This window comes from Burkholderia reimsis (assembly GCF_003294055.1).
GTDB lineage: Bacteria > Pseudomonadota > Gammaproteobacteria > Burkholderiales > Burkholderiaceae > Burkholderia > Burkholderia cepacia.
The window spans coordinates 110,733-166,486 of sequence record NZ_QMFZ01000008.1; the positions used below are offsets into that span (position 1 = coordinate 110,733).

54 protein-coding genes and 2 pseudogenes (2 of these 56 cut by a window edge) are annotated in these 55,754 nt (G+C 68.6%); 27 read left to right on the forward strand and 29 right to left on the reverse strand.

Features of this window, described 5'->3' with window-relative positions; all coding sequences use genetic code 11:
• Both DPV79_RS12280 and murJ read right to left on the reverse strand, forming a co-directional pair.
• Positions 1-39, reverse strand: partial view of a SirB1 family protein gene (locus tag DPV79_RS12280; protein ID WP_039368457.1) — the 5' end (the start) only. Its footprint begins 804 nt before the window's first position; 39 of the gene's 843 nt are visible here — the first part of the coding sequence; its start codon is at positions 37-39; the stop codon falls past the left edge of the window.
• Between the two features lie 8 nt (positions 40-47).
• Positions 48-1,598, reverse strand: coding sequence for a murein biosynthesis integral membrane protein MurJ (gene murJ, locus DPV79_RS12285; RefSeq protein ID WP_060086433.1), 1,551 nt, complete (start codon positions 1,596-1,598; stop codon positions 48-50).
• Positions 1,599-1,902: 304 nt separating this feature from the next.
• On the opposite strand from murJ, the gene rpsT reads away from it, so the two are divergent.
• A complete protein-coding gene (gene rpsT, locus DPV79_RS12290) occupies positions 1,903-2,175 on the forward strand; it encodes a 30S ribosomal protein S20 (protein ID WP_006482211.1) in 273 nt (90 codons plus the stop codon).
• A 168-nt stretch (positions 2,176-2,343) separates the two neighbouring features.
• On the opposite strand, the gene DPV79_RS12295 is transcribed toward rpsT, so the two are convergent.
• Positions 2,344-2,664, reverse strand: coding sequence for a DUF3579 domain-containing protein (locus DPV79_RS12295; protein WP_021162567.1), 321 nt, complete (start codon positions 2,662-2,664; stop codon positions 2,344-2,346).
• A 413-nt stretch (positions 2,665-3,077) separates the two neighbouring features.
• Between DPV79_RS12295 and argF the strand changes: the two genes are divergently transcribed.
• Positions 3,078-4,007 (forward strand): ornithine carbamoyltransferase, encoded by a 930-nt coding sequence (gene argF / locus DPV79_RS12305; RefSeq protein ID WP_027789281.1) that lies wholly within the window; start codon positions 3,078-3,080, stop codon positions 4,005-4,007.
• 91 nt (positions 4,008-4,098) lie between these two features.
• Here argF and murB read toward each other — a convergent pair whose 3' ends face one another.
• Positions 4,099-5,148, reverse strand: a complete 1,050-nt coding sequence (gene murB, locus DPV79_RS12310; RefSeq protein WP_113045535.1) for a UDP-N-acetylmuramate dehydrogenase — start codon at positions 5,146-5,148, stop codon at positions 4,099-4,101.
• Positions 5,149-5,285: 137 nt separating this feature from the next.
• Here murB and DPV79_RS12315 point away from each other — a divergent pair, with 137 nt between their 5' ends.
• Positions 5,286-5,771 (forward strand): YajQ family cyclic di-GMP-binding protein, encoded by a 486-nt coding sequence (locus DPV79_RS12315; protein ID WP_021162564.1) that lies wholly within the window; start codon positions 5,286-5,288, stop codon positions 5,769-5,771.
• Between the two features lie 79 nt (positions 5,772-5,850).
• Here the strand turns inward: DPV79_RS12315 and plsY are convergent, their stop codons facing one another.
• Positions 5,851-6,489, reverse strand: a complete 639-nt coding sequence (gene plsY / locus DPV79_RS12320; protein ID WP_059484351.1) for a glycerol-3-phosphate 1-O-acyltransferase PlsY — start codon at positions 6,487-6,489, stop codon at positions 5,851-5,853.
• 114 nt (positions 6,490-6,603) lie between these two features.
• Complete coding sequence (ybaK, locus tag DPV79_RS12325) at positions 6,604-7,095, reverse strand: Cys-tRNA(Pro) deacylase (RefSeq protein WP_042977134.1); 492 nt, start codon at positions 7,093-7,095, stop codon at positions 6,604-6,606.
• A gap of 261 nt (positions 7,096-7,356) precedes the next feature.
• On the opposite strand from ybaK, the gene DPV79_RS12330 reads away from it, so the two are divergent.
• Positions 7,357-8,919, forward strand: coding sequence for a class I adenylate-forming enzyme family protein (locus tag DPV79_RS12330; RefSeq protein WP_113045536.1), 1,563 nt, complete (start codon positions 7,357-7,359; stop codon positions 8,917-8,919).
• A gap of 48 nt (positions 8,920-8,967) precedes the next feature.
• On the opposite strand, the gene xerD is transcribed toward DPV79_RS12330, so the two are convergent.
• From xerD to queG, 3 genes are all read right to left on the reverse strand, one after another.
• On the reverse strand, positions 8,968-9,918 hold the full coding sequence (xerD, locus tag DPV79_RS12335; protein WP_021162559.1) for a site-specific tyrosine recombinase XerD: 951 nt from the start codon (positions 9,916-9,918) through the stop codon (positions 8,968-8,970).
• On the reverse strand, positions 9,918-10,385 hold the full coding sequence (locus tag DPV79_RS12340; RefSeq protein ID WP_021162558.1) for a methylated-DNA--[protein]-cysteine S-methyltransferase: 468 nt from the start codon (positions 10,383-10,385) through the stop codon (positions 9,918-9,920). The genes xerD and DPV79_RS12340 overlap by 1 nt, the downstream gene beginning before the upstream one ends.
• A gap of 64 nt (positions 10,386-10,449) precedes the next feature.
• Positions 10,450-11,673 carry a tRNA epoxyqueuosine(34) reductase QueG gene (queG, locus tag DPV79_RS12345; RefSeq protein WP_113045537.1) on the reverse strand — a complete coding sequence of 408 codons (1,224 nt, stop codon included), beginning with the start codon at positions 11,671-11,673 and terminating at the stop codon, positions 10,450-10,452.
• A 17-nt stretch (positions 11,674-11,690) separates the two neighbouring features.
• On the opposite strand from queG, the gene tsaE reads away from it, so the two are divergent.
• Positions 11,691-12,245 carry a tRNA (adenosine(37)-N6)-threonylcarbamoyltransferase complex ATPase subunit type 1 TsaE gene (tsaE, locus tag DPV79_RS12350; RefSeq protein ID WP_113045538.1) on the forward strand — a complete coding sequence of 185 codons (555 nt, stop codon included), beginning with the start codon at positions 11,691-11,693 and terminating at the stop codon, positions 12,243-12,245.
• Complete coding sequence (locus DPV79_RS12355; RefSeq protein ID WP_042977130.1) at positions 12,227-13,753, forward strand: N-acetylmuramoyl-L-alanine amidase; 1,527 nt, start codon at positions 12,227-12,229, stop codon at positions 13,751-13,753. Before tsaE ends, DPV79_RS12355 begins: the two co-directional genes overlap by 19 nt.
• Before the next feature lie 72 nt (positions 13,754-13,825).
• Here the strand turns inward: DPV79_RS12355 and DPV79_RS12360 are convergent, their stop codons facing one another.
• Entirely contained in the window at positions 13,826-14,704 is an 879-nt protein-coding gene (locus DPV79_RS12360; RefSeq protein WP_027789271.1) for an EamA family transporter, read from the reverse strand.
• A 263-nt stretch (positions 14,705-14,967) separates the two neighbouring features.
• Between DPV79_RS12360 and DPV79_RS12365 the strand changes: the two genes are divergently transcribed.
• Positions 14,968-15,849, forward strand: coding sequence for a pirin family protein (locus DPV79_RS12365; protein ID WP_021162553.1), 882 nt, complete (start codon positions 14,968-14,970; stop codon positions 15,847-15,849).
• 52 nt (positions 15,850-15,901) lie between these two features.
• A complete protein-coding gene (gene trxA / locus DPV79_RS12370) occupies positions 15,902-16,750 on the forward strand; it encodes a thioredoxin (protein WP_059484357.1) in 849 nt (282 codons plus the stop codon).
• 138 nt (positions 16,751-16,888) lie between these two features.
• Here trxA and DPV79_RS12375 read toward each other — a convergent pair whose 3' ends face one another.
• Positions 16,889-17,746, reverse strand: a complete 858-nt coding sequence (locus DPV79_RS12375) for a tRNA threonylcarbamoyladenosine dehydratase (protein ID WP_048024931.1) — start codon at positions 17,744-17,746, stop codon at positions 16,889-16,891.
• Positions 17,747-17,874: 128 nt separating this feature from the next.
• On the opposite strand from DPV79_RS12375, the gene pdxH reads away from it, so the two are divergent.
• The 3 genes from pdxH (at position 17,875) to DPV79_RS12390 (ending at position 21,174) form a co-directional block, all read left to right on the forward strand.
• Complete coding sequence (pdxH, locus tag DPV79_RS12380) at positions 17,875-18,519, forward strand: pyridoxamine 5'-phosphate oxidase (RefSeq protein ID WP_059648862.1); 645 nt, start codon at positions 17,875-17,877, stop codon at positions 18,517-18,519.
• A gap of 121 nt (positions 18,520-18,640) precedes the next feature.
• Positions 18,641-19,861, forward strand: coding sequence for an SAM-dependent methyltransferase (locus tag DPV79_RS12385; RefSeq protein WP_021162549.1), 1,221 nt, complete (start codon positions 18,641-18,643; stop codon positions 19,859-19,861).
• Positions 19,862-19,884: 23 nt separating this feature from the next.
• Entirely contained in the window at positions 19,885-21,174 is a 1,290-nt protein-coding gene (locus DPV79_RS12390) for a DUF72 domain-containing protein (RefSeq protein ID WP_113045539.1), read from the forward strand.
• 34 nt (positions 21,175-21,208) lie between these two features.
• Here DPV79_RS12390 and msrA read toward each other — a convergent pair whose 3' ends face one another.
• A complete protein-coding gene (msrA, locus tag DPV79_RS12395; RefSeq protein ID WP_041492935.1) occupies positions 21,209-21,769 on the reverse strand; it encodes a peptide-methionine (S)-S-oxide reductase MsrA in 561 nt (186 codons plus the stop codon).
• 583 nt (positions 21,770-22,352) lie between these two features.
• Here msrA and DPV79_RS12400 point away from each other — a divergent pair.
• From DPV79_RS12400 to DPV79_RS12410, 3 genes are all read left to right on the forward strand, one after another.
• Positions 22,353-23,759, forward strand: a complete 1,407-nt coding sequence (locus DPV79_RS12400) for a selenium-binding protein SBP56-related protein (RefSeq protein ID WP_048024939.1) — start codon at positions 22,353-22,355, stop codon at positions 23,757-23,759.
• Positions 23,756-24,421 carry a hypothetical protein gene (locus tag DPV79_RS12405; RefSeq protein WP_059855264.1) on the forward strand — a complete coding sequence of 222 codons (666 nt, stop codon included), beginning with the start codon at positions 23,756-23,758 and terminating at the stop codon, positions 24,419-24,421. Before DPV79_RS12400 ends, DPV79_RS12405 begins: the two co-directional genes overlap by 4 nt.
• 305 nt (positions 24,422-24,726) lie before the next feature.
• Complete coding sequence (locus DPV79_RS12410) at positions 24,727-25,236, forward strand: flavin reductase family protein (protein WP_048024941.1); 510 nt, start codon at positions 24,727-24,729, stop codon at positions 25,234-25,236.
• Here DPV79_RS12410 and DPV79_RS12415 read toward each other — a convergent pair.
• Positions 25,223-25,723, reverse strand: coding sequence for an Lrp/AsnC family transcriptional regulator (locus DPV79_RS12415; protein ID WP_006477992.1), 501 nt, complete (start codon positions 25,721-25,723; stop codon positions 25,223-25,225). The genes DPV79_RS12410 and DPV79_RS12415 overlap by 14 nt on opposite strands.
• A gap of 130 nt (positions 25,724-25,853) precedes the next feature.
• Here DPV79_RS12415 and kynB point away from each other — a divergent pair, with 130 nt between their 5' ends.
• The 3 genes from kynB (at position 25,854) to kynA (ending at position 28,807) form a co-directional block, all read left to right on the forward strand.
• A complete protein-coding gene (gene kynB / locus DPV79_RS12420; protein WP_021162542.1) occupies positions 25,854-26,495 on the forward strand; it encodes an arylformamidase in 642 nt (213 codons plus the stop codon).
• Between the two features lie 24 nt (positions 26,496-26,519).
• On the forward strand, positions 26,520-27,773 hold the full coding sequence (gene kynU / locus DPV79_RS12425) for a kynureninase (protein ID WP_021162541.1): 1,254 nt from the start codon (positions 26,520-26,522) through the stop codon (positions 27,771-27,773).
• Positions 27,774-27,862: 89 nt separating this feature from the next.
• Complete coding sequence (kynA, locus tag DPV79_RS12430; RefSeq protein WP_060067547.1) at positions 27,863-28,807, forward strand: tryptophan 2,3-dioxygenase; 945 nt, start codon at positions 27,863-27,865, stop codon at positions 28,805-28,807.
• A gap of 93 nt (positions 28,808-28,900) precedes the next feature.
• On the opposite strand, the pseudogene DPV79_RS12435 reads toward kynA, so the two are convergent.
• Positions 28,901-29,074 (reverse strand): annotated as a pseudogene (locus tag DPV79_RS12435) (MFS transporter); the annotation flags it as partial.
• Here DPV79_RS12435 and DPV79_RS12440 point away from each other — a divergent pair.
• The 4 genes and pseudogenes from DPV79_RS12440 to DPV79_RS12455 all read left to right on the forward strand — a co-directional run.
• Positions 29,063-29,221, forward strand: a pseudogene (locus DPV79_RS12440) (LysR family transcriptional regulator); the annotation flags it as partial. The pseudogenes DPV79_RS12435 and DPV79_RS12440 overlap by 12 nt on opposite strands.
• 191 nt (positions 29,222-29,412) lie before the next feature.
• Positions 29,413-30,852, forward strand: coding sequence for a D-arabinitol 4-dehydrogenase (dalD, locus tag DPV79_RS12445; protein WP_113045540.1), 1,440 nt, complete (start codon positions 29,413-29,415; stop codon positions 30,850-30,852).
• Positions 30,853-30,935: 83 nt separating this feature from the next.
• On the forward strand, positions 30,936-32,417 hold the full coding sequence (xylB, locus tag DPV79_RS12450) for a xylulokinase (protein WP_113045541.1): 1,482 nt from the start codon (positions 30,936-30,938) through the stop codon (positions 32,415-32,417).
• A gap of 122 nt (positions 32,418-32,539) precedes the next feature.
• A complete protein-coding gene (locus tag DPV79_RS12455; RefSeq protein ID WP_059688549.1) occupies positions 32,540-33,487 on the forward strand; it encodes a sugar-binding transcriptional regulator in 948 nt (315 codons plus the stop codon).
• A gap of 75 nt (positions 33,488-33,562) precedes the next feature.
• On the opposite strand, the gene DPV79_RS12460 is transcribed toward DPV79_RS12455, so the two are convergent.
• Genes DPV79_RS12460 through DPV79_RS12470 form a run of 3 tightly spaced genes read right to left on the reverse strand, consistent with a single transcriptional unit; the run spans position 33,563 to position 36,186 of the window.
• Complete coding sequence (locus tag DPV79_RS12460) at positions 33,563-33,772, reverse strand: helix-turn-helix domain-containing protein (RefSeq protein ID WP_113045542.1); 210 nt, start codon at positions 33,770-33,772, stop codon at positions 33,563-33,565.
• Between the two features lie 9 nt (positions 33,773-33,781).
• On the reverse strand, positions 33,782-34,993 hold the full coding sequence (locus tag DPV79_RS12465) for an MFS transporter (protein WP_113045543.1): 1,212 nt from the start codon (positions 34,991-34,993) through the stop codon (positions 33,782-33,784).
• Positions 34,990-36,186, reverse strand: coding sequence for a serine hydrolase domain-containing protein (locus DPV79_RS12470; RefSeq protein WP_113045544.1), 1,197 nt, complete (start codon positions 36,184-36,186; stop codon positions 34,990-34,992). Before DPV79_RS12470 ends, DPV79_RS12465 begins: the two co-directional genes overlap by 4 nt.
• 114 nt (positions 36,187-36,300) lie before the next feature.
• On the opposite strand from DPV79_RS12470, the gene DPV79_RS12475 reads away from it, so the two are divergent.
• Complete coding sequence (locus DPV79_RS12475; RefSeq protein ID WP_059484367.1) at positions 36,301-37,185, forward strand: LysR family transcriptional regulator; 885 nt, start codon at positions 36,301-36,303, stop codon at positions 37,183-37,185.
• 13 nt (positions 37,186-37,198) lie between these two features.
• Here DPV79_RS12475 and DPV79_RS12480 read toward each other — a convergent pair whose 3' ends face one another.
• From DPV79_RS12480 to DPV79_RS12515, 8 genes are all read right to left on the reverse strand, one after another.
• On the reverse strand, positions 37,199-38,308 hold the full coding sequence (locus DPV79_RS12480; protein ID WP_059554412.1) for an ABC transporter ATP-binding protein: 1,110 nt from the start codon (positions 38,306-38,308) through the stop codon (positions 37,199-37,201).
• A 76-nt stretch (positions 38,309-38,384) separates the two neighbouring features.
• Entirely contained in the window at positions 38,385-39,068 is a 684-nt protein-coding gene (locus DPV79_RS12485) for an HAD family hydrolase (protein ID WP_048024959.1), read from the reverse strand.
• Entirely contained in the window at positions 39,065-39,916 is an 852-nt protein-coding gene (locus DPV79_RS12490; protein ID WP_027789251.1) for a carbohydrate ABC transporter permease, read from the reverse strand. The genes DPV79_RS12485 and DPV79_RS12490 overlap by 4 nt, the downstream gene beginning before the upstream one ends.
• Positions 39,913-40,866, reverse strand: coding sequence for a carbohydrate ABC transporter permease (locus tag DPV79_RS12495; protein ID WP_113045545.1), 954 nt, complete (start codon positions 40,864-40,866; stop codon positions 39,913-39,915). Before DPV79_RS12495 ends, DPV79_RS12490 begins: the two co-directional genes overlap by 4 nt.
• 114 nt (positions 40,867-40,980) lie before the next feature.
• Positions 40,981-42,306, reverse strand: coding sequence for an ABC transporter substrate-binding protein (locus DPV79_RS12500; RefSeq protein ID WP_113045546.1), 1,326 nt, complete (start codon positions 42,304-42,306; stop codon positions 40,981-40,983).
• 58 nt (positions 42,307-42,364) lie between these two features.
• Positions 42,365-43,726, reverse strand: coding sequence for a D-tagatose-bisphosphate aldolase, class II, non-catalytic subunit (locus tag DPV79_RS12505; protein ID WP_048024962.1), 1,362 nt, complete (start codon positions 43,724-43,726; stop codon positions 42,365-42,367).
• Positions 43,714-44,670, reverse strand: coding sequence for a sugar kinase (locus tag DPV79_RS12510; RefSeq protein ID WP_113045547.1), 957 nt, complete (start codon positions 44,668-44,670; stop codon positions 43,714-43,716). Before DPV79_RS12510 ends, DPV79_RS12505 begins: the two co-directional genes overlap by 13 nt.
• A 96-nt stretch (positions 44,671-44,766) precedes the next feature.
• Positions 44,767-45,543 carry an L-iditol 2-dehydrogenase gene (locus DPV79_RS12515; RefSeq protein WP_059497627.1) on the reverse strand — a complete coding sequence of 259 codons (777 nt, stop codon included), beginning with the start codon at positions 45,541-45,543 and terminating at the stop codon, positions 44,767-44,769.
• Positions 45,544-45,871: 328 nt separating this feature from the next.
• On the opposite strand from DPV79_RS12515, the gene DPV79_RS12520 reads away from it, so the two are divergent.
• The 4 genes from DPV79_RS12520 to DPV79_RS12535 are packed head-to-tail and all read left to right on the forward strand — an operon-like array spanning position 45,872 to position 48,984.
• Positions 45,872-46,333 (forward strand): Fur family transcriptional regulator, encoded by a 462-nt coding sequence (locus tag DPV79_RS12520; protein ID WP_011546084.1) that lies wholly within the window; start codon positions 45,872-45,874, stop codon positions 46,331-46,333.
• Between the two features lie 47 nt (positions 46,334-46,380).
• Positions 46,381-47,304 carry a metal ABC transporter solute-binding protein, Zn/Mn family gene (locus tag DPV79_RS12525; protein ID WP_113045548.1) on the forward strand — a complete coding sequence of 308 codons (924 nt, stop codon included), beginning with the start codon at positions 46,381-46,383 and terminating at the stop codon, positions 47,302-47,304.
• A gap of 14 nt (positions 47,305-47,318) precedes the next feature.
• Positions 47,319-48,209: an ABC transporter ATP-binding protein gene (locus DPV79_RS12530; RefSeq protein WP_113045549.1), complete on the forward strand. Its 891-nt coding sequence runs from the start codon at positions 47,319-47,321 to the stop codon at positions 48,207-48,209.
• Complete coding sequence (locus DPV79_RS12535) at positions 48,202-48,984, forward strand: metal ABC transporter permease (RefSeq protein WP_060067580.1); 783 nt, start codon at positions 48,202-48,204, stop codon at positions 48,982-48,984. Before DPV79_RS12530 ends, DPV79_RS12535 begins: the two co-directional genes overlap by 8 nt.
• Positions 48,985-49,141: 157 nt before the next feature.
• Here the strand turns inward: DPV79_RS12535 and fghA are convergent, their stop codons facing one another.
• The 3 genes from fghA to DPV79_RS12555 form a co-directional block, all read right to left on the reverse strand.
• On the reverse strand, positions 49,142-49,990 hold the full coding sequence (gene fghA / locus DPV79_RS12540) for an S-formylglutathione hydrolase (protein WP_113045550.1): 849 nt from the start codon (positions 49,988-49,990) through the stop codon (positions 49,142-49,144).
• 16 nt (positions 49,991-50,006) lie between these two features.
• Entirely contained in the window at positions 50,007-51,113 is a 1,107-nt protein-coding gene (locus DPV79_RS12545) for an S-(hydroxymethyl)glutathione dehydrogenase/class III alcohol dehydrogenase (protein ID WP_006483756.1), read from the reverse strand.
• Positions 51,114-51,388: 275 nt separating this feature from the next.
• Positions 51,389-52,855, reverse strand: a complete 1,467-nt coding sequence (locus DPV79_RS12555) for a xylulokinase (protein WP_113045551.1) — start codon at positions 52,853-52,855, stop codon at positions 51,389-51,391.
• Positions 52,856-53,293: 438 nt separating this feature from the next.
• Here DPV79_RS12555 and DPV79_RS12560 point away from each other — a divergent pair, with 438 nt between their 5' ends.
• Positions 53,294-54,670 (forward strand): nucleobase:cation symporter-2 family protein, encoded by a 1,377-nt coding sequence (locus DPV79_RS12560; protein ID WP_021159518.1) that lies wholly within the window; start codon positions 53,294-53,296, stop codon positions 54,668-54,670.
• Between the two features lie 355 nt (positions 54,671-55,025).
• Here DPV79_RS12560 and DPV79_RS12565 read toward each other — a convergent pair whose 3' ends face one another.
• Positions 55,026-55,754 carry the 3' portion of an efflux transporter outer membrane subunit gene (locus tag DPV79_RS12565; protein ID WP_113045552.1) on the reverse strand. It continues 795 nt past the right edge of the window, so the window shows 729 of its 1,524 coding nt (coding positions 796-1,524); its start codon lies off the right edge, out of view; the stop codon is at positions 55,026-55,028.

A 55,754-nucleotide genomic window follows, 5' to 3' on the forward strand; every position in this document is an offset into this window, starting at 1 on the left:
CGCCACGAGCGTGCTGAAGTAGTCGAGGACGCGGGTCATTGCGGTCGTCACTTGGCGCGCCTTCTGAAATAAGCGTATTTGAAGCCCATCACCCACAACATACCGAAATATAGTGCAGCGAACAGCACGAGGCACGCGGCCATCAGCGCGATGCGATCGAGCGGCTGCGTACGCATCCCGGTCCAGTCGAAGCTGATCGACAGCCAATGCATGAGGCCGGCGAGCACGAGCGCCGCGCCGATCAGCTGCACGAAGAAGCGCAGCCAGCCCGGCGACGGCTGGTAGATGCCGCGCTTGCGCAGCCCGATGAACAGCAGCAGCGAGTTCAGGCACGCGCCGACGCCGATGCTCAGCGTCAGGCCCGCGTGGCCGATCAGCGGCACGAACACGTAGTTCGAGATCTGCGTGACGATCAGCACGCCGATCGCGATCTTCACCGGCGTCTTGATGTCCTGCTTCGCATAGAAGCCCGGCGCGAGGATCTTGATCAGGATGATGCCGACGAGGCCGATCCCGTAGGTCGCCAGCGCGCGGGCGACCATCGTGACGGTGTGCGCGTCGAACTTGCCGTAGTTGAACAGGGTCGCGGTGAGCGGCGTCGCGAAGAAGAACAGCGCGAGCGCACTCGGCGCCGCGAGCAGGAACGTGACGCGCAGGCCCCAGTCGAGCAGCGCCGAATACTCGTGCGAATCGGCGTCGACGTGCGCCTTCGACAGGCTCGGCAGCAGGATCGTGCCGAGCGCGACGCCGAGCAGCGCCGTCGGGAATTCCATCAGGCGGTCGGCGTAGTTGATCCACGACACGGCGCCCTGCCCGAGCCGCGACGCGATGTTGGTGTTGATGATCAGCGACAGTTGCGCGACCGACACCGCGAACGTCGCGGGCACCATCTTCGCGAGCACGCGCTTCACGCCCGGGTGGCGCAGCGCGCGCAGCGGGTTGAGGCCGATCAGCGGCACCATGTCGATCTTCTTCAGGCCCGGCAGCTGCACGAGGAACTGCAGCACGCCGCCGACGATGACGGCCCATGCAAGCGCGAACACCGGCACCTTCAGGTGCGGCGCGACGAACACGGCCGCGGCGATGAACGCGACGTTGAGCAGCACCGGCGCAAACGCGGGCAACGAGAAGCTCTTGTACGTGTTCAGCACGCCGGATGCGAGCGTCGTCAGCGAGATGAACACGATGTACGGGAACATGATCCGTGTCATCGTGACCGCGAGCGGGAACGCCTGCCCGTCGGTGTGCAGGCCGGACGCGACCGCGAACACGACCCACGATGCGCCGGCGATCCCGAAGACCGACAGCACGGCAAGCGCCCACGCCAGCACCGTCGACATCGCGTCGACAAGCGCTTTCGTCGCATCGTGCCCCTGCTGGTTCTTGAACTCGGCGAGGATCGGCACGAACGCCTGCGAGAACGCGCCTTCGGCGGACAGGCGGCGCAGCAGGTTCGGGATACGGAAGGCGACGTAGAACGCGTCGGTGTATTGACTGGCGCCGAACGCACGGGCGATCAGCGTCTCGCGGGCCAGTCCGGTCACGCGCGACAGCAGCGTGAAGCCGCTGACCGTCAGCAGGGCTCGGAATAGATTCATGGGGCGCTTATTATACGGACGTTGCGTGGCCCGGCCAGCGGCCGATGCCGAAAAGCACGCACGCCGCCGGTGCCCCGCCCGACGGTCGTCACGTTCAACTTGCCACTCGCTTGATTTTGTTGCTATAATCGCCGGTTTCTGGGCTCGTACATGCACGGCAACTGCCGTTTTCATGTCCCGGCCTCGGTTAAAATCACCGTTTTTTTATGCGCCCCTGGGCAATCGTTCTCAGGGGACGGATCGAAAAGCAGCGCTTGGCCGTCAGGCTCCAAGCTCTGGAAACAGGACAGGATAAGGAACCGTCATGGCTAACTCCGCACAAGCACGCAAGCGCGCCCGCCAGGCCGCGAAGGCAAACTCGCACAACTCGGCGCTGCGCTCGAAATTCCGTACCGCGATCAAGTCGGTTCGCAAGGCTGTTGAAGCCGGCGACCAGGCAAAGGCTGCCGAGCTGTTCAAGGCTGCCGTGAAGACGATCGACACGATCGCCGACAAGAAGATCGTTCACAAGAACAAGGCCGCTCGCAGCAAGAGCCGCCTCGCCGCGGCCGTCAAGGGTCTGCAGGCAGCAGCGTAACTCCGGTGCGCCCGCTCACGCGGGCGTTCCTGTTTCCTGCGATCGCAAAAAAGCCCGCCTAGGCGGGCTTTTTTGTCGCCTGTCGCCGGCGCACATCCTGCGGGCCGGCGACATGTGCCAGGACGGGCGCCAGGGTGGGCGCCGCATGCGCCCTCGCCCGTGCCGGCATCACTTCTTCGCGTCGTAGTCCGGCAGTTCGCACGCCTCGGTAACGACGAGGTTGTTGTCCTTCGCGAAATTCAGCACGAAATCGAACGCCATCGGCTCGACGTCGCGCAGCCGGGAATCGAGGATCACACATTTGAGGTCGCCGAGCATCGTCGGACGCACGTAGAGCGAATACTTGAGGCGCGCGTTCGGCCCGCTCGCCCCCGGCCCGAAGCAGGCCATCACACCGGCCAGACGTTCCGACCAGTCGCTCGGGCGAAACTTTTTCCCGTCTTTCGTGATGCCCTGGATGAAGAATTCGGTCGGAGGGGTTTCAGCCATGTGGTTACCCAAGTGACGGCCCGGCGATGTCCAGGCAACGGCGCCTGGATACGCGAACACAAAGCTGAAACGGACGGCGGCACAAGCATTCCGATATCCCGAAAACGAGACGTCGACGTGCGCCGCCGGCGGACTGCACCGGATTTGTGCAGCGCACGGCTTGTGTCCGGCAGAGCGCGAAGAGGCTTGCCTGCCGGGCTGGAGAAAACTTTTGGATTATACCGCAGCGCGCCATCGCGCGTCGTCCCGACACCCCTCCCCCTGCGCCGCCCGCAGTGCACGGCGATCGCGCCCCGCTTCTCTCCCCGGCTCGTCAAAGCACAGAAAATCCTTTATGCTGCTTTGAGTTATTCACACCCGACGGCGGCGCCGTCCGGCCTTGCTGCCGGGTGCAACCCGCCGCATTTCGCTTCATGACCGCCAAAACCATTCGTCACTACCTGCAGTTCAAGGATTTCTCGCTGGAAGACTACGAGTACGTGCTCGAACGCACGGGTATCCTGAAGCGCAAGTTCAAGAACTACGAGACCTATCACCCGCTGCACGACCGCACGCTCGCGATGATCTTCGAGAAGAACTCGACGCGCACGCGCCTGTCGTTCGAAGCCGGGATCTTCCAGCTCGGCGGCCACGCCGTCTTCATGAGCACGCGCGACACGCAGCTCGGTCGCGGCGAACCCGTCGAGGATTCCGCGCAGGTGATCTCGCGGATGGTCGACATCATCATGATCCGCACGTTCGAGCAGGAGATCATCCAGCGCTTCGCGGACAACTCCCGCGTACCGGTGATCAACGGCCTGACGAACGAATACCACCCGTGCCAGGTACTCGCCGACATCTTCACGTACTACGAGCACCGCGGCCCGATCGCCGGCAAGACCGTCGCGTGGGTCGGCGACGCGAACAACATGCTCTACACGTGGATCGAAGCCGCGCAGATCCTCGGCTTCAAGCTGCGCCTGTCCACGCCGCCCGGCTACGCGCTCGACATGAAGCTCGTGTCGCCCGACAGCGCGCCGTTCTACGAAGTGTTCGACGATCCGAACGAAGCGTGCAAGGGCGCCGATCTCGTCACCACCGACGTGTGGACGAGCATGGGCTTCGAGGCCGAGAACGAGGCCCGCAAGCAGGCATTCGCCGACTGGTGCGTCGACGAGGAGATGATGGGCCACGCGAACCCGGACGCCCTCTTCATGCACTGCCTGCCCGCGCACCGCGGCGAGGAAGTGACGGCCGGCGTGATCGACGGCCCGCAGAGCGTCGTATGGGATGAAGCGGAAAACCGCCTGCACGTGCAGAAGGCACTGATGGAGTTCCTGCTGCTCGGCCGCCTCAAGCACTGACGCGCCGGCACCCGGCAACCCATGTAAAAAGCGCCGATCGTCGATCGGCGCTTTTTTGTTCGGGTCCGCTAAAAGCGGTGCGAAACCCCGCTTACAGGCAGACGGGTTCGGGCTCGAGCTCGACGCCGAAATGCGCGTGCACGTCGGCCTGGATCGCCCGCGCCAGCGCGAGCACGTCGGCGCCCGTCGCGCCGCCGCGATTGACGAGCACGAGCGCCTGGCGGTCGTGCACGGCCGCCGCGCCCAGCACGCGCCCCTTCCAGCCGCAGCGGTCGATCAGCCAGCCGGCCGCGAGCTTGACCTGGCCATCCGGCTGCGGATACGACACGATCTCGGGCGTGCGGGCGCGCAGCGCATCGAATTGCGCCGCATCGATCACCGGATTCTTGAAGAAACTGCCCGCGTTGCCGAGGACGAGCGGATCGGGCAGCTTCGCGCGACGGATCGCGACGACGGCGTCGAACACGTCACGCGGCGCGGCCGCATCGGGTGCAACGCCACGGGCGTCGAGTTCGCGCGTGACGTCCGCGTAGCCGAGCCGCGGCGCCCATCGCTTCGGCAGCCGGAACGTCACCGACACGATCGCGAACCGGCCAGCCCCTTCCCGCTTGAAGAAACTGTCGCGATAGCCGAACGCGCAGCGCGCGGCGTCGAAGCGCTCGCTGCGCCCGGTCGCCAGCTCGACCGCGACCAGCGAGTCGAAATACACCTTCATCTCGAGACCGTATGCGCCGATGTTCTGGATCGGCGCGGCACCGACCGTACCCGGAATCAGCGCGAGGTTCTCGAGACCGGGCATCCCGTGCTCGAGCGTCCATGCGACGAATGCATGCCAGTTCTCGCCGCCGCCGGCCTCGACGTACCACGCATCGGCGTCCTCGCGCACGACGCGGCGGCCCTTGATTTCGTCGAGCAGCACGATACCGTCGAAATCGCGCGTGAACACGACGTTGCTGCCACCGCCGAGCACGAGCCGCGGCAGGTTCGCGACGCGCGGGTCGCGATGGAGCGCCTCGAATTGCGACGCATGCGTGACGCGCGCGGCAAGGCGCGCGGTCGCGGCAATGCCGAACGTGTTGTGCGCGGCGAGTGGATGGTCGGGAAGCAGCGACAGGGCGGAATCGTCAGGAGGCATCGGCATTCGCGGTCACGTCCGCCCGGGCGGCGCATGGCCGGCCTTGGGCAAACGGAGGGGCATCGGTAAAATGGCAAACAGTCCGCAATTATAGCGAGTGCCCGCGCGCGAGCCGGGCATCCGCATCTCAAGGGAGGAATGCCATGCCATCGTTCGACGTCGTTTCCGAAGCGAACATGATCGAAGTGAAGAACGCCATCGAGCAGTCGAACAAGGAAATTTCGACGCGCTTCGACTTCAAGGGCTCCGACGCGCGCGTCGAGCAGAAGGAGCGCGAGCTGACGCTGTTCGCCGATGACGATTTCAAGCTCGGCCAGGTCAAGGACGTGCTGATCGGCAAGCTGGCCAAGCGCAACGTCGACGTGCGCTTCCTCGACTACGGCAAGGTCGAGAAGATCGGCGGCGACAAGGTCAAGCAGATCGTCACCGTGAAGAAGGGCGTGACCGGCGATCTCGCGAAGAAGATCGTGCGGCTCGTGAAGGACAGCAAGATCAAGGTGCAGGCGAGCATCCAGGGTGACGCGGTGCGCGTGTCGGGCACGAAGCGCGACGACCTGCAGAGCACGATCGCGATGCTGCGCAAGGACGTGACCGACACGCCGCTCGACTTCAACAACTTCCGCGACTGATCGCCCGACGATCCGTCACGTCATCCTGCCGGGCCCCGCACACGCGGCGCGCCCGGCGTGCGGCAAGCGCCGCGCGTTCTCAGGCCTTGCCGCCGTCCTGCGCGCCGCCGTCCGCGGCCGCCTTCTTCTTGTCACCGATCCGGCTCTCCTGCCCCGCCAGCAGCTTCGAAATGTTGCCGCGGTGACGCCACACTAGCAGCACGCTCATCGCGAGCACGGCCCATGCGACCGGGTTGTGGCCCGTGCCGAACAGGAACACGTCGAACACCGGCGCGAACACGGCCGCCACCAGCGCCGCGAGCGACGAATAGCGGAAGAAGAACGCGACGATCAGCCAGGTGAGCGCGGTCGCGAGCCCGAGCACCGGGTGCACGGCGAGCAGCACGCCAGCCGCGGTCGCGACGCCCTTGCCGCCCTGGAAGCGGAAGAACACCGGATACAGGTGACCGAGGAACACGGCGATCGCGACCCATGCGACCGCGACGTCGGGCAGGCCGAAGTGGCGGGCGAGCCAGACGGCAATCCAGCCCTTGAACGCGTCGCCGACGAGCGTCAGGATCGCGGCCTTCTTGTTGCCGCTGCGCAGCACGTTGGTCGCGCCGGGATTCTTCGACCCGTACGAACGCGGGTCGGCCAGGCCCATCGCGCCGCTGACGACGACGGCGAACGACACCGAACCGATCAGGTAGGCAACGAGGGCGGCGAGCAGGATCTGCATGCGGTGGACTCTTCTTTCAACGTATCGGTAAAGGGACGGCTGCGCGGCAAGCCCGCAAGCCGAAACGGCGCCCATTCTACCGAACGGGCGCGGCGTGCCACGAAGGTGAAACCCTCAGTCGACACTGGCGCACTGTACGGGCTGCGCGCCGAGCAGCGACGTGAGCACGGCCGGCGCGAGACTGACGAGGTAGCCTCGGCGGCCGCCGTTCAGGTAGATCGTCGGCAGTTCGAGGATCGTCTCCTCGACGTAGACGGGCATCGTCTTGCGCGTGCCGAACGGCGACGTGCCGCCGACGAGATAGCCCGAATGGCGGTTCGCGACCTCGGGCTTGCACGGTTCGACGCGCTTCGCGCCGATCTGCCGTGCGAGGTTCTTCGTCGATACCGTGCGGTCGCCGTGCATCAGCACGATCAGCGGCTTCGCATGCTCGTCTTCCATCACGAGCGTCTTCACGACGCTGTGCTCGTCGACGCCGAGCTGGCGCGCCGATTCGCCGGTGCCGCCGTGCTCGACGTAGTCGTACGGATGCTCGCCGAACGCCACGCCGTGGCGGCGCAACAGCTGGGTGGCAGGGGTTTCGGACACGTGTCTGGATTTGCTCATGGCGGCATTTTAATGGTGAACGACCGGCTGGCGCGCAATCGCGCCCTTGGGCGCTTGGGCCCTCACACCCGCGCCGACGGTATACTCGCGGCCCGTTTTCCGCCGGGCGGCCTGCTGCGTCGCCGCAGCGATTCCGTCCATCATCATTGCGGACATCGCGAAGCGCTATTGCCCGAATGGCCGATTGTGGCGCAAGCGCCGTCATGGCACGATCGTTCGCCAACCTCGTCGGCCGCCGCCCGCCCCTTTTCTGGAGACGCCATGTCCTCGCCCCTCCGTTCTTCCGAACCGCTCGACGTCGATGCACTGCTCGCCGCGCTGCCGCGCCGCATCGCCGACGTGCCCGCACGCCGGGCCGCGCAGGCACCCGGGCATCCGGCGCTGATCGAGGACGCACGCCAGCTGTCGTACGGCGACCTGTCGCAAGCCGTCGATGCGGCGGCCGCGCTGCTCGCCGGCCTCGGCGTGCAAGGCGGCGACCGCGTGATGATCGTCGCCGAAAACTGCGTCGCGCAGATCGTGCTGCTGTTCGCGGTCGCCCGCCTCGACGCGTGGGCGCTCGTGTCGAACGCGCGATTGTCGGCCGGCGAACTCGACGCGATCGCCGCGCACGCGCGCCCGAAGCTGATCGCGTTCACCACCGACGTATCGCCCGACGCGCGCACGCATGCCGCGCGGCACGGCGCGACAGTTGCCGGCTCACTGCCGGTCGACATCGGCGCATGGTCGTATCGCGTCGACGCCAGCGCGCCGGGCGAGCCGGTTGCCGCCGACGGCGCCGCGCAATGCGCGGCACTGATCTACACGACCGGCACGACCGGCACGCCGAAAGGCGTGATGCTGTCACATCGCAACCTGCTGTTCATCGCGGCGACGTCGAGCGCGCTGCGCCGCGTGTCGCCCGACGACGTCGTCTATACGGTGCTGCCCGTGTCGCACGTGTACGGGCTCGCGTCGGTCTGCCTCGGCAGCCTGTACGCGGGCGCGACGCTGCGGCTTGCGCCGCGCTTCTCGCCGGAAGCCGTGCGCGTCGCGCTCGCCGACGAAGGCGTCACGATCTTCCAGGGCGTGCCCGCGATGCACGCGAAGCTGCTCGAACACCTGCACACGCACGGCCACGCATGGCACGCACCGCGCCTGCGCTTCGCGTATTCGGGCGGCTCGCCGCTCGACACGAACCTGAAGGCACGCGTCGAACGCCTGTATGGCGTGCCGCTGCACAACGGCTACGGAATGACCGAGAGCAGCCCGACGATCACGCAGACACCGCTCGACGCGCCGCGCACCGACAGCTCGGTCGGCGTGCCGATTCCCGGTGTGGAGATGCGGATCGTCGCACCGGACGGCACCGACGTGGCGCCCGGCGAAGTCGGCGAGATTCGCGTACGCGGGCCGAACGTGATGCTCGGCTACTACCGCAACGCGGACGCCACCCGCGCGGCCGTGTCGCCGGACGGCTGGCTGAGCACCGGCGATCTCGCGCGGCAGGAAGCGGACGGCGCTGTGACGATCGCGGGTCGCAGCAAGGAACTGATCATCCGCTCGGGCTTCAACGTCTATCCGGTCGAAGTCGAGCAGGTGCTGAACGCGCACCCTGACGTCGTGCAGGCGGCCGTCATCGGCCGTGCGGTCGAAGGCAACGAGGAAGTGCTCGCGTTCGTCGAACGGGTGCCCGGCGCGACCGCCGACGAAGCGGCGCTGCACGCATGGTGTGCGGAGCGGCTCGCGCCTTACAAGCGCCCCGCGCATATCCGCGTCCTCGACGCGTTGCCGGCCGCATCGACGGGCAAGGTGCTGAAGCACAAGCTGCGCGAGCTGGTCTGACGCAGGCAGGCCGGTGCGCGCACCGGAGCCTGCGCAGCGAAACGTGCGCTAACCGCGCGGATGGTGTTGCGCGTGCAGCGTCTTCAACCGCTCGCGCGCGACGTGGGTATAGATCTGCGTGGTCGAGATGTCGCTGTGACCGAGCAGCAGTTGCACGACGCGCAGGTCGGCGCCGTGGTTCAGCAGGTGCGTCGCGAACGCGTGCCGCAGCGTGTGCGGCGACAGGTGGGCGCGCACGTCCGCGTGCAGCGCGTGACGCTTGATGATGTTCCAGAACTGCTGGCGCGTCATCCCGTCGCCGCGTGCGGTCACGAACAGCGCGTCGGCCGCGCGCGCGCCGAGCAGCGCCGGCCGCGCATCGCGCAGATAGCGCTCGATCCAGCCGTGCGCGACTTCGCCGAACGGCACGAGCCGCTCCTTCGAGCCCTTGCCCATCACCCGCACGACGCCCTCGTTGAGCCCGACCTCGACGGTCTTCAGCGTCACGAGTTCGCTCACGCGCAATCCGCTCGCATACATCAGCTCGAGCATCGTGCGATCGCGCAGGCCGAGCGGCGTGCCGATATCGGGCGCGCCGAGCAGCGCCTCGACCTGCGCCTCCGACAACGTCGACGGGAACCGGGCCGCCTGTTTCGCGGACGAGATCCGCAGCGTCGGGTCGGCGCTCGCGCGATGCTCGCGCACGGCCCAGCCGTAATAGCGCCGGAACACGGACAAGCGCCGGTTCGACGACGTCGCCTTGCCGTCGCTGCGCGCGGCGATGTAGCCCGTCACCATCGCTTCGTCGACCGAATCGAGCGACGTGTCGTGGGTCGCGGCCAGCCATTGGGAAAACAGCACCAGATCGCGCCGGTAAGCATCGAGCGTGTTGCGTGCGAGCCCGTGCTCGAGCCACAGCGCATCGCAAAACACGTCGATCGATGCGCGGCTCGCGAGCAGCGCGGGGGACGCCGCGGCGGCATCGCCGTCGGCTTCGGGGGAAATCAGCGATTCACTCATCAGTACGGCACGCCCTCGTGCGCCAGCAGCCAGCGCTTCACTTTCTGGTAATACCCGTTGTCGTCGTGGTTCGCGAAACCGCCGAGGCCGCCCGCCGCGACGACGCGATGGCACGGGATCACGAGCGGGAAGTAGTTCGCGCCGCACGCCTGGCCGACCGCGCGCGGCGCGCTGCCGATCCGCTTCGCGACCTGGCCGTAGGTCAGCACCGTGCCGGGCGGGATATCGCTGATCACGTCCCACACGCGGTGCTGGAACGCGCTGCCGACCTCGGCGAGCGGCAGGTCGAAGCGCGCCGACGCGCGCGCGAAGTAACGTTCGATCTGCTTGACCGCGCGCTTCGCGAGCGGCGTATCCGGATCGACCGGCTTCACCGATTCGGGCAGATAGACGATCTCGCGCACCACCGCGGCATCCGTGCGGATGCCGACCTTGCCGAACGGTGCGTCGATGACTGCATTGAACATGGCCCTCTCCTGACCGATGGATGCGCGCGGCAGCACCGCGCGCCGACGACACTTTACGCCGCCTTCACGCGGCACGCAGCGCCCATTCGACATGCTCGCGCACGACCGGCGACGGATCGTCGGCCCGCGCGCGCAACGCGTCGACGATCGCCTCGCGCGCCTGCGGCGCAAGCCGGCCCTCGCCCGCGCGCAGCGCGTTGCCGAGGCCGACCGCGAGATTGCGCAGCCAGCTTTCGTAGCCGATGCGCCGGATCGCACTGCCCTGCATTCGCGTGTCGAACGTGTCCGCATCCCACGCGAACAGCTCGACGAGCGACGCGCGGTCGAGGCCGTGCCGCACGTCGAAATCGGCGACGGGCGCGGCCTGCGCGAACTTGTTCCACGGGCACACGAGCTGGCAATCGTCGCAGCCGTACACGCGATTGCCGATCATCGGCCGCAGCGGCTCGGGGATGCTGCCTTTCAGTTCGATCGTCAGGTACGAGATGCAGCGGCGCGCGTCGACGCGGTACGGCTCGACGATCGCGCCGGTCGGGCATGCGTCGATGCAGCGCGTGCAACTGCCGCAGTGGGCACCGGGCGTCTCGGGTGCGGTGTCGGGCGACGTGTGCGCGTCGGTCGGCAGCGGAACGTCGACGTAGATCTCGCCGAGGAAGAACAGCGAACCCGCATCGCGCTGCAGCAGCAGCGTGTGCTTGCCGCGCCAGCCGACGCCGGCCTTCTGCGCAAGCTCGACCTCGAGCACGGGCGCCGAATCGGTGAACACGCGGTAGCCGAACGCGCCGATCTCACGCTCGATGCGCTCGGCGAGCGTCTGCAGCCGGTTGCGCAGCACCTTGTGATAGTCGCGGCCGCGCGCATAGATCGACACGACGGCCGCCTGCGGATCGTCGAGCCGGGACCGTTCGCGCGCACGCCAGTCGTGCGGCACGAGTGCGTCGGGCGCATCGTCAACGAGTGTTTGAGCCGGCAGATAGGCGAGCCGCGCGGAGATCACGCGTCGCGTACCGGCCACAAGTTCGGCCGGGCGCGCGCGTTTCATCCCATGTTTCGCCATATAATCCATTTCGCCGTGGTATCCGGCTTCCAGCCAGGCGGCGAGGCCTGCTTCGGCATCCGAGAGATCGGTATCGCTGATGCCGATCGCCCCGAAACCCAATTCGCGCCCCCACGCCCTGATGCGCGCGGCGAGCGCAGTCAACGCCGCATCGTCGAGCGCGCACGGTGCCGCGCCTTCGGCACGAGTCGAAGGCCTGTCGGATGCGGCGAGTTCCGGTAATCGGTTCATCGCACTATTTTACGAGAATGCCAGCCACGTCCAGCCAACCGCCTCACGACGCCATGCTGCCCGCCCTGCTCGCGGAGCGCGTGATCGCGCTCGCCGACGAAGCGGCGACCGAGGCCTTCGGCACCCGCTTCGCGCACGCGCTCGACGCGGCGCGCACCGAACTCGCCCGCGCGCATGCGTTCGACGGGCTGCAGATCCAGCTGGTCGGCGACCTCGGCGCGGGCAAGACGTCCCTCGTGCGCGCCATCCTGCGCGGCCTCGGCCACACGGGGCGCGTGCGCAGCCCGACCTATACGCTCGTCGAGCCGTACGCACTCGAACGCGAGGATGGGGAACTCGAGGTCTATCACTTCGATCTGTATCGTTTCAACGATCCGGCCGAATGGTCCGACGCAGGCTTTCGCGAATATTTCAATTCCAGCGCGATCTGCCTCGTCGAATGGCCACAACAGGCGGGCACGCTGCTCGGCGTACCCGATCTGGTTTTCTCGCTCGACGTGGATGGCGACGGCCGCGTCCTCACCGTCCGGGCGTACAGCGCTTCAGGAAAGGCATGTCTCGAAAGATGTTGATCAAACCGTTCCGCTCGATCGAATCGGCGGCCACCGCGACGCACAACTGGCGGCGTCGCCAGATCCTGCGCGCGGGCGCGTCGACGCTGGTGCTCGGTCTCGTCGCGCCGCGGCTCGCGCATGCGTCCTCGGTGCTCGGCGTGCGCGTGTGGCCCGCACGCGATTACACGCGCGTCACGATCGAATCCGACCAGCCGCTGCAGAATACCCAACAGCTGCTGCAGGGTCCCGACCGCCTCGTCGTCGACCTGAGCGGCCTCGATCTCGACCAGGCGCTGCGCGATCTCGTGTCGAAGATCGCGCCGAACGATCCGCAGATCCAGTCGGTGCGCGTCGGCCAGTATCAGCCGCACGTCGTGCGGATGGTGTTCGACCTGAAAGGTTCGGTGAAGCCGCAGGTGTTCACGCTGCCGCCGGTCGGCGCGTACAAGTACCGGCTCGTGTTCGACCTGTATCCGGCCGTCGCGCCCGATCCGCTGTCCGACCTGATCGCGCAGACGGAACGCAAGGAACAGGCGCTCAACGACACCGCGCGCGCGCAGCAGATGCAGCCGCCGTCCACGCTGGCCGGCCCGGGCACCCCGCCGCCCGCCGCGGGCGACAACAGCGATGCGTTCTTCCAGCGCTTCGCGCAGAACACGCCGGCCACGCCGCACACGCCGCCCGCCGCCGGCACGCCCTCGACGCCCGCGAAGCCGGCCGTCAAGCCGCCGCCGGTCATCGCACGCCGCGACGACAGCGACGACGACGGCGACACCTACAAGTTCACCGCACCGAAATCCGGCAAGGGCGGCACCGTGCGCCTGCTGACGGTGGCGATCGATCCGGGCCACGGCGGCGAGGATCCGGGCGCGATCGGCGGCGGCGGCACGTACGAGAAGCACATCGCGCTCGACATCGCGAAGAAGCTGCGCGCGAAGATCGACGCCGCGCCGAACATGCGCGCGATGATGACGCGCGACGCCGACTTCTTCGTGCCGCTGAACGTGCGCGTGCAGAAGGCGCGCCGCGTGGGCGCCGATCTCTTCGTGTCGATCCATGCGGACGCGTTCACGACGCCGTCCGCGCGCGGCTCGTCGGTGTTCGCATTGTCCGATCACGGCGCGACGAGCGCCGCGGCGCGCTGGATGGCGAACAAGGAAAATTCGTCCGACCTGATCGGCGGCATCAACATCAAGACGGCGGATGCGGCCGTGAACCGCGCGCTGTTCGACATGTCGACGACCGCGCAGATCCGCGATTCGCTGCGCTACGGCAACTACGTGCTGAAGGAAGTCGGCGGCATCAACAAGCTGCACAAGGGCTCGGTCGAACAGGCCGGGTTCGCGGTGCTGAAGGCCCCCGACATTCCGTCGATCCTCGTCGAGACCGCGTTCATCAGCAACCCGGAAGAGGAGAGCCGGCTGAACGACGACAGCTATCGCGACCAGATGGCCGACGCGATCTTCCGCGGCATCAAGCGTTATTTCGCCGCGAATCCGCCGCTCGCGAAGAGCCGGATGGCCTGACGGCCCGACGGCCGTATCCAGCCGTACTCGGCCACCCCGCCCCGCCGCCGGCACGCAGTGCGTGCCGGCGCGTCACGATGCCGCGAAGCGGCGCATCAGTTTCCCGCCGAACACGTTCACCGCGAGGCCGCCCATCACGAGCGCCGTGCCGATCAGCTGCGCGCGCGTCAGATGCTCGTCGAGCAGCAGCGCCGACGAAGCCAGGCCGACGATCGGCACCAGCAGCGAGAATTGCGCGACCTGCGCGGCCGGATAGCGCGACAGCAGGCGGCTCCAGAGCCCGTAGCCAAGCAGCGTCGCGACGAACGCGAGATAGACGACCGCGAAGATCGACGCCCCGTTCAGCCCTGCGAGCGCGGTCGCGATCCGCTGCGGCCCTTCGAACCACAGCGACAGCAGGAAGAACGGTACGGGCGGCACGAGGCTCGCCCACACGACGAGCGACACGAGGTTCGCCCGGCCGACCTTCTTCGTGACGATGTTGCCGAACGCCCACATCGCGGCCGAACAGATCGTCAGCAGAAAGCCCGCGAGCGTCATTGCGCGGCCGCCCTGCGCCGCGATCACGACGAGCCCGCCCGCGGCGATCGCGAGCCCGAGCAGGTTCTGCATGCGCAGCCGCTCGCCGAGGAACAGCATCGCGAACACGAGCGTGAAGAACGCCTGCGACTGCAGCACGAGCGACGCGAGGCCGGCCGGCATGCCGACGTACATGCCGGTGAACAGGAACACGAACTGGCCGAGCTGGATCGTCGCGCCGTACAGCACCAGCAGGCGCCACGGAATCTGCGGCCGGCGCACGAAGAACACGGCGGGCACGGCCGCGAGCGTGAAGCGCAGCGCGCCGAGCAGCATCGGCGGCATGCCGTGCAGGCCGACCTTGATCACGACGAAGTTCACGCCCCACGCGAGGATCACGACCAGCGCAAGCAGCAAGTCCTTCGGGGCCATCATCGGCGTCTCCTCGATTGTCGAATCGTTGTACAAGGTGCTCTCGAGCCCTGTCGCTTCGCGCCAGGCGCCCGAGGAGGCGATCCCCAAAAGGAACTGCCTGCGGGGCAAAAAATACCGGGGCGGCCCGGCGTTTTCCCGGGAAGCCGGTCAGTCTACCGGGTTTCGGCACCCGGCCCGATACCCGCGCGGCGCGCATGGAATCGGCGGCGGACGGCCAGTACAATGACCGGCATCTCCCCCGCCGCCCCACAGGATCCGCCATGACCGCCCCGATCAAAGCCCTGCTGAAGCCGCACGTGCGCGACATCGGTAACCTGCAGGTGCGCCGCACGCTGCCCGCACTCGCCGCACGCCTCGTCGGCCCGTTCATCTTCTTCGATCACATGGGACCCGCCACGCTGCCGCCCGGCACGGGGCTCGACGTGCGCCCGCACCCGCACATCGGTCTCGCCACCGTCACCTACCTGTTCGACGGCGCGATCCTGCACCGCGACAGCCTCGGATCGCTGCAGGAGATCGTGCCGGGCGACGTGAACTGGATGACGGCCGGCCGCGGGATCGTCCACTCCGAACGCACGCCCGACGCGCAGCGCGAAAACGGCCACACCGTGCACGGGATCCAGACCTGGGTCGCACTGCCGCGCGCGCACGAGACGACCGAGCCGTCGTTCGAGCACCATCCGGCCGACACGCTGCCGAAGCGCAACGAGGACGGCGTGTCGCTGACGGTGATCGCCGGCGATGCGTTCGGGCTGCGCTCGCCGGTCACGACGTTCTCGCGCACGCTGTATGTCGCAGCCGAATTCGCGGCCGGCGGCCGCCTCGAACTCGACGCATCGCACGAGGAACGCGCGGTGTACGTGGTCGACGGCGAGCTCGCGATCGACGGCACGCCGGTGCCCGCCGAGCAGATGGCCGTGCTCGCGCCCGGTGCCGCAGTCACGCTGACGAGCGGCAGCGGCGCGCGCGCGATGCTGCTCGGCGGCGACAAGATCGACGGCGAACGCTTCATCGAATGGAACTTCGTCGCCAGCAGCCGCGAAGCGATCGAACGCGCGAAAGAAGCATGGACGCGCCAGGAAATGGGCAAGGTGCCGGGCGAAACCGAGTGGATTCCGCTGCCCGAGTCGAAGCCGCGTTGAAAAAGGGGCGCTCCGCCCTCATCCTGACGACATTCGAACGAAAGAGAACGACATGGACACCACGCTTGCCACATTCGAGAAAGACGTCATCGAGGCGTCGCTGGACGCCCCCGTGCTGGTCGACTTCTGGGCGCCGTGGTGCGGCCCGTGCAAGACGCTCGGCCCGCTGCTGGAAAAACTCGAAGGCGACTACGAAGGCCGCTGGAAGCTCGTGAAGGTCAACGTCGACGAGAACCAGGAACTCGCCGCGCACTTCCAGACCCGCAGCATCCCGCACGTGATCGCGTTCGCCGACGGGCGCCCGGTCGACCAGTTCGTCGGCGTGCTGCCCGAAGGCCAGCTGCGCGCCTTTCTCGACCGGCTGCTGCCGGCCCCCGAGGAAGCCGAACGGCGCGCCGCGCAATACGCGATGGCCGAAGAGCGCCACGACGACGCGCTCACGCACCTCGAGGCGGCGCTCGCGCTGAATCCCGGCTTCGACGACGCACGCCTCGACCTGATCGAACTGCTGCTCGCGAGCAACCAGGTCGACGCCGCGCGCGCCGAGACGGAACGCCTGTCGCCGCAGACCGTGCAAGGCGGCGACCCGCGCTACCAGGCGATCAAGACTCGTTTCGACGCTCTCGAAGCCACGGCCGACCTGCCGCCGACCGACGCACTCGAAGCACGCATCGCGGCCAACCCGGCCGATCTCGACGCGCGCTTCGATCTCGCGCAGAGCCTGATCGCGCGGCGTGCGTATGAAGGGGCGCTGGAGCAGTTGCTGGAAATCGTCACGCGCGACCGCACGTACGGCGACGATCTCGGCCGCCGCACGATGATCTCGGTATTCGAGCTGGCCGGCGACCGCCCGGACCTCGTCGCCGGGTGGCGGCGCAAGCTGAGCATGGCGCTCAACTGAGGGACGACCGGCCGGGCCGCAACGGCCCGGCTGCGTAACAGCCCGACCACGTAACGGCCCGACTGCGCAACAGCCCCGCATCGCATGCGGCGCGCATCACGCGCTGCGGCATCGCGCCCACGCCCGCGTGTCGCGCGCTCAGCCGGCGGCCTGCGCCGCGATCGCGCGCAGCGCATGCGCGGCGGCCGCGAAGCCGAAGCTCGCGGTCACGCACACGCTCGAACCGAATCCCGCACAGTTGAGCCCCGCGACGTGCGCGGCCGCGGACGGCTCCGCACCGTCCTCGAGATCGCAGGCGGCCGCTTCCGGATAGATCAGCGGCTCGTCCGAATACACGGCGCTGACCTTGAAACGCGCCTTCGGCCCGCGCGGAAAGCCGTGCTGCTTGCGCAACTGCGCGCGCACCTTCGACAGCAGCGGGTCCTGGATCGTCAGCGCGAGATCGTCGATCCGGATGCGCGTCGGGTCGAGTTGGCCGCCCGCGCCGCCGACCACGACGAGCGGCTGACGCTTCGCGACGCACCATGCGATCAGCGCAACCTTCGTGCGCACGCTGTCGATCGCGTCGATCACGTAGTCGAAACCGCCGCCGAGCAGCGCGTCGAAGTTGTCGGGCTCGACGAAATCCTCGATCCGGTTCACGCGGCACGCGGGATCGATCAGCGCGATCCGCTCGGCCATCGCGTCCACCTTCGGCTTGCCGTAATTGCCGTCGAGCGCGTGGATCTGCCGGTTCGTATTGCTTTCCGCGACGTTGTCGAGATCGATCAGCGTGAGCGTGCCGACCGCGTTGCGTGCGAGCGCCTCGGCCACCCACGACCCGACGCCGCCGATCCCGATCACCGCGACGTGCGCGCGCTCGAACGCGGCTGCGGCCGGCGCGCCGTACAACCGCGCGACGCCGCCGAAACGCCGCGCGCGATCCACGTCAAGCTGGATTTCCGGGGTCGGGGTAAGATCAGAAGAACTGGGCGGGGCGGTGTCGGCGACGGACATGGCAGCAAGGAAATCGTAAGTCGTGCAGCCCTCTATTTTGCCTGAACTCCCCGCTCGCCCGCGCCACTGTGCACGCACGTTTCTTGCGCGTTGGCTACAATGGTTCCAGATTGAAGCGTTTGCATAACATGACGACTCTCGCCGATCTCCGCATCAATTATTCGCGTGCTTCGCTCGACGAAGCCGATGTCGCCCACGACCCCTTCGCCCAGTTCGATCGCTGGTTCAAGGAGGCGCTTGCCGCCAAGCTGCCCGAGCCGAACACGATGACGCTCGCGACCGTCGGCGCCGACGGCCGGCCGTCGGCACGCATCGTGCTCATCAAGGGCGTCGACGAACGCGGGTTCGTCTTCTTCACCAATTACGAAAGCCGCAAGGGGCACGACCTCGCCGCGCATCCGCAGGCAGCGCTGCTGTTCTACTGGATCGAGCTCGAGCGCCAGGTGCGCATCGAAGGCCGGATCGAGAAAACCAGCGCCGAGGAAAGCGACCGCTATTTCGCGTCGCGTCCGCTCGGCTCGCGCATCGGCGCATGGGCGTCCGAGCAAAGCGCAGTGATCGACAGCCGCGCGACGCTCGAAGCGCAGGAAAAGGCCGTCAGCGAACGCTACGGCGACAACCCGCCGCGCCCGCCCCACTGGGGCGGCTACCGCCTCGTGCCCGACTCGATCGAGTTCTGGCAGGGCCGCCCGTCGCGGCTGCACGACCGTCTGCTCTATACGCGCGACGCCAACACGCCGTCGGGCTGGTCGATCTCGCGCCTGTCGCCGTAAGCGCGGCGCCGGCGCACGCCGGTCGTGTCTCGTGTTGCATCCGGGCGCCCGCCGCGCAAGCGGCGGGCGCCGGTCAAGATACTTGGCTGTATTCGATTCAACGAACAAACGGAGAATCCAAATGTTCTGGGAAAAGAAGCTGGCACAGTGGGCGGACGACGTACGGGCGAAAGCGAACATACCGGCACGCCTCGTGCTGTGGAACGGCGATCAACTCGATTTCGGCACCTTCAGCGCGCCGCAGGTCACGCTGAAGGTGAACAGCGCGTCGGCGCTGCCGCTCTTGCTCGAACCGAGCCTCGACAATCTCGGCGAGGCCTACGTGAAGGGCAAGATCGACATCGAAGGCAAGCTGTCGGACATCATCAACATCGGCTACTCGCTCGCGCGCAGCACGGTGACGAGCGCGAGCAAGCTCGCGCGCGTGAAGCGCTACTTCAATCACTCGAAGAGCACCGACAAGAAGGCGATCCAGTATCACTACGACGTCTCGAACGAGTTCTACAAGCTGTGGCTCGACGAGAACATGGTGTACTCGTGCGCCTACTTCGAGAACGGCGACGAGGATCTCGCCACCGCGCAGATCAAGAAGATCGACCACATCCTGACGAAGATCCGGCTCGAGCCCGGCCAGCGCCTGCTCGACATCGGCTGCGGCTGGGGTGCGCTCGTGCTGCGCGCCGCGCAGAAGTTCGGCGCGCAGTGCCTCGGCGTCACGCTGTCGCAGAACCAGTTCGACCTCGCGACCGCGCGCGTGAAGGCGGCCGGGCTGGAGGACAGGATCGAGATCCGGCTGCAGGACTACCGCGAGATCGACGGCCAGTTCGACCGCATCACGAGTGTCGGGATGTTCGAGCACGTCGGGCGCAAGAACCTGCCGCTCTATTTCACGCGGATTCATGACCTGCTCGTCGACGACGGCATCGCGATGAACCACGGGATCACGTCGACCGACGCGGAAAGCGGCGAGACGGCGCTCGGCGGCGGCGAGTTCATCGACCGCTACGTGTTCCCGGACGGCGAGCTGCCGCACATCAGCCTCGCGCTGGAAGCCGCGCAGCGCGGCGGCCTGGAAGCGATTGACGTCGAAAGCCTGCGACGGCACTATGCGCGCACGCTCGACATCTGGACGGAAAACTTCGAGGCGAAGGCAGAAGCGGCGCGACAACTCGTCGACGACGAAAAATTCCGCATCTGGCGCGTGTATCTCGCCGGCTGCGCGTATGCGTTCGAGCACGACGACGTGTCGATCTTCCAGATCGTGTGCCGCAAGGCCGGACGCAGCGCGAAAACGCTGCCGTGGTCGCGGCGCTATATGTACGAACACGCGCTGCCGCGCTAGGCGGCGCTTCACGCTGGGCATGCATGGGTGACGGCAGGACGCGGCGCAAGGGGCCGCCGGAACGACAGCAGCACGACGACGCGCACGCGCCGCACGCCGACGGGCAATTCGACCTGTTCGGCGTGCCGGCCGACGCTGCACGCGCGTCGCCCGAGGACGACGGCCCGCCTGCCCGCACCGACGAACACGTGAAGCCGGACGCGCGTGACGACGCGCAGCCGGCACCGCGCGCCCGCTCCCGTTCTTCCGACGAAACACCGCCTGCCGCTTCCGGCCTGCTGTGGGACGAACCGTCCCCGCCGGCCGCGCCGCCGAAGAAAGGCCGGCGCCGACGCGGCGTGCTGCCCGCGCCGATCGCGCCCGAGGTCGCCGACGCAGCGGCCGGCCTGCCGCCGAACGTTCGGCTCGGCACGTCGTCGTGGTACTTCCCCGGCTGGGACGGCATCGTCTACGACGGCGATTTCGCGCAGACCAAGCTGTCGCGCGAAGGGCTCGAAGCGTACGGCGCGCATCCGCTGCTGAAGAGCGTGAGCCTCGACCGGTCGTTCTACGGCCCGCTGTCGGTCGCCGATTACCTGCGCTACGCGCAGCAGGTGCCCGACGATTTCCGCTTCGTCGTGAAGGCGCCGGCCTCCGTGACCGACGCGGTCATCCGCGGCCGGCGCGGCGAGCCGTCGGGGCCGAACCCGACCTTCCTCGACGCGCAGCTCGCCACCCGCGAGTTCGTGCAGCCGTGCCTCGAAGGGCTCGGCCGGAAAGCCGGCGTGCTCGTGTTCCAGTTCTCGCCGCTGCCCGACCAGTTGCTCGCGCAGCCGGCCGCGCTGATCGACCGGCTCGCCGCATTCTTCGCGGCGCTGCCGCCGCTGCCGCCGGACGCCGACGGCACCCGCTATGCGATCGAGATTCGCGACGCGAGCCTGCTCACGCCGCGTTTCATCCGCGCGCTCGCCGCGCTCGGTGTGCGCTACTGCGTCGGCCTGCACGCGCGGATGCCCGACGCGCTGCGCCAGGCGGCCGCGCTCGCCCTGCTCGACGGCGACGCGCCGGGCCCGCTGATCGTGCGCTGGAGCCTGCACAGCGGCTTCAGGTACGAACAGGCGAAAGCGAAATACGAGCCGTTCGACAAGCTCGTCGACGAGGATCCGGCCACGCGCTCGGCGCTCGCCGAACTGGCCGCGCGCTATGCGCTGGCCGGGCAGCCGGTGATCATCACGATCAACAACAAGGCGGAAGGCTCCGCGCCGTTGTCGTGCATCGCGCTCGCGCGCGAGATCGCCGCCGCGTGCGCGCAGTGGCGCAACGAGGCGGCCTGACGCCCGTTTGCGCCGGCTCCCGCCGTTCCGGCGCTTACGCGCCGCGCAGCGACTTCAGCCGGTGCGAGAACTTCTGCCGGAATTTCGCGAGCTTCGGCCCGATCACGACCGAGCAGTAGCCCTGCCCCGGGTTACGCGCGTAATAGTTCTGGTGATAATCCTCGGCCGGCCAGTAGTTGCCGTCGAGCGGCACGACCTGCGTGACGATCGGCTGCCCGAACACCTGCTCGCGCTCCAGCTCGCGGATCACGTCGAGCGCCGTGTCGCGTTGCGCGTCCGAATGCGTGAACACGACCGAACGGTACTGCGTGCCGACGTCATTGCCCTGCCGGTTCAACTGGGTCGGATCGTGCGTCGCGAAGAAGATCTCGAGGATCTCGCGATAGCCGATGCGCGCCGGATCGAACGTCACGTTGACGACTTCCGCGTGGCCCGTGTCGCCTTCGCAGATGTCGCGATAGCCGGGATTGCGCGTATGGCCGCCCGCGTAGCCCGACTGGACGGCCGTCACGCCGTCGACGTCGAGAAACACCGCCTCCGTGCACCAGAAACACCCGCCTCCCAATGTCGCGGTTTCAAGCATCTCGTTCACCATGAAATCAGTCCTTCGTTGATGTCGGCAGCCGGCACGCATGCGCCGGCGCCACCGTTCCGTCTCGCCGCTGCCCACCCGGGGGCGGGTCGCAACGGCACTGCGGCAAGTATCTCACTCGCGCGCGAACCTGACAGGTTGCACAGGTACCGCGCACGACCGACCGCCCGCGTTCTCGTCTACACTTAGGCACGCGCGAGCGCGGCGGCAAACCCGCTGCCTCGCGCAAAGCGCCCGATGCGTGCCCGACCCTGATGCAAACATCATCTGCCGGAACATCGATATGCATGCCTTAACAGACATCGTCCGCATCACTCGCCCGGCCGTCGCCGCATCGCGGGCTACCGCTTCGACCGTGCCACCCCCTTGCCGTGCGTCCGTCTCGCCCCACGTGCGGCGATCCGGAACACCGCCTTTCTCCGCTTTCACGATCTGATGCACGGCGCGCCGCACGTGTCGCCGACGCGTGCACCCGCCTGCCGATCGCGCCTGCCGGCGCCACGCGCGCCGCGCGGCAACCCCGACCCGCACGCCCGCAACGAACGGCCGTGCGTCAACGATCCGAACCCATCGAGAGGGCATCACCATGAGCATGCGACCTGACCCGACGTTTCACGCTTCGCCCGAGCTTGCGATGCAGGCGCCGGCGGAAGAGTTTGCCTATACGTTGTTGCTGAGCCCCGATTTTTCCAGACCCGACGCGCTCGCCGTGATCGACGTGAAGCCCGGCTCGCCGACCTACGGAAAAATCGTGCATACGGTGACGATGCCGAACACCGGCGACGAGTTTCACCACTTCGGCTGGAATGCCTGTTCGTCGTCGCTGTCGCCGCTGACCGGCCATGCGTTCCTCGAGCGCCGCTTCCTGATCATCCCCGGCCTGCGCTCGTCGCGCATCTACGTGATCGACACGAAGCCGCATCCGACGCAGGCGCGCATCCACAAGATCATCGAGCCCGACGAGATCTTCTCGAAAACCGGCTATTCGCGGCCGCACACCGTTCACTGCGGCCCCGAAGGCATCTATGTGAGCACGCTTGGCGGCGCGGGCAAGGACGGCACCGACGGCGCGCCCGGCATCTTCATCATGGATTGCGAAACCTTCGACGTGCTCGGCCGCTGGGAGATCGACCGCGGCCCGCAGGACAAGCATTACGACTTCTGGTGGAACCTGCCGCGCGACTACATGGTGTCGAGCGAATGGGCGCTGCCGCCGCAATTCGAGAACGGCATCGTGCCCGAGGACCTGCTCGCGAACAAATATGGGCACCGGCTGCATTTCTGGGACCTGCGCGCGCGGCGCAACGTGCAGACGATCGATCTCGGCGCGCAGCATCAGATGGCGCTCGAAGTGCGGCCCGCGCACGACCCGGTGCGCGAATACGGGTTCGTCGGCGTCGTGGTCGACACGACGAATCTCGAAGGCTCGATCTGGACCTGGTGGCGCGAAGGCGGCAAGTTCCATGTGAAGAAGACCGCGACCATCCCGGCCGAGCCGGCCGCGGCCGACGAACTGCCGCCGCTGCTGAAATCGTTCGGCGCGGTGCCGCCGCTCGTGACCGACATCGACCTGTCGCTCGACGACCGCTTCCTGTACGTGTCGTGCTGGGGCACCGGCGAGATGCGCCAGTACGACGTATCGGACCCGCACAACCCGGTGCTCGCGGGGTCGGTCCGCATCGGCGGCATCGCGCGCCGTGCGCCGCACTCGAACGGCCGCGCATTCGCAGGCGGCCCGCAGATGGTCGAGATCAGCCGCGACGGCCGGCGCGTGTACTGGACCAATTCGCTCTATTCGACGTGGGACGACCAGTTTTATCCGGATGGCGTGCCGGCCGCGCAGGTGCTCGCGCATGCGGGGCCGGAAGGCGGGCTGACGCTCGCCGACGATTACTGGGTCGAGTTCCCCGAAGGTTATCGCGCGCACCAGATCCGGCTCGAAGGCGGCGACTGCTCGACCGACTCGTTCTGCTACCCGTCGGTCAAGCGTTGAACACCGGCCTTCACGCCCAGTTCGCGCTGTGGGCGGCCGTGCTCGCGAGCGGGGTGTATCACGGGCTCAACCCCGCGATGGGCTGGCCGCTCGCGGTGTCGAACGCGCTGATGACCCGCCGCGGCGGCGCGCTCGTCGCGGCGCTCGGTTATCTCGCGCTCGGCCATGCGCTTGCTGTCTTCGCGGTGATGCTGCCGTTCGGGCTGCTCGCCGCGCTGCTTGCCTGGCAATCGGCGATCCGGATCGGCGCGAGCGCGCTCGTGATCGGCTTCGGCGCGGTGCTGCTGATCCGGCGCCGGCATCCACGTGCGCTCGCGCGGATCCCGCCGGCGCGGCTCGGCCTGTGGTCGTTCGCGATCGCGATCGCGCATGGCGCGGGGCTGATGCTGGTGCCGATCTACCTCGGGCTCTGCGGGCTCGACCGGGACGCCGGCCACCGGGCGGCGGCCACGCTCGTCGATGCGCATCTCGGCATGGCGCTCGTCGTCGCGGCCGTGCATGCCATCGCGATGATCGGCGCCGGCGGCGGGCTCGCGTGGCTCGTGTACCGCTATCTCGGGCTGAAGTTCGTGTCGCGGAGCTGGTTCAATCTCGATGCGGTGTGGGCGTCGAGCCTGATCGTGACGGGCGCGCTGTCGCTCGGACTGGCGGCGGCGCGATAGATGGCGCGGGGATCGGCGGTCGGGAAATGCCACTGCGCGGGACCGCGCGGCGGCACCGCTCTAAAAACGCGACAGAACGGCGTTGCCGGCCGCGCGCGATTGCCCGTCCTGCCGCGCGCCGCAGTGTTCGCTACGCCACCCTGCCCCCTCGATGCGCCGCCTAGCCGGGCCCGGCGGCCCCGATTCCGCTAAAATCGGGCCATGCGCACCCCTTCCCCATCGACCGCCTTGTCGCCTTTCGTCCGCCGTGCCCGCCCCGCTCGCGTCGCGCCGCGCCCGCCCGTCTCGTTCCGGATGGCTGCCCGATGAGCCATGCCAATCCCCCGGATTTCGACTCGGCCGCTTTCCGGCAAGCGCTTGGCCAGTTCGCAACGGGCGTGACGGTGATCACGACGCGCGCGCCGTCCGGGCAGCTGATCGGCATCACCGCCAGCTCGTTCAACTCGGTATCGCTCGATCCGCCGCTCGTGCTGTGGAGCCTCGCGCACAAATCGGCGTCGACGCCCGTGTTCCGCGGCAACAGCCACTATGTGGTGAACGTACTGGCGGCCTCGCAGCTCGACCTGTGCAAGCGCTTCTCGACCTACAAGGGCGACCGCTTCGAAGGAATCGCGCATGCGGCCGGCAACTCCGGGATGCCCGTGCTCGACGGCGCGCTCGCATGGTTCGAATGCCACAACCGCAGCCGCTATGACGAAGGCGACCACGTGATCTTCGTCGGCGAGGTCGAACGCTGCGGCGTGCGCGCCGCATCGGACACGACGCCGCCGCTCGTGTTCCACGGCGGCGGCTTCCACGGCCTTACACCGCTTTGATCGCCCCAGTGCGCGCCAGCCCGACCGGCGCGCCGGCTTCGTCCTTCAGCGTCTGCAGCACGATGTTCGAACGGATGTCCATGACGCCCGGCGCCTTGTAGAGCCGGTTCAGCACGAAATCCGAGTAGTGCTTCAGGTTGTGCGCGAGCACGCGCAGCAGATAGTGGCTCTCGCCCGTCACGACGAACGCGCCGACCACCTCCGGCCATTCGCGCAGCGCTTCCGCGAAGCGCTCGTGCCATTGATTTTCTTCGTTGCGCATCGATACCTGCACGAACGCCTCGAGCTCGAAGCCGAGCTTCTCGCGGCTCAGGCACGCGCGATAGTGCTCGATCACGCCCTGCTCCTCGAGCAGGCGCATGCGGCGCAGGCAGGCGGATGGCGAAAGCGAAATGCGTTCCGCCAGGTCGAGATTGCTGATTCTGCCCTCTTCCTGCAGTACCGCCAGAATCCGGCAGTCGGTGGCATCGAGCGTGATCGCGTGCATTTTTGGTCCCCGTTTTCCCTCTGAGTCGAATTATCTGCCAATCCGGCGGTTTGTCCATGTTTATTTCGCAAGCACTTTCTGCGAGCGTCCACCTATCATTCGAAGCATCGACTCACCGAATCGTCATGCCATGGACACCCTCTGGGACATCTCGCCGCCTGTCAGCCCCGCCACCCCCGTGTGGCCGGGCGATACGCCGGTTTCCGTCGAACGCGTGTGGCGGATGGAGGCCGGCTCGCCGGTCAACGTCGCACGCCTGACGCTGTCGCCGCACACGGGCGCGCACTGCGACGCGCCGCTGCATTACGACGCCGACGGCGCGCCGATCGGCGCCGTGCCGCTCGACACCTATCTCGGCCCGTGCCGCGTGATCCACTGCATCGGCGCATCGCCGGTCGTGCAGCCGGCCGATGTCGCGGCCGCGCTCGACGGCGTGCCGCCGCGCGTGCTGCTGCGCACGTATGCACGCGCCAGCGTCGAACGGTGGGACAGCGACTTCTGCGCGGTCGCGCCCGGGACCGTCGACCTGCTCGCCGCGCACGGCGTGAAGCTGATCGGCATCGATACGCCGTCGCTCGACCCGCAGGAATCGAAGACGATGGATGCGCATCACCGCGTGCGCGCGCACCGGATGGCGATCCTCGAAGGCATCGTGCTCGACGACGTGCCGCCCGGCGACTACGAACTGATCGCACTGCCGCTGAAATTCGCGACGCTCGACGCGAGCCCCGTGCGCGCGGTGCTGCGCGCGCTGCCCGCGCGTGCCTCCTGATTACCCCGACTGACGACCCACATCATGATCAAGACCCGTGAAGACGCGCTCGCGCTCGACCGCGACGATCCGCTCGCCCCGCTGCGCGACCAGTTCTCCCTGCCCGACGGCGTAATCTATCTCGACGGCAACTCGCTCGGCGCGCAGCCCCGCGCATCGGCCGCCCGCGCGCAGCAGGTGATCGGCGCCGAATGGGGCGAAGGCCTGATCCGCAGCTGGAACACGGCCGGCTGGTTCGCGTTGCCGCGCCGTCTCGGCGACAAGCTCGCGACGCTGATCGGCGGCGCGCCGGGCGAAACGGTCGTCACGGACACCATCTCGATCAACCTGTTCAAGCTGCTGTCGGCGATGCTGCGCCACCAGGCCGAGCGCGCGCCCGAGCGCCGCGTGATCGTGTCGGAGCGCTCGAACTTCCCGACCGACCTGTATATCGCGCAGGGGCTGATCGAGCAGCTCGGCGGCAACTATGAACTGCGCCTGATCGACGATCCGGCCGACCTGCCGGCCGCGCTCGGCGCGGATACGGCCGTCGCGATGATCACGCACGTGAATTACCGCACCGGCTACATGCACGACATGCCGGCCGTCACGCAGCTCGTGCACGACGCGGGCGCGCTGATGCTTTGGGACCTCGCGCACTCGGCCGGCGCGGTGCCGGTCGACCTGAACGGCGCGCGCGCCGACGGCGCGGTCGGCTGCACGTACAAGTACCTGAACGGCGGCCCGGGTTCGCCCGCATTCGTGTGGGTGCCGCAGCGTCATCACGCACACTTCTCGCAGCCGCTGTCCGGCTGGTGGGGCCACCGCGCACCGTTCGCGATGCAGCCGGGCTTCGCGCCCGATCCGGGCATCGCGCGCTTCCTGTGCGGCACGCAGCCGATCGTGTCGATGTCGATGGTCGAATGCGGGCTCGACGTGTTCCTGCAAACCGACATGCAAACGATCCGCCGCAAATCGCTCGCGCTGACCGATGCCTTCATCGCGCTCGTCGAAGCACGCTGCGCGGGCCTGTCGCTGAAGCTCGTCACGCCGCGCGCGCATCACCAGCGCGGCTCGCAGGCGAGCTTCGAGCACCCGCACGGCTACGAGGTGATGCAGGCGCTGATCGCGCGCGGCGTGATCGGCGACTACCGCGAGCCGTACGTGCTGCGCTTCGGCTTCACGCCGCTCTATGTGCGCTTCGTCGACGTGTGGGATGCCGTCGAGACGCTGCGCGACATCCTCGCCACCGACGCCTGGAAGGCGCCCGAGTTCGCCGAACGCGGCGCGGTGACCTGACCGGCCTTGCCCGGCGCGCAACGCGGTCACGCGGATTGCGCGCCGCGCCCCGTCATTCAAATCTGGAGATAGTCGTGAATTCTGGTCATATGCAGCCACCCGGCGGCGACGCGCCGGCGGGCTGCCCGTTCTCGGGCGCACGCGCCGCACATCCGGCACAAGCGGCGCAAGCGGCACACGAAGCGCCGCACGTGCCGGGCGATGCCTCGGGCGAAGCCGGCTGGCACAACGCACAGCTCGATTTCTCGAAGTCGATGAGCTACGGCGACTACCTGTCGCTGAATTCGATCCTCGACGCGCAGCATCCGCTGTCGCCCGATCACAACGAGATGCTGTTCATCATCCAGCATCAGACGAGCGAGCTGTGGATGAAGCTCGCGCTGTTCGAGCTGCGCGGCGCGCTCGACGCGGTGCGCACCGACGCGCTGCCGCCCGCGTTCAAGATGCTCGCGCGCGTGTCGCGGATCCTCGAGCAACTGGTGCAGGCGTGGAACGTGCTGTCGACGATGACGCCGTCCGAGTATTCGGCGATGCGGCCGTATCTCGGGCAGTCGTCGGGTTTCCAGTCGTATCAGTATCGCCAGCTCGAATTCCTGCTCGGCAACAAGAACGTGCAGATGCTGCAGCCCCATGCGCACCGGCCCGACATCCTCGAACAGGTGCGCACGACGCTCGAGGCGCCGTCGTTCTACGACGAGGTCGTCCGCCTGCTCGCGCGGCGCGGTTTCCCGATCGCGCAAGCGCGGCTCGAGCGCGACTGGACGCAGCCGACGCAGCACGACGAAACGGTCGAAGCCGCGTGGCTCGAGGTGTACCGCCACCCGCAGCAGCACTGGGAACTCTACGAGATGGCCGAAGAACTCGTCGATCTCGAGGATGCATTCCGCCAGTGGCGCTTCCGTCACGTGACGACCGTCGAACGCATCATCGGCTTCAAGCAGGGCACGGGCGGCACCAGCGGTGCGCCGTACCTGCGCAAGATGCTCGACGTCGTGCTGTTCCCCGAGCTCTGGCACGTGCGCACCACGCTGTAACGCCCCACTCGCCCGCCGTCACGACGACGTGCGGGCCAGTTCCTCCCGTTCGCGCGGCTGCGCTGCCGCACGTGACAGTCGCGGGATATGCCGCCGCACGGCCAACAGCGCGACGCAGACGATGCCCATCCCGATCAGTCCGGCAGCCACCGCCGTCGCGAATGCGCCGCGCGTGATTCCCCATTCGCGGATCAGCACCGGAATCGCGAAACCGATCAACTGGCCGTCGAAACCGTCGAGCACGATCGCGAGCGCGGCGAGCAGCAGCGGGCCGGCACGATCGACACGCGGCCCGTGCACGAAGTCGTCGCCGCGCGCACGCTCACCGCGTTCCGGCGCCGCCAAGGCATCCTGCCGCAGCCGGCCGGCAAGCGGCTCGAGGAACTCGTCGCGTTGACGCGCGAGGAACGCTGACGGCGCTTCCCGGCCGGCGGCCCGTCCGCCCTTTCCGCCCGCTCATTCCGCCCGCCGCCGCAGCGCACCATCGAAATGCCGTTTCCCCGCCTTGACTTTCGCTCGCCCGAATACGATCATTCGCTCACACATAGAGCAAATGATCGTATTCGTACTCGGCAGGAAAATCTGGCACGAACAGGAGACACCGGATGAGCGCATCGCCCTCCGCCCGCACGCCCGTGCTGCTGCACATCGGCGCAGGCTCGTTTCACCGCGCGCACCAGGCGTGGTATCTGCATCGCGTGAACGCGGCCGTGCCGCCCGACGAGCGCTGGTCGCTGACCGTCGGCAACATCCGCGACGACATGCGCGCGACGATGGACGCGCTCGCCGCGCAGCACGGCGAATACACGCTCGAGACCGTCACGCCGCAAGGCGAGCGCGCGTACGAGACGATCCGCGCGATCACGCGCGTGCTGCCCTGGTCGATCGATCTCGCCGCGCTGATCGACGCCGGCGCCGATCCGGCCTGCCGGATCGTGTCGTTCACCGTCACCGAAGGCGGCTACTACCTCGACGAACACAACCGGCTCGACGTCGCGAATGCCGATCTCGCGGCCGACCTGCAGGGTGCGCGCACGACGCTGTACGGCGCGCTCGCGGCGCTGCTCGCCGAACGCGTGAAGCGCGGCGCGGGCCCGCTCACGCTGCAGAGCTGCGACAACCTGCGCAACAACGGTGCGCGCTTTCGCGCGGGGATGCGCGAATTCCTCGAACGGCGCGGGCAGGGCGACCTGCTCGCGTGGTTCGATGCGAACGTCGCGACGCCGAGCGCGATGGTCGACCGCATCACGCCGCGCCCGACCGCCGACGTGCGCGAGCGCGTGCTGGCCGCCACCGGCATCGACGACGCATGCCCGGTGATGGGCGAATCGTTCATCCAGTGGGTGATCGAGGATCGCTTCGCGGCCGGCCGGCCGCGCTGGGAGCTGGCCGGTGCCGAACTCGTCGACGACGTCCACCCGTACGAGGAAGCGAAGATCCGCATCCTCAACGCGACGCACAGCTGCATCGCGTGGGCCGGCACGCTCGCGGGCCACACGTATATCCACGAAGGCACGCACGACGCGGCGATCCGGCGCTTCGCGCACGACTACGTCACGCAGGACGTGATCCCGTGCCTGACGCCGAGCCCGCTCGATCTCGCGCGCTACCGCGACGTCGTGCTCGAGCGCTTCGGCAACCCGTACGTACTCGACACGAACCAGCGCGTCGCGGCCGACGGCTTCTCGAAGATCCCCGGCTTCATCACGCCGACGCTCGTCGAATCGTTCGCACGCGGGGCGGCGCCGGTCGCCACCGCCGTGCTGCCCGCGCTGTTCCTGCGCTTTCTCGAACGCTGGGCGTGCGGCACCTTGCCGTATGCGTACCAGGACGGCGTGATGGACGAAAGCGCCGCGCGTGCGATCGTCGGGTCCGGCCATCCGGGGGCCGGCCGTCCGGGGGCCGGCCATCCGGAGGCCGACGACCAGGTCGCCGCGCTGTGCGCAAGCCGCGCGCTGTGGGGTTCGCTCGCCGGCAACCCGGCGCTGTTCGAGGCGTTGCGCGCCGGGCTCGCGCGGGTCGATGCATGGCTCGCGGCGCGCTGACGCGCATTGGGGCGAACCTGCCTTGGCACGTGCACGGCCGCGCGGCTAAAGTAGCGAGTCCCCACTGACGGAACGGATCGCTCATGTATCTCGGCATCGACCTCGGCACTTCGGAAGTGAAGGTGCTGCTGCTCGCCCCGGACGGCACGGTCGTCGGCACCGCCGGCTCGCCGTTTACCGTGTCGCGGCCGCATCCGCGCTGGGCCGAACAGCATCCGGACGACTGGTGGCAAGGCACGCTCGCCGCGCTCGCTGCGCTGCGCGCACGGCATCCGCAAGCATTTGCGGCCGTGCGCGGCATCGGCCTGTCGGGCCAGATGCACGGCGCCGTGCTGCTCGGCCGCGACGACCGCGTGCTGCGCCCCGCGATCCTGTGGAACGACATGCGCAGCGCCGACGAGTGCGCGCTGCTCACCGAACGCGCGCCCGATCTCCACGCACTGGCCGGCAATCTCGCGATGCCGGGCTTCACCGCGCCGAAGCTGCTGTGGGTCGCGAAGCACGAACCCGATGTGTTCGCGGCCACCGCCTGCGTGCTGATGCCGAAGGACTACCTGCGGTTCCGGCTCACCGGTGCAAAGGTGTCCGATCCGTCGGACGCAGCCGGCACGCTGTGGCTCGACGTCGCACGCCGCGACTGGTCCGACGCGCTGCTCGCCGCATGCGGAATGACGCGTGACCAGATGCCGCGCATCGTCGAGGGCAATGCGCCGTCCGGCACGCTGCGCGCGGACATCGCGCGCGAACTCGGGCTGTCGGAGGCGGTCGTGGTAGCCGGCGGCGGCGGCGACAACGCAACGAGCGCGCTCGGCATCGGTGCGATCCACGCAGGCGACGGCTTCGTGTCGCTCGGCACGTCCGGCGTGCTGAGCGTGGTCGGCGATCGCTTCATGCCGAACCCCGCATCGGCCGTGCATGCGTTCTGCCATGCGATTCCCGACCGCTGGCAATTGATGAGCGTCGTGCTGTCGGCCGCGAGCTGCCTGCGCTGGGTCTGCAAGCTGACCGGCACCGACGAGCCCGCCCTGCTCGCCGAAGTCGAGGCGCTCGACGCCGACGCGCTCGCGACGGCCCCGCTGTTCCTGCCCTACCTGTCCGGCGAGCGCACGCCGCACAACGATCCGTACGCACAAGGCGTGTTCTTCGGGATGACGCATGCGACCGAACGCGCGCATCTCGGCTACGCGGTGCTCGAAGGCGTGACGCTCGGCCTCGCCGACGGTCTCGACGCGCTGCATGCGGCCGGCGTCGAAACCGCCCAGCTGTCGCTGATCGGCGGCGGCGCGCGCAGCGCGTACTGGGCACAACTGATCGCCGATGCGCTGAACGTGCGCACGCGCCAGCACGGCGGCGGCGAAACGGGTGCGGCGCTCGGCGCGGCGCGGCTCGGCTGGCTGGCCGTCGGCGGCGATCCGCATGCGGTGCTGGCCAAGCCGCCGGTGCGGGCCGAATACACGCCGGATGCCGCCCGCCATGCGCTGCTGCGCGAACGCCTCGATGCGTTTCGCTCGCTGTACCGCCACGTGCGGCCGCTGTACGAACCGTCGCGCGCACGGCTCGCGTAAGCGCCGCCCGTCACGCGTGCCGGCCGTCGGCCGCATGCGCGACATGCGGTACAGTGGATGCCGTCATGCGGCCCGCCGGCCGGCCCGCGGGCGGCCCCCCAGCTCCGAACCGAATCGCTATCGTGTCCAAGTCCTCAGAAAAACTCGATCTCGCCACGCGTGCCGCGTGGCTCTACTACGTCGCGGGCGACACGCAGAACGAGATCGCGGAAAAGCTGCAGGTGTCGCGCCCGGTCGCGCAGCGCCTCGTCGCGTTCGCGGTCGAGAAGAACCTGATCCGCGTGCGCGTCGACCACCAGCTCGCCGACTGTCTCGACCTCGGCGCGCAGCTGTCGAAGCGCTACGGCCTCGCGATGTGCGAAGTCGTGCCCGTCGATGCCGATGCGCCCGACGCGATCGACCGCAAGCTGGCCGTCGCCGGCGCGCAGGTGATGGAGCGCTACCTGAACGAAACGCGGCCGATGGTGATCGCGGTCAGCAGCGGCCGGACGCTGAAGGCAGCGGTCGCACAGATCGCGCAGATCGACCGCCCGCAGCACCGCCTCGTGTCGATGGTCGGCGCGATCGCGGCCGACGGTTCGTCGAACCGCTACGACGTCGCGCAGTACATCTCCGAGAAAACCGGCAGCAAGCACTTCCTGCTGCCCGCGCCGCTGTTCGCCGACAGCGCCGCCGAGCGCGCGCAGTGGTGCAATCACCGGCTGTACCGGATCGTCGAGGCGCTGTCGGGCCAGGCCGACGTCGCGTTCGTCGGGATCGGCAACATCGGCCCGCACTGCCCGCTCTACGAAGACGGCTTCATCACCGAACAGGAGCGCGACGAGATGACCGCGCTCGGCGCGGTGGCCGAACTGCTCGGCGTGCCGATCGACGCGCAAGGCAAGCTGATCGATGTGTCGACCGGCACGCGCGTGACGAGCGTGTCGCTCGCCACGCCGCCGAAGCGCCCGACGATCGCATTCGCGGGCGGCCCGAAGAAACGCGATGCGGTGATCGCCGCATTGCGCGGCGGCTGGATGTCGGGGCTCGTCACCGACGAGACGTGTGCGAGGGCGGCGCTGGACGCGTAGCCGGCGTGCCGGCTTCCCGTCACCGCATGCGGTCGCCGCACACCGGATCGCCGACGCGTCCGGACTAACCGCGCATCACTGCAGAAACCCGATCATCGTGGCCTTCATGACGGCCTCCGCCTTGTTGGCCGCACGAAGCTTGCGCATCACGTTCATCGGGTAAAACTTCGCAGTCCTGTCATGGATGGACGGAATCAGTCCGATATCGGCATACGTCTTGCCTGCCGCAGTCCATTTCAGCCCCTCCTTCTCGCGCGCCGTCAGCGATCGCGCCCGCACCTGCACACTGCCAACTCACGCGGCGCGCGGCGCCGGAAACGCATGCCGGCGAGCACGCCATGCGCCGACCCACGCGGCCGCCAGCAGCGCGACGAGCACCCACGGAATCGCGCCCGCCCCGGTTGCGCCGAGCAGCATCCCGCCCGCGATACCGCCACCCGCGATCGCGAGGTTCCACACCGTCACGAGCATCGACTGCGCGACATCCGCCGCCTCTCCCGCGGCGTTCGCGGTGGCCGTCTGGAACAGCGTCGGCGCACCGCCGAACGCGAGCCCCCACAGCGCGACGCCCGCATAGACGATCGCCATGCCGGAACCGGCGCCGAGCATCGCCGCCGCGATGGCGAACAACGCGATGCTGGCGAGCGTCAGCCGCCGCTGCGCGGCGCCGATCCACGCGCCCGTCAGCGCGATGCCGACCAGCGACGCGATACCGAACACGAGCAGCACCGCATCGACCTGCGCGCCCATCCGCACGCCCGCGAGAAACGGCGCGACGTACGTATACAGCATGTTGTGCGCCAGCACGTACGCGAACATCACGGTCAGCACCGGCCGCACACCGGGCAGCGTCATCACGCCGAGCACCGGCTCGCGCGCGCCGGCCTGCTGCCCCGGATAATCGGGCAGACGCCAACGGATCCAGCCGATCAGCACGAGCGCCGCGAGCGTGATACCCGCGAACGCGACGCGCCACCCGAGCGCCGCGCCGAGTGCGGTGCCGGCCGGAATGCCGATCGACATCGCGACCGGCGCACCGAGCATCGCGACCGCGATCGCCCGGCCGCGCAACGGGGCATCGACCATCCGGCTCGCGTAGCCGGCGAGCAGCGCCCACAGCAGCCCGGCCGCCATCCCCGCGACGAAGCGCGCGGCGAGCGTCAGCGCGTAGTACGGCGACACGGCCGTCAGCGCATTCGACACGACGAAGCCGGCCAGCGCCGCGAGCAGCAGCGTGCGCCGGCGCATCGCGCGCGTCGCGGCGACGAGCGGAATCGCCGCGACGATCGAGCCGAGCGCATATACGGTCACGAGCTGGCCGATCAGCGCCTCGGGCACGCGCAGGTCGGCGCTCATCAGCGGCAGCAGGCCGGCCGGCAACGCCTCGGTGAGAATCGTGATGAACGCGGCCGTCGCGAGCGCCAGCAGGTTCGCAACCGGCAGGCGCGCGCCGGCCTGCACCGGCTGAACGGCCGGCTCGTCATCGATCGTCGTGCAGTCGCTCATGCCGCGCTCCCGGTTTCGACGCCGTAGACCGCATCGCGCACCGCGGTCACGATCCGCCCGTCGAGGCCCTCGTACAGCGTGTTGGTCAGCGCGACGGCCGTCACCCCCGCCGCGCGGTCGACGAACCACGTGTGCCCGTACGCGCCGCCCCCGCGCCAGGTGCCGACCGACTCCGGCGACCGCGCGGCCACCGGATCGCGCAGCACCGAGAACCCGAGCCCGAAGCCGAAACCCGGTGCATCCCGCAGTTCGCGCGCACCCGGCTGGACGCGCGCCATCTCGTCGACCCATGCGGGTTCGAGCCAGCCGTCGCGGCCCGTGCGCAGCGCGTCGAGCAGCGTCACGCAATCGCGCGCGGTGCCGACCATCCCCGCGCCGCCCGACGGCCACGCATCGGCATCGAACACGCGCGCCGGCTCGAAGCGGATGCCGATCGTGCCGTCGAACACCGGCACGAGATCGACGTCCGCCATCCGGCGCGGGGCGCCCGGCGTGCTCACGTATGGCGTCGCGACGCGTGCGGCGTCGTGCGCGACGAACGTGGTGTCGGTCATCCCGAGCGGCGTCGTGACGAGCGCGGCGACCGCGTCGGCGAGCGGCCGCCCGTCGACTGCCTCGATCAGCGCGCCGACCACATCCATCGACAGCGAATAGCCCCACGACGTACCTGGCGCAAACTGCAGCGGCACGCTGGCGATGCGCCGCAGGTTCTCGGCGAGCGAGAGACGCGAGCGGTCCATTCCGTCGGACACGCCGGCGCGCGCATACGGACCGTCGCCGTCCGCTTCGAGGAAACGGTAGCCGAGGCCGGCCGTATGCGACAGCAGATGACGCAACGTGATGACGGCAGGCGTGCCGTCGGTCAACGTCGGGCGGAATCCGGGCAACGCGCGGGCGACCGGTTCGTCGAGCGCGATGCGCCCCGCCGCGACCAGCCGCATCGCGGCGGCCGCCACGACCGGCTTCGTGACCGACGACAGGCGGAACAGCGCATCGTCCCGCATCGGCGTGCCGGCTTCCCGATCGGCGAGGCCGACGGCACGCGCATAACGCAGCTCGCCGTGCTGCGCGACCAACACGACCGCGCCGACCATGCGCGCGTCGGCGAGCGCGCGATCCAGCGCGTCGTCGAGCCGGCGGCGCAGCGCGGCGTCCGGTTCCACGCGCAAGGCGGTGACAGGCAGGGATGACATGACGTGACCTCTCGGCAATGAACGAGCGCTCATCGTAGGGAGCCGACGCAAGAAGAAAAACCGGGGTAGAGTTCCGGACAATCCGGACGCCGGCGTCCGCAATCGGAAACTCGCATGGAAAACCTCGGCGGCTTCGTCGTGTTCGTTCAGGTCGCGGAAACGCGCAGTTTCGTCGCGGCCGGACGTGCGCTCGGGCTATCGGCTTCGGCGATCGGCAAACGCATCGCGCGGCTCGAGGCGCGGCTGAAGGTGCGGCTCTTTCACCGCAGCACGCGCAGCATCACGTTGACCGCCGAAGGCACGCGCTTTCTCGAACGGTGCCGGCGCGTGATCGCCGAGCTCGACGCGGCAGAGCAGGAACTGACGCACAGTGCCGAAGCGCCACGCGGGCGCTTGCGCGTGAGCCTGCCGACGATCGGCACGCTGCTGCTGCCGGTGCTCGCCGATTTCATGGCTGCGTATCCGGAGATCGAGCTCGACATCGATTTCAGCGACCGGCTCGTCGACGTCGTCGACGAAGGATTCGACGCGGTGCTGCGCACCGGCCAGCCCTCGGATTCCCGGCTGTCGTCGCGGCTGCTCGGCCACTTCCGCCAGCACCTCGTCGCGTCCCCCGGTTATCTCGACCGGCACGGCACGCCGCGCACGCCGGCCGATCTCGCGCAGCACCGCTGCCTGCATTACCGTTTCCCGACCAGCGGCAAGCTCGAGACCTGGCCGCTGCGCGTGCCGCGCGCGGGCACGCCGCCCGAAGTGCCGGTCGCGATGGTCAGCAACAGTGCGGAAGCGCGCCTGTGCTTCGCGCTGCGCGGGCTCGGCATCGCGTGCCTGCCCATCTTCTTCGTGCGCGAGGCGCTCGCGGACGGCACGCTGCGCGCGGTGCTCGACGAACACGTCGCGAGCTGCACGCCGGTCTACGTGCTGTGGCCGTCGGGCCGCCACCCGACGCCGAAGCTGCGTGCGTTCGTCGATTACATGGCCGCGCACCTGACGCTGTGACCGCGGCCGGCCGTCATGCGGCCTTCGCGTGCACGCTCAGCCGGCGGAACGCCTGGCCGTGTTCGTCGAACAGGTGGCAGTGCTCGGCCTGCGCGTGCACGTGGAGCGCCTCACCGGTGCGGTAGGTGTCGAGCGGCGGAATCCGCGCGATCAGCCCGTCCGGCGCGACGGCCGACTCCGCATACAGGTACGCGGCGTCGCCGAGCGATTCCACGGCCATCGTCCGCGCGGCCACGCCGGTGGCCGCCGCTTCGACCTTCAGGTGCTCGGGCCGCACGCCGACCGTCACCGCCGCGCCGCGCTGCAGCCCCGCCGCCTCGACCGCGACGCGCTGCGTCTCGCCGCTGTCGAAGCGCACGAGCACGCCGCCGGCATCGACCGAATCGACGGTGCCCGTCAGGAAGTTCATCTTCGGCGAACCGATGAAGCCCGCGACGAACTGGTTCGCCGGCGCGTGGTAAAGCTCGTTCGGCGTGCCGACCTGCTGCACCGCGCCGCCCGACAGCACGACGATCTTGTCCGCGAGCGTCATCGCCTCGACCTGGTCGTGCGTCACGTAGATCATCGTCGTCTTCAGCTCGTCGTGCAGCCGCGCGAACTCCAGCCGCATCTTCACGCGCAGCGCCGCGTCGAGGTTCGACAGCGGCTCGTCGAACAGGAACACCTTCGGCTTGCGCGTGATCGCGCGGCCGATCGCGACACGCTGCCGCTGGCCGCCCGACAGCTGCTTCGGCTTGCGGTCGAGCAGATGGTCGATGTGCAGGATCTTCGCGGCGTTCTTCACCGCCTGGTCGATCTCGGGCTTCTTCGCGCCCGCGAGCTTCAGGCCGAACGCCATGTTGTCGTACAGCGTCATGTGCGGGTACAGCGCATACGACTGGAACACCATCGCGATGCCGCGCTTCGCGCTCGGCACGTCGTTGACCTTCGCGCCGTCGATCAGCAGGTCGCCGCTCGAGATGTCCTCGAGGCCCGCGATCATCCGCATCAGCGTGGATTTTCCGCAGCCGCTCGGGCCGACGAACACGACGAATTCGCCGTCGGCGATGTCGAGGTTCACGTTGCGCAGCACTTCGGTTTCGTCGTAGCGCTTCGCGATGTTGCGCAGGAGCACGCTTGCCATGATCTGTCTCCGTTCGTTCGTGATGCGTGATGCGTGATGCGCCGCGTCGAACGCGGCGCGCAATCGTTCGTGGTTGCTAGTTCGGCAGCACCGCGCCGGTCGCCTGCCAGCGCGCGACGTAGCCGGGCAGTTCGTGCATGTCGTCGAATACGTGGCGCGCGCCGATCCCGCGCAGCGCGTCGATCTGCGCGGCCGACGCATGCCCGCCGCCGACGAAGCCGAGCACGGTCATGCCGGCCGCGGCGGCCGCGGTGATGCCGGTCGCGCTGTCCTCGACCACGAGGCACTGGGCAGGCACGACGCCGAGCGTACGCGCGGCGGCGAGATACACGTCCGGCGCGGGCTTCGGCCGTGCGACGGCATCCGCGCAGAACAGCCGGTCGCCGAAGAAGCGCGCGAGGCCCGTGCGCGCCAGTGCCGCCTCGACGTACGCGCGGTAGCTGTTGCTCGCGCAGGCCGTCGTCAACTGAATCGCGTCCAGCGCCGCATCGATGCCGTCGACCATCGGTGCGTTGACGGCCGCCGCCTCGACCGCGCGGCGGATCGCGTCGACATCGCCGGCCGACAGCGTGCGCCCGACGGCGTCGCCCGCGCCGGCCAGCACGCGCTCGATGCGCAGCCCGAGCAACGGCATCACGGCGGGCCGCGCATCGACGCCCGGCCAGCGCGCGTCGAGCTCGCGCACGATCACGTCGGCCGCCACGGCCTCGCTGTCGATCAGTACACCGTCGCAATCGCAGATCAGGACGTTCGCGGTCATTTGACGGCTCCGAACGTGAGCCCGCGCACGAGCTGCTTCTGCGACAGCCAGCCGACGATCAGGATCGGCGCGACCGCCAGCAGCGACGCGGCGGACAGCTTCGCCCAGAACAGCCCTTCGGGGCTCGAGTACGACGCGATGAACACGGTGAGCGGCGCGGCGTTCGAGCTCGACAGGTTGATGCTCCAGAACGCTTCGTTCCACGACAGGATCACGAGCAGCAGCGCGGTGGACGCGAGCCCCGGCAGCGCCATCGGCATCAGCAGGTAGACGATCTCCTGCCACGTCGACGCGCCGTCGATGCGCCCGGCTTCGAGGATGTCCTTCGGGATCTCGTTGAAGTACGTGAAGGTCATCCACACCGCGATCGGCAGGTTGATCAGCGTGTAGACGATCACGAGGCCCGACACGGTATCGAGCAGCCCCGCGTTTTTCCACAGCAGGTAGATCGGTACGAGCACGCCGACCGACGGCATCATCTTCGTCGACAGCATCCACAGCAGCACCTTCTGCGTGCGGTGGTTCGGGAAGAACGCCATCGCGTACGCGGCCGGCACCGCGAACAGCAGCGAGATCACCGTGACGCCGGCCGAGATCAGCACCGAATTCCATGCGAACGAAAAGTAGTTGCTGCGCGCGAATACCTCGCGGAAGCTGTCGAGCGTCGGCATGAAGAACAGCGTCGACGCATACGCCTGCTGCTCGGTCTTGAACGCGGTGATCGCCATCCAGAAGATCGGGAAGAACAGCAGGAGCGCGATCAGCCACGCGAGCGTGCCGGGCAGCGCACGCCGCACGAGGTCGAACACGGCCGGCACGCGCCGGCCTTCGAAGGTCAGGTCGCTCATTTCTCGTACTCCCCCTTCAGGTTGCGCGCGAGCATCCGCACCAGGAAGAACGACACGACGTTCGCGACCACGACGGCGATGATCCCGCCCGCGGACGCGAGGCCGACGTCGAACTGCTGCAGGCCGAGCGCGTAGATCAGGTACGACAGGTTGGTCGTCGCGTCGCCGGGGCCGCCGCCGGTCGTCGTGTAGATCTCCGCGAAGATCGACAGCAGGAAGATCGTCTCCATCATCACGACCACGGCGATCGCGCGCTTCAGGTGCGGCAGCGTGATGTAGAAGAACATCGCGATCGGGCCCGCGCCGTCGATGCGGGCGGCTTCCTTCTGCTCCTGGTCGAGCGACTGGATCGCGGTGAACAGGATCAGGAACGCGAACGGCAGCCACTGCCACGCGACGATGATGATCACCGCGGTGAGCGGGTAATCGGCGAACCAGTCGATCGGCGTCATCCCGAGCGCGCGCATCGCGTTCGCGACGAGCCCGTACACCGGGTGCAGGATCATGTTCTTCCAGATCAGCGCGGACACCGTCGGCATCACGAAGAACGGCGCGATCGCGAACAGGCGCGCGACGCCCTGCCCGTAGAACTTGCGGTCGAACAGCACGGCCATCAGCACGCCGCCGACCACCGTGATCGCGAGCACCGCGCCGATCAGCACGAGCGTGTGCCAGATCGCGGGCAGGAACGACGGATCGGTCGCGAGGAAGCGGTAGTTGTCGAGCCCGGCGAAACCTTTCACGTCCGGGTTCAGCAGGTTGTAGCGCGAGAACGAATACCAGATCGTCATCGCGAGCGGGATCGACATCCACAGCAGCAGCACCGCGACGGACGGCGAGACGAGCCAGCTCGCGCCGCCGCGCGTGCGGCGCGGCGCGCCGGGCGGCGACGACGCGTCGCCGACCGACGGCGCATGAGCATGGCTCAGGGGAAGACGCAGGTGACGCATGATCGGAGTCCCTCCGGTTGATGCGCGGGCGCGAACGGCGTGCCCGCCTGTCAGCTTCGCCGGCCCGCGCCGTGTGCCACGGCGCACGACACGGGCCGCGCGACGGCTTGCGCGTTACTTCTTGTAGCCGGCCTGCCGCACCGCGCGGTCCGCGGCGGCCTGACCGGCGGCGAGCGCCTGGTCGACCGTCATCTGGCCCGCGACCGCGCCCGCGATCGACTGGCCGACCACCGTGCCGAACGACTGGAATTCAGGAATCCCGACGTACTGCACGCCCGTGTACGGCACCTTCTTCAGCGACGGATCGTTCGGGTCGGCCGTCTCGATCGCCTTCAGCACGAATTCCGAGAACGGCGCGGCGGCCTTGTACTCGGGGCGCTGATACGTCGACGTGCGCGTGCCCGGCGGCACCGACGCCCAGCCCTCGTCCTTGCCGACCATCTCGATGTACTGCTTCGACGTCGCCCATGCGATGAACTTGCGCGCGGCGTCCTGCTGCTTCGACGTCTTCGGCACGGCCAGCGCCCACGCCCACAGCCAGTGCGAGCCCTTCGGCGTGGCGGCGACCGGCGCGGCCGCGAAGCCGATCCTGTCGGCCACCTGCGACTGCTGCTTGTTGTAGAGCATCCCGGCCGCGACCGTCGCGTCGATCCACATCGCGCACTTGCCCGATGCGGTGAGCGTCAGGTTCTCGTTGAAGCCGTTCGAGCTCGCTCCCGGCGGGCCGTCCTTCTTCAGCAGGTTCACGTAGAACGTGATCGCCTTCTTCCATTCCGGCGACGTCAGCTGCGCATTCCAGTTCTCGTCGAACCAGCGCCCGCCGAACGTGTTCACGACCGTCGACACGTACGCCATGTTCTCGCCCCACCCGGCCTTGCCGCGCAGGCAGATCCCGTAGGTCCCCTTCGCCTTGTCGGTGAGCTTGTCCGCGAATTCGGCGATCTGGTCGTAGGTCGGCTGGTCGGGCATCTTCAGCCCCTTCGCCGCGAACAGGTCCTTGCGGTAGAACGTCATCGAGCTTTCGACGTAGAACGGCAGCGCGTAGAGCTGGCCGTTGTACGACAGGCTGTCGCGCGCGGTCTTCACGATGTCGTTCAGGTCGTAGTCGGCGGGCAGGCCCGTGATCGGCGCGAGCCAGCCGCGCTTGCCCCACTGCGGCGTCTCGTAGGTGCCGATCGCCATCACGTCGAACTGGCCGCTGCCGGTCGTGATGTCGGTCGTCGCGCGCTGGCGCAGCACGTTTTCCTCGAGGATCACCCAGTTCAGCTTGATGTCCGGGTTCGCCTTCTCGAACGCCGGCGACAGCTTCTTCAGCTCGATCATGTCGGGATTGTTCAGCGTCGCGATCGTCAGCGTGCCGGCGGACGCGGCGCAGGCCGCCGTCGCGAGCGCGGCTCCGGCGAAGCAGCGTGCGGCGGCGTCGAGCATCTTTCGTTGCATGGCATGTCTCCTGTGTTTGTTCGAAGTGTCGTCGGTCCTGCGTTTCCTTCGCGGCCCGTCACGCCGGCCGCTGCATTCCGCACGCGCGCGCATAGTGCGCGATCACGTCGCGTATCCGGTGGCGCACCCACGCGCGCGGCTCCTTCGCGAGCCCGCCCGTGCGGCACGCCGCGTAGACATCCGGCAGCCACTGCGCGACGAGCGTCTCCGGCACCGGCTGCCGCGCGAGGTTGTCGAACAGTTGCTCGACCGCGGCCGCGACGGCCGGCTGCAGCCAGTAGTAGCGAATCCGGTCGCTGTAGCTGAACTGGCGCGCGAGCCGCTGCTCGGTTTCGTCGCCGCGGTAGTACGGCGCCCAGTGCTCGGGCTGCGCGCGCATCGCGGCGTCGACCACGTCGCGCAATCGCGAGCGCTGCCCGGCGTCGCCGGTCAGCGCGTCCTCGATGAAGGTCAGCGCGAACAGCGCCTCGCGCAGCGCGAACGTCAGTGCGGGGCCGACCTTCAGCACCGCGAAGTGGTCCCGCACGAGCGCGGCGAGGGCACCCTCGGTCTGGTAATCGGTCGAATGCGCCTCGAACACGAGGCGCGGTGTCTGCAGGATACTCGCGCCGAGCGCCGCGGCCTTCGCGCTGTCGTAGTCGAGCACGTGGCGATCGTCGAAATCGACGCCCGGCTGCGCGACGATCGCGACGACGCGTGCCCACGCGTCGTCGAGCCCGGCCGCCGCGAACGCGGCGCGGTGCGCATCGAGCGTCGCCGCGATGCTGTCGCTGCGCGTGACCGCAATCTGCGCGATCGCCGCATCGCCGCCGTGGCCGTTGTTGCCGCTGACTTCACCACCCGGCGTCGGCACCTCGGTGCCGATCACGTAGACGGGCGCGATGCCGGTGCGCGCCGCCGCGTCTTCCGCCACGCGGCACAGTTCGGCCGCGCGCGCGGCGATCGTGCGATCATCGAGCCGCACCGGATCGTCCGCGCACGCCATGCTCGCATCGAGATGGATCTTTTCGAAGCCGGCTTCCACATAGGCGGCGACCATCGCGCCCGCCTCGCGCATCGCATCGGCCGCGCGGCGGTGCCGCCATGGGTTCGGCCCAAGATGGTCGCCGCCGAGCACGAGCGCCGACGGCGCCAGCCCGCAACGCCGGGCGATCGCGTCGACGTCGCGGCGGAAATCGGCGGGCGTCATGCCCGTATAACCGCCGAGATGGTTCACCTGGTTGCAGGTCGCCTCGATCAGGAGCGGCGAGCCATCCGCGCGCGCCGCTTCGCACGCGGCCTCCAGCACGAGCCGGTGCGCGCTGCAGATCGAATAGATGCCGCGCTGCGCGTCCGCGCGGTTCGCATCGAAGATCATCCGCAGCACTGCGTCCGCGTGGGCGGTGCGCGGGCGTTCGGCGAAGGTCGTCAGGCCGGACATGCGATACCTCGTTCGGTCAGGAAGCGGTCGATCTCGGCCGCGCCGCTGTTGCCTTCCATCGGGCCGCGCCGCGTGACCGCGATCGCGCCGGCCGCGTTCGCGCGGCGCAATGCGGCATCGATCGGCACGCCCGCGACGAAGCTCGCCACGAGCGTGCCGCCGAAGCAGTCGCCGGCGCCGGTCGGGTCGATTTCGTCGACCTGAAAGGCCGGTGCTTCGACGCGGTTGGCGCGGTCAAATGCAACGCTGCCTTGCGCGCCGCGTTTCAGCACGACACGCTCGAGCAGCGGATGCGTCGCGAGCAGGCCCGCGATCGCACGCTCGGCCGGCTGCGGCCCGCAGAAGAACGGCAAATCGGCCTCGCTCGGCATGAACAGGTGGCACGCGGCGAGCATCGTCTCGAGCGCCGCGCGCATCGGGCGAAAGCTCAGCATCTCGGGGCGCACGTTCGGATCGAACGACACCTTCGCGCCGGCGCGTGCGGCCTCGATCACGCCGCGCTGCACGGCCGCGATCGCCGATTCGCTCGTCAGCGACGAGCCCATCACGTGAAAATAGCGGCAGCCGTCGAACATCGCGGTATCGACATCGGACGCATCGACACACGCGGCCGCACTGGTGGACAGACTGTAGACGAAGCTGCGCGAGCCGTCGTCGCGATACGCGACGAACGCGGTGCCGGTCGGACGTGCGACGCGGCGGATGCGCGCGACGTCGACACCGTCGCGCTCGAGCCGCGCGACGATCGCATCGCCGAACGCGTCGCGGCCGACGCAGCCCGCATACGCGACGCGCGCGCCGAGCCGTGCGGCCTGGTCGGCGAAGATCGCAGGCGCGCCGCTCGGGAACGGCCCGGCGAACAGGCCCGGCGAGTCGAAACCCTGGCCGCGCTCGGCGGCGACGAATTCCGCCAGCAGTTCGCCGGCGACGACGATCTCTGCCATCAGGCGTGCCCTCCTCGTTCGACGACGGCCGCGGTGAGCGGCGCGGCCGCCCTGTCGCAGGCCGGCCGGCAGGTGACGCGTGCGAGCGGCGTCAAGTCAGCTCATCCAGTTGCCGCCGTCGACGTTCAGCGTCTGGGCGGTGACGTAATCGGCGTCGGACGACGCGAGGAACAGCGCGGCGCCCGTCAGGTCGCCCGGCACGCCCATGCGGCCGAGCGGCACGGCTTCGCCCACGAGCCGCTTCTTCTCGCCGAGCGGCCGGTTCTCGTAGCGCGCGAACAGCGCATCGACCTGCTCCCACATCGGCGTGTCGACGACGCCGGGCGCGATACCGTTCACGTTGATCCGGTGCGGCGCGAGCGCGAGCGCGGCCGACTGCGTGTAGCTGATCACCGCGGCCTTGGTCGCGCAGTAGTGCGAAACGAGCGCCTCGCCGCGACGCCCGGCCTGCGACGACATGTTGACGATCTTGCCGCCGCGCCCCTGCTCGACCATCCGCTGCGCGACGGCCTGCATCAGGAAGAACAGCCCTTTCACGTTGACCGCGAACAGCCGGTCGAACACGTCCCACGATTCGTCGAGGATCGGGCGCATGTCGAACAGCGCCGCGTTGTTGAACAGGATGTCGATGCCACCGAAGCGCTCGACCGCCGTGGCGACGATGCGCTCGATGTCGTCGCGGCGCGTGACGTCCGCGGTGACGGCCACCGCGCGGCCGGGGTTCGCCTCGATGAGCCGCGCGAGCGAGCCGCTGGCAGGCTTCAGGTCGACGAGTACGCAGCGCGCGCCCTCGTCCAGATAGCGTTGCGCGACCGCCTCGCCGATGCCGCTTGCGGCGCCCGTCAGGATCGCAACCTTGTCTTCCAGTCTCACTGGCTGTCTCCGGTTCGTTCTGCTTTACGACGGCCGCGATATGAACTAACGCTCGCCAACCGATCAATTGCTCTGTTGTTGATCGAATGATCGGATACGCGATTCGCGCTGTCAAGGCAACATGACGGCTTTCTATGATGCGCTGCGGCACGACGGCGCACCGCGGCGGCCCGCCACGCGCGCCCGGCAAGGCGCGGCGCGCGCGGTGCGGCGCGGTCGGATCGGCGATGAAGGGGACGGAGCGAGGACGAAAAGGGGAATTCGCGCTGCACGGCGCGGCGATACGTTATATCATCGCCATACTTCGTTTCACGCCCAGCTTCACGCCATGGCTACCTCATCGTCCATTGACGCCCGGCTGTCCCGGGCCGACGCATTCGCCGCCGAGCACGGGCTCGCGTGGACGCCGCTGCGCCGCCAGGTCTACGAACGCGTGCTGGCCGCGCAGCGCCCGATCGGTGCGTACGACCTGCTCGCCGAGCTCGAGCCGCAGCGCGGCCGCGTGCCGCCCACGACCGTCTACCGCGCGCTGGATTTCCTCGTCGAGCACGGCTTCATCCACCGGATCGAATCGAAGAACGCGTTCTTCGCGTGCTGCGAGATCGGCGTCCCGCACGAAGGCCAGTTCCTGATCTGCGATTCGTGCGGCGACACCGTCGAGATTCCCGGCGGCGACCTCGCGAAGCAGTTGTCCGCGAGCGAGCCCGCGCACGGTTTCGAAGTCCACCATCAGGTCGTCGAGCTGAGCGGCCTGTGCGGACACTGCAAGCGCAAGCCCGCGCAACGCTGACGCGTATCGCGCGGCACACGCGCCGCCCCCTTCCAACGAGGAGTTCCATGCCCATTGCCCTGAAGCGCGCGCCGCGGCGCGCCCTGACGCCTGTCCGCTGGCTCGCCGCCGTCGTCTCCACGGCCGCCGCGCTGTCGCTCGCGGCGCCCGCGTTCGCGCAGGCCGCGACCGTCAACGTCGTCGCCGCCGAGAACTTCTACGGCGACGTCGCGTCGCAGATCGGCGGCAGCCATGTCGCGGTGACGAGCATCCTCAGCAATCCCGACCAGGATCCGCACCTGTTCGAAGCGAGCCCGAAGACGGCCCGCGCGCTCCAGCACGCGCAGGTCGTGATCTACAACGGCGCCAACTACGATCCGTGGATGAGCAAGCTGCTCGGCGCGTCGAAGCAGGCGAAGCGCGCGACGATCGTCGTCGCCGACCTGGTCGGCAAGAAGGCCGGCGACAACCCGCACCTGTGGTACGACCCGGCGACGATGCCGGCCGCCGCACGCGCGATCGCGGCCGAACTCGGCCGCGCCGATCCGGCGAACAAGGCCGAATACGATGCGAACCTGCAGAAGTTCGTCGCGTCGCTGAAGCCCGTCGACGACAAGGTCGCCGCGCTGCGCGCGCAGTACAAGGGCGTGCCGGTGACGGCCACCGAGCCGGTGTTCGGCTACCTGTCCGACGCGATCGGCCTCGACATGCGCAACCAGCGCTTCCAGCTCGCGACGATGAACGACACCGAAGCCAGCGCGCAGGACGTCGCCGCGTTCGAGAACGACCTGCGCAAGAAGCAGGTACGCGCGCTGATCTACAACAGCCAGGCCGAAGAACCGATGACCAAGCGCATGCTGAAGATCGCACGCGACGGCGGCGTGCCGACCGTCAGCGTCACCGAGACGCAGCCGGCCGGCAAGACTTTCCAGCAATGGATGGCCGGCCAGCTCGACGCGCTCTCGGCCGCGCTCGCCGCCGGCAAGAAATAAACAACCGTAACGCCATGACCGCCACTCCCCACGCACTCGCCGTCGATCGCGTCACGCTCGAACTGGGCGGACGCACGATCCTGCGCGACGTCAGCTTCGCGATCGAACCCGGCGAATTCGTCGGCGTACTCGGGCCGAACGGCGCGGGCAAGACGACGCTGATGCGCGCGGTGCTCGGCCTCGTGCCCGTGTCGGCCGGCACGCTGTCCGTCGGCGGCGTGCCGGTCGTACGCGGCAACGCGTCGATCGGCTACATGCCGCAGATTCGCAGCGGCCTCGCGAACCGCCGGATGCGCGGCTACGACTTCGTCGCGATGGCCGCCGACGGCCACCGCTGGGGGCTGCCGCACACGACCGCGGCGACGCGCCGCGACGTCGACCGCGTGCTCGATCTCGTCGGCGGCCCGACGCTTGCCCGCCGGCCGCTGTCGGAACTGTCCGGCGGCGAGCGGCAGCGCCTGCTGCTCGCGCAATGCCTGCTTGGCAGCCCGAAGCTGCTGCTGCTCGACGAGCCGCTGATCAGCCTCGACCCGAACCACCAGCGCGGCGTCGTCGAGCTCGTGCGCAACGTGCAGCGCGAGCTCGGCATCACCGTGCTGTTCTCCGCGCACGAACTGAATCCGTTGCTGAACGCGCTCGACCGTGTGCTGTATCTCGGCAACGGCGTCGCGGCGCTCGGCACCGTCGACGAGGTGATCACGAAGCCCGTGCTGTCGCGGCTCTACGGATCGCCGATCGACGTGATGCGCGTGAACGGCAAGATCTTCGTGATGTCGGGCGACGTCGAGATCGAGAAGCACGACCACGAACACGAGGACGACGACGGCCACTCGCACGGCGGTGGCGGCGGCCACGGCCATCACCACCACGGACACGCTCATCCCGGGCACTCGCACGATGTTTGAATACGACTTCATGATCAACGCCTTCGCGGCGTCGGGGATCGTCGCGGTGCTCGCGGGCATCGTCGGCTACTTCCTGGTGCTGCGCGGGCAGACCTTCGCCGGCCATGCGCTGTCGCACGTCGGCTTCACCGGCGCGACGGGTGCGGTGCTGCTCGGCATCTCGCCGATCTGGGGGATGGTCGGTTTCACGCTCGCAGCCGGGATCGGGATGGGCGCGCTCGGCGAAAAGCTCGCGGGCCGCGACGTCGCGATCGGCGTGATCCTGTCGGGTGCGCTGGGTTTCGGCCTGCTGTTCCTGCATTTCTACACGTCGTTCGCGACGCAGGTCACCGCGCTGCTGTTCGGCAACGTGCTCGCCGTGAGCCACGACACGCTCGCGGTGCTCGCCGGCATCGGCGCCGTGAGCCTGCTCGCGCTCGCGCTGATCGCGCGGCCGCTGCTGTTCGCGTCGCTGCAGCCCGAACTGGCCGAAGCCAAGGGCGTGTCGCTGCGCGCGGTATCGATGCTGTTCCTCGCGGTGTGCGCACTCGCCGTGGCCGCGGCCACGCAGATCGTCGGCGTGCTGCTGGTGTTCACGCTGCTGGTCGGGCCGGCTGCCGCCGCGCAGAACGTGACGACGCGGCTGTCGACCGGCGTGCTGCTCGCCGCGCTGTTTGCGTTGTTCGAAGCATGGCTCGGCATCGTGCTCGCGTATCACACCGACTGGCCGACGAGTTTCTGGATCACCGCGCTGTCGGCGCTCGTGTACGGCGCAAGCCTGTTGCGGCGCCACTGATCGACGCGAGGCGGGACGACGCCTGGCGGATCGCCGCCCGACGGATCGCCGCCCGACGAAAATAAAAAACGCCGGCGTGCCCGAGGGCAACGCCGGCGTTTTTTATGCGCCCTCGATCGTGCGGCGCGCCGTATGCGTTATGTGCGCCCCTTCCCGCTCATCGCGCGAGCACGCGCGCGTGATGCGCGATGTGATCGGCGATGAACGTCGAGATGAAGTAGTACCCATGGTCGTAGCCCGGATGGCGGCGCAGCGTCAGCGGCTGGCCGGCCTTCGCGCACGCGGCTTCGAACACCTCGGGGTTGAGCTGGTTCGCGAGGAACTGATCCGCGAGGCCCTGATCGACGAGGATGCCGTCCGCGAACTTCGGCGCATCGGCGCGCGCGACGAGTTCGCTCGCGTCGTGTGCCTTCCAGGCGTCGCGATCGGCGCCGAGGTAGCCCGAGAACGCCTTCTCGCCCCACGGGCAGCGTGTCGGCGCGGCGATCGGCGCGAACGCCGATACCGACCGGTACAGCCCGGGATGACGCAGCGCAAGCGTCAGCGCGCCGTGCCCGCCCATCGAGTGACCGAAGATCCCGAGCCGCGCGCCGTCGATCGGCAGTTCTGCCGTGACGAGTTCGCGCAGCTCGCCCGTCACGTACGACTCCATCCGGTAATGCGCGGACCACGGCGCTTCGGTCGCGTCGACATAGAAGCCCGCGCCGACGCCGAAGTCCCACGTGTCGGTCTCTCCCGGCACGCCCGCGCCGCGCGGGCTCGTGTCCGGCATCACGAGCGCGATGCCGTGCTGCGCCGCGTATTGCTGCGCGCCGGCCTTGATCGCGAACGTCTCGTCGGTGCACGTGAGCCCCGCGAGATAGAACAGCGCCGGCACGCGGCCGTGCGCGGCCTGCGGCGGCAGGTACACCGAGAATTTCATCGGCAGGCCGATGGCCGCCGAATCGTGACGGTAGAAACGCTGTTCGCCGCCGTGGCACGCATGCGAGGAAACGAGTTCGAGCATCGCGGTGCGCTCCCGGTCAGTACAGCACGACCGAACGGATCGACTCGCCGGCCTTCATCAGGTCGAAGCCTTCGTTGATCCGCTCGAGCGGCAGCGTATGCGTGATCAGGTCGTCGATGTTGATCTTGCCTTCCATGTACCAGTCGACGATCTTCGGCACGTCGGTGCGGCCGCGCGCGCCGCCGAACGCCGAGCCCTTCCACTCGCGGCCCGTCACCAGCTGGAACGGACGCGTGCTGATTTCCTCGCCCGCCGCGGCCACGCCGATGATGAACGACTGGCCCCAGCCCTTGTGCGTGCACTCGAGCGCCTGGCGCATCAGCTTCACGTTGCCCACGCATTCGAACGAGTAATCCGCGCCGCCGTCGGTCAGCTGCACGATGTGGTCGACCACGTTCTCGACTTCGTTCGGGTTGATGAAGTGCGTCATCCCGAACTTCTTCGCGAGCTCGACGCGCTTCGGGTTGATGTCGACGCCGATGATCTTGTCCGCGCCGACCATCTTCGCGCCCTGGATCACGTTCAGGCCGATCCCGCCGAGGCCGAACACGACGACGTTCGCGCCGGCCTCGACCTTCGCCGAGTACACGACCGCGCCGACGCCCGTCGTCACGCCGCAGCCGATGTAGCAGATCTTGTCGAACGGCGCGTCCTCGCGCACCTTCGCGACCGCGATTTCCGGCACGACGATGTAGTTGGAGAACGTCGACGTCCCCATGTAGTGGAACAGCGGCTTGCCGTCGAGCGAGAAGCGCGACGTCGCGTCGGGCATCAGGCCCTTGCCCTGCGTCGCGCGGATCTTCTGGCACAGGTTGGTCTTGCGCGACAGGCAGAACTTGCACTCGCGGCATTCGGGCGTGTAGAGCGGAATCACATGGTCGCCCTTCCTCACGGTGCCGACGCCGGGGCCGACGTCGACCACGACGCCCGCGCCTTCATGGCCGAGGATCGCCGGGAAGATCCCTTCCGGATCGGCGCCCGACAGCGTGTAGTAGTCGGTGTGGCAGATGCCCGTCGCCTTCACCTCGATCAGCACTTCGCCTGCGCGCGGCCCTTCGAGATCGACTTCCTCGATCGTCAGCGGTGCGCCCGCCTTCCATGCAATCGCGGCTTTCGTCTTCATCGTGTGACTCCTGTCTGTGTGTGAGGTCGGCCCGGGTTCGCGCGTCGGCGCTCATGTCGACCGGCGTGGGTGCGCCAGCACCGACGCCGGCCCAATGCTTCGCACCGGGTTCCATGCAAAGCTGTCGAAACCGTGCCGCGCGGCGTCGCGCGCGGCACGGCGAAAGAATCTCGTGCTCGCCATGATGGCCGGTTCCGCCGCGCATCGCGTGCGGGAAACGGCCGCCGGCTTGCCACGATGCGTCATCGCTGACGCAAAAGAACAAGTGCCCGATTTTAAGCGCCCGTCGTGAACCATGCATCCGTCCGGGCATACAGGTCGATGAAGCGCGCATGGCGCGCGGCCAGCGAGCGATCGTCACGCGGCTCGGCAACCGGCGACGCGGCCGGCGCCAGCGCGTGCAGCGCGTCTTCCCGCCAGTGCCCGATCGCGACTCCCGCCAGCAGCGCGGCGCCGCGCGTCGCGGCGTTCGGGCAGTCGATCGCGTGAAGCGACGCGCCCAGCGAGTCGGCAAGCAACTGGCGCCAGCGCGGATCGACCGAGCCGCCGCCCGCGAGACGCAGCGTCGTCACCGGGTCGCCGCGGTCGGCATCGCGGATCGCATCGAGCCCGGCGCGCAACGCGAACGCGACGCCTTCGAACGCGGCGCGCATCATCGCGCCGCGCGTGTCGCCGAGCCCGAGGCCGAGCCAGCCGCCGCGCGCGTCGGGGTTCATCCACGGCGAACGCTCGCCCGTCAGGTACGGCAGGAAGCACAGACGTTCCGACGCAGCCTGCGCGAACGCATCGTCGTACGCATCGGCCCACTGCGCGTAGCCGAGCCAGCCGCGCACGGCTTCGAGCGCGAGCCCGACGTTCTGCATCGCGGCCATCGTGTAATAACCGCCGCCGGCCGCCGCGCGATAGCGATGCAGCCCGCGTCGCGCGGCCGGCAGCGCATCCGCGAGCACGACGATCTGGCCGCCGCTGCCCGTCGTCAGCAGCGCATCGCCGGCGGCGGCGAGCCCGCTGCCGAGGGCCGCGCATGCGGTGTCGGCCGCGCCCGTCGCCAGCGGCATGCCGGCGGGCAGGCCGAGTGCCGTCGCCGCCGGTGCGCCGAGCGTGCCGCAGCGCGCGGTCGACGGCTGCACCGATGCGAACCGGTCGGCCGGCAGGCCGAGTGCGTCGATCAATGCGAGATCCCATGCGCCGTCGGGCGTCGCGAGCGCGGTCGCGCACGCGTCGCTCGGATCGGCCGCGACGTCGCCGCCCAGCGCGATGCGCAACCAGTCCTTCGGCTGCACGGCCCAGCGCGCGGCGCGCAGTGCATCGGGTTCGTGAGCGGCCAGCCAGCGCAACAGCGGGCCGGCCATACCCGGCGCGACGGGATTCGGGGCGACGGGCAATCCGGCGACGGGCGATCCCGTGACGGGCCAGCCGGCCTCATCCGCTTCGCGCACCGCCCGCGTGTCGGGCCACAGCAGCGCGGGCCGCACCGGCTGCCCGGCCGCGTCGATCAGCACGACGCCGTGCATCTGCCCCGAGAACCCAATCGCCGCCACCTGCGCACGCTCGCCGGCCGGCAACCGCGCGGCCGCGCGCACCAGCGCCTGCCACCACGTGTCGGGGGCGATCTCTGCCCAGCCGGGCTGCGGCGACGACAGCGCATAGGGTTCGCTCGCGACCGCACGCTCGACGCCGTCGGCATCGAGCGTGACGAGTTTGACGGAGCCGGTGCCGAGGTCGATTCCGAGCAGGCGCATGACGTGAGGACGAATTCGAATGAACGGATGTCGATGATAACGGGATCGCGATGCGCGGCCCGTCTTTTGCCGCCGCCGCGCCGGCCGAAATCGCCATGGCCTGCCGGGTTACACCCGGCTGCACGTTGGCGGTGAAAGCGGCCGCTCGCGGGTTAACCCGGCACGATTTTCCCCAGGCACTTTTTGCCGCTATGCGCCCCGCCCGATACACACCATAAAGCGGCCGATATTTGACATGGGGGCCAGCGCTATTTTGAAGGGCTATAAAACCGGGAACCCTCACTCCTGCGGCAGTTTCCCGATGATCGACACCCTGTTTCATGCCGAAATGGCATATCGAACCAGCAAAGAGCGGAATAGTACCCAGTGCTCTTGTTGCGTGGATTCATTCCGCATAACTTCGTATCACCCCGAAAACAAGATCATGGAGTGAGACAGATGCAATCGAACACGGTCCATCCGTGCGATGAGGTGCTGCCGACCGGCAAGCTGGTAACGCTTGGCCTGCAACACGTCCTCGTCATGTACGCCGGCGCTGTTGCCGTGCCGCTTATCGTTGGCGCCGCACTCAAGCTGCCGAAAGACCAGATCGCGTTCCTGATCAGCGCCGATCTGTTTTCGTGCGGCATCGCCACGCTGATCCAGACGCTGGGCCTGTGGATCTTCGGGATCCGCCTGCCCGTCATCATGGGCTGCACGTTCGCGGCAGTCGGCCCGATGATCGCGATCGGCACGAACCCCGGCCTCGGCATTCTCGACATCTTCGGCTCGACGATCGCGGCCGGCATCATCGGCATCGTGCTCGCACCGATGATCGGCAAGCTGTTGCGGTTCTTCCCGCCCGTGGTGGTCGGCACCGTGATCGCGGTGATCGGGCTGTCGCTGATGGAAGTCGGCATCAACTGGGCGGCCGGCGGCGTCGGCAACCCCGAGTACGGCAGCCCCGTCTATCTCGGCTTGTCGCTGCTCGTGCTGACGCTGATCCTGCTGATCAACAAGTTCGGCCGCGGCTTCATCGCGAACATCTCGGTGCTGCTCGGCATCGTCGCCGGCTTCGCGATCGCGTTCGCGATCGGCCGCGTGAATACCGACGGCGTCGCGCACGCACCGTGGGTCGGCATCGTGATGCCGTTCCACTTCGGCATGCCGCACTTCGACCCGCTGTCGATCGTGACGATGGTCACGGTGATGTTCGTCACGTTCATCGAATCGACCGGCATGTTCCTCGCGGTCGGCGACATGGTCGATCGTCCGGTCAACCAGGAGCGCCTCGTGCGCGGCCTGCGCGTCGACGGCCTCGGCACGCTGATCGGCGGCATCTTCAACTCGTTCCCGCATACGTCGTTCTCGCAGAACGTCGGCCTGATCGGCGTGACGGGCGTGAAGAGCCGGTTCGTGTGTGCGACGGGCGGCGTGATTCTCGTGCTGCTCGGCCTGTTCCCGAAGATGGCGCAGGTGGTCGCATCGGTGCCGCCGTTCGTGCTCGGAGGTGCGGGCATCGTGATGTTCGGGATGGTGGCCGCGAACGGCATCAAGGTGCTGTCGAAGGTCGACTTCGTGAACAACTCGCACAACCTGTTCATCGTCGCCGTGAGCGTCGGCATGGGCCTCGTGCCGGTCGTGTCGCCGCACTTCTTCTCGAAGCTGCCTCCCGCGCTCGCCCCGATCCTGCACAGCGGCATCCTGCTGGCGTCGGCATCGGCCGTGATCCTGAACATCGTGTTCAACGGCGTGAAAGGCGAGAAGGATGCGCGCTGCGAGATCCGCCGCGCCGGACACGACTTCGACGGCCGCCCGGCCGACGTGCATCACTGATCACGACGCGCCGGACGACGGCGCGAAGCGGTAACGGAAAACGCCACGGCATGCCGTGGCGTTTTTGCTTGGCGGGGCCGGGCTACGCGGGGTGCCTCGCGCGCTCGGGGGGCCGCCTGCGGTGCGGTGCGGTGCAGGCGGCCTGGTTGATCGGTTGATCGCGCATGGGCGCGTATCTGCCGTGATCGGCATCAGCGGCATCCGATGCAGTCATCGTCACGCCAACCGTCGTGGTCTCGCACGACCCGGCCGCACAAAAGAAAACGCCACGGATTTTCATCCGTGGCGTTTTCGCTTTTGCATCGCGCCGGTTCGGCAGGCAGAAGCAGTTACCCGCTCCTGCCCCGCCTTTCACTTACCCGTTCGTCGCCGCTGCCGACGCAGGCGCCGGAACGGCCGCCTTGTCGTAGTCGACCGGCGCATCCGGCGCGCGCGGCGTCTCGCCGGCCCGCTGGATCCACCCGCCGCCCAGTGCGCGGTACAGGTCGACCAGATTCGTCCAGCGCGCCAGTCGTGCGTTGATCAGCGTCTGCTGTGCCGAGTACAGATCCGTCTGCGCGGTCAGCACCGACAGGTAGCTGTCGACGCCGTTCTTGTAACGCAGGTCCGACAGGTCGAAACGTCGCTGCTGCGCGTGCTCGTTGCGCTCGAGCGCCGCGATCTGCTGGTCGTACGTGCCGCGTGCGGCCAGACCATCCGCCACTTCGCGGAATGCCGACTGGATCGCCTTCTCGTAGTTCGCGATCTCGATGCGCTTCTGCACGTTCGCGAGGTTCAGGTTCGCGATGTTCTGCCCGCCTTCGAAGATCGGCATCGTGATCTGCGGCGCGAACGACCACGCCGCCGTGCCGGCCTTGAACAGGCCGCCCAGCGTCGGGCTGCCGGTGCCGAACGCGCCCGTCAGCGAGATGCGCGGGAAGAACGCCGCGCGTGCCGCACCGATGTTCGCATTCGCCGCCAGCAGCGTCTGCTCGGCCTGCATCACGTCCGGACGACGTGTCAGCAGGTCCGACGGCAACCCGGCCGGCACGTCCGTCAGCAGGTTCTGCGCGTCGAGCGGCATGCCCGCCGGCAGGTCGTCCGG

Coding starts and splice junctions, on each gene's coding strand:
- DPV79_RS12555 (WP_113045551.1), bottom strand. CDS start 52,855: ATGCGCCTGCTCGGAATCGACCTCGGCACCGGCTCCGTCAAACTCGTC.
- DPV79_RS12545 (WP_006483756.1), bottom strand. CDS start 51,113: ATGAAGACGAAAGCCGCGATTGCATGGAAGGCGGGCGCACCGCTGACG.
- DPV79_RS12415 (WP_006477992.1), bottom strand. CDS start 25,723: ATGCACGCGATCACGCTCGATGCCACCGACTGCCGGATTCTGGCGGTA.
- xylB (WP_113045541.1), top strand. CDS start 30,936: ATGTATCTCGGCATCGACCTCGGCACTTCGGAAGTGAAGGTGCTGCTG.
- murB (WP_113045535.1), bottom strand. CDS start 5,148: ATGCCGATGCCTCCTGACGATTCCGCCCTGTCGCTGCTTCCCGACCAT.
- DPV79_RS12410 (WP_048024941.1), top strand. CDS start 24,727: ATGAGCCATGCCAATCCCCCGGATTTCGACTCGGCCGCTTTCCGGCAA.
- queG (WP_113045537.1), bottom strand. CDS start 11,673: ATGAACCGATTACCGGAACTCGCCGCATCCGACAGGCCTTCGACTCGT.
- DPV79_RS12465 (WP_113045543.1), bottom strand. CDS start 34,993: ATGAGCGACTGCACGACGATCGATGACGAGCCGGCCGTTCAGCCGGTG.
- DPV79_RS12490 (WP_027789251.1), bottom strand. CDS start 39,916: ATGAGCGACCTGACCTTCGAAGGCCGGCGCGTGCCGGCCGTGTTCGAC.
- DPV79_RS12505 (WP_048024962.1), bottom strand. CDS start 43,726: ATGTCCGGCCTGACGACCTTCGCCGAACGCCCGCGCACCGCCCACGCG.
- dalD (WP_113045540.1), top strand. CDS start 29,413: ATGAGCGCATCGCCCTCCGCCCGCACGCCCGTGCTGCTGCACATCGGC.
- DPV79_RS12385 (WP_021162549.1), top strand. CDS start 18,641: ATGTTCTGGGAAAAGAAGCTGGCACAGTGGGCGGACGACGTACGGGCG.
- DPV79_RS12400 (WP_048024939.1), top strand. CDS start 22,353: ATGAGCATGCGACCTGACCCGACGTTTCACGCTTCGCCCGAGCTTGCG.
- fghA (WP_113045550.1), bottom strand. CDS start 49,990: ATGCTCGAACTCGTTTCCTCGCATGCGTGCCACGGCGGCGAACAGCGT.
- argF (WP_027789281.1), top strand. CDS start 3,078: ATGACCGCCAAAACCATTCGTCACTACCTGCAGTTCAAGGATTTCTCG.
- plsY (WP_059484351.1), bottom strand. CDS start 6,489: ATGCAGATCCTGCTCGCCGCCCTCGTTGCCTACCTGATCGGTTCGGTG.
- trxA (WP_059484357.1), top strand. CDS start 15,902: ATGGACACCACGCTTGCCACATTCGAGAAAGACGTCATCGAGGCGTCG.
- DPV79_RS12535 (WP_060067580.1), top strand. CDS start 48,202: ATGTTTGAATACGACTTCATGATCAACGCCTTCGCGGCGTCGGGGATC.
- DPV79_RS12470 (WP_113045544.1), bottom strand. CDS start 36,186: ATGTCATCCCTGCCTGTCACCGCCTTGCGCGTGGAACCGGACGCCGCG.
- tsaE (WP_113045538.1), top strand. CDS start 11,691: ATGCCAGCCACGTCCAGCCAACCGCCTCACGACGCCATGCTGCCCGCC.
- DPV79_RS12475 (WP_059484367.1), top strand. CDS start 36,301: ATGGAAAACCTCGGCGGCTTCGTCGTGTTCGTTCAGGTCGCGGAAACG.
- DPV79_RS12330 (WP_113045536.1), top strand. CDS start 7,357: ATGTCCTCGCCCCTCCGTTCTTCCGAACCGCTCGACGTCGATGCACTG.
- murJ (WP_060086433.1), bottom strand. CDS start 1,598: ATGAATCTATTCCGAGCCCTGCTGACGGTCAGCGGCTTCACGCTGCTG.
- DPV79_RS12315 (WP_021162564.1), top strand. CDS start 5,286: ATGCCATCGTTCGACGTCGTTTCCGAAGCGAACATGATCGAAGTGAAG.
- DPV79_RS12360 (WP_027789271.1), bottom strand. CDS start 14,704: ATGGCCCCGAAGGACTTGCTGCTTGCGCTGGTCGTGATCCTCGCGTGG.
- DPV79_RS12390 (WP_113045539.1), top strand. CDS start 19,885: ATGGGTGACGGCAGGACGCGGCGCAAGGGGCCGCCGGAACGACAGCAG.
- kynA (WP_060067547.1), top strand. CDS start 27,863: ATGCAGCCACCCGGCGGCGACGCGCCGGCGGGCTGCCCGTTCTCGGGC.
- DPV79_RS12365 (WP_021162553.1), top strand. CDS start 14,968: ATGACCGCCCCGATCAAAGCCCTGCTGAAGCCGCACGTGCGCGACATC.
- DPV79_RS12340 (WP_021162558.1), bottom strand. CDS start 10,385: ATGTTCAATGCAGTCATCGACGCACCGTTCGGCAAGGTCGGCATCCGC.
- DPV79_RS12510 (WP_113045547.1), bottom strand. CDS start 44,670: ATGGCAGAGATCGTCGTCGCCGGCGAACTGCTGGCGGAATTCGTCGCC.
- kynU (WP_021162541.1), top strand. CDS start 26,520: ATGATCAAGACCCGTGAAGACGCGCTCGCGCTCGACCGCGACGATCCG.
- DPV79_RS12530 (WP_113045549.1), top strand. CDS start 47,319: ATGACCGCCACTCCCCACGCACTCGCCGTCGATCGCGTCACGCTCGAA.
- DPV79_RS12525 (WP_113045548.1), top strand. CDS start 46,381: ATGCCCATTGCCCTGAAGCGCGCGCCGCGGCGCGCCCTGACGCCTGTC.
- DPV79_RS12295 (WP_021162567.1), bottom strand. CDS start 2,664: ATGGCTGAAACCCCTCCGACCGAATTCTTCATCCAGGGCATCACGAAA.
- DPV79_RS12355 (WP_042977130.1), top strand. CDS start 12,227: ATGTCTCGAAAGATGTTGATCAAACCGTTCCGCTCGATCGAATCGGCG.
- ybaK (WP_042977134.1), bottom strand. CDS start 7,095: ATGAGCAAATCCAGACACGTGTCCGAAACCCCTGCCACCCAGCTGTTG.
- DPV79_RS12485 (WP_048024959.1), bottom strand. CDS start 39,068: ATGACCGCGAACGTCCTGATCTGCGATTGCGACGGTGTACTGATCGAC.
- xerD (WP_021162559.1), bottom strand. CDS start 9,918: ATGAGTGAATCGCTGATTTCCCCCGAAGCCGACGGCGATGCCGCCGCG.
- kynB (WP_021162542.1), top strand. CDS start 25,854: ATGGACACCCTCTGGGACATCTCGCCGCCTGTCAGCCCCGCCACCCCC.
- msrA (WP_041492935.1), bottom strand. CDS start 21,769: ATGGTGAACGAGATGCTTGAAACCGCGACATTGGGAGGCGGGTGTTTC.
- DPV79_RS12520 (WP_011546084.1), top strand. CDS start 45,872: ATGGCTACCTCATCGTCCATTGACGCCCGGCTGTCCCGGGCCGACGCA.
- pdxH (WP_059648862.1), top strand. CDS start 17,875: ATGACGACTCTCGCCGATCTCCGCATCAATTATTCGCGTGCTTCGCTC.
- rpsT (WP_006482211.1), top strand. CDS start 1,903: ATGGCTAACTCCGCACAAGCACGCAAGCGCGCCCGCCAGGCCGCGAAG.
- DPV79_RS12495 (WP_113045545.1), bottom strand. CDS start 40,866: ATGCGTCACCTGCGTCTTCCCCTGAGCCATGCTCATGCGCCGTCGGTC.
- DPV79_RS12500 (WP_113045546.1), bottom strand. CDS start 42,306: ATGCAACGAAAGATGCTCGACGCCGCCGCACGCTGCTTCGCCGGAGCC.
- DPV79_RS12375 (WP_048024931.1), bottom strand. CDS start 17,746: ATGTCCGTCGCCGACACCGCCCCGCCCAGTTCTTCTGATCTTACCCCG.
- DPV79_RS12560 (WP_021159518.1), top strand. CDS start 53,294: ATGCAATCGAACACGGTCCATCCGTGCGATGAGGTGCTGCCGACCGGC.
- DPV79_RS12480 (WP_059554412.1), bottom strand. CDS start 38,308: ATGGCAAGCGTGCTCCTGCGCAACATCGCGAAGCGCTACGACGAAACC.